This is a genomic window from Crossiella cryophila, assembly GCF_014204915.1.
In the GTDB taxonomy this organism is placed as follows: Bacteria; Actinomycetota; Actinomycetes; order Mycobacteriales; family Pseudonocardiaceae; genus Crossiella; species Crossiella cryophila.
This window is the reverse complement of sequence record NZ_JACHMH010000001.1, coordinates 1193952-1251622: the sequence shown is the minus strand read 5'-3', so window position 1 is coordinate 1251622 and position 57671 is coordinate 1193952. Positions and strand designations below refer to the sequence as shown.

The following is a 57671-nucleotide window of genomic DNA, read 5'->3' as shown; positions in this document are numbered from 1 at the left end:
CGGGGCTTGATTGTCCTGGAAGCTAGTTTTTCCTTCGGGCGCCCACTCTACCACCTACTGGCGGGAGCTTGGTTCGCGGCCCTTCCGGCGGTCCGTTCCCGGTTATTTCCGGGGCCGTTCCGCGCTGGCAGAGAGAAAGTTACTCAGGGGCGAATGAGAAGTCAAATCGGCTGGTCAGGGGCGGTTTGGTGGATTACGGGAGGCGGCTGACCTGCGGTATCCGGCAGCAAAGTCAGGTGATGCCGAACGAGGTCGGCTTCGGAGACTGCCAAGGCGCTGTAGATAGCCAGTGCGAGCCGCCAGTGCCGGGCCGCTTCGGCCGGCCTGCCGAGTTCCCGGTTGGCGTGCCCCAGCCCGTTGTGCGCGCGAGCCTGCTGGTCCCGGTCCCCCGTTTCGGTGGCGATGCGCAGCGCCTGGCGGAAGTGCCCGGCGGCGCGGACCGGATCGGCCCGGTCGCGTGCGGTTTCACCGAGTCCGTTGCGCACCTCCGGTTCGAGGTCGCGATATCCGTGGTCCCTGGCGAGGGCGAGGGCTTCTTCCAGACAGGCGTCGGCCTCCTCGTGATCCCCGGCCGCCGCGCAGGCCAGGCCGAGCCGGTGCAGCACATGCCCCCGGTAGTAGTGCTGACCGGACTCGCGGGTCAGCGCCAGGCACTCCCCCAGATAAAGCCGGGCCCGCGGGATATCGCCGAGCTGGAAACAGGCCAGGCCGAGGTGGTGCAGCGTGTGACCACGATGGGGTGAGTTCTCCCCGGCCAGTGCGAGGGATCGGTGCAACCAGCCGAGACCGGTTTCGAAGCGGTTCAGGCGAATGGCGGCCAGGGCCAGATAGTTGAGCGACCGGCATTGCTCGTCCGCGGATTCCGCCTGGTCAAGGGCACGGGTGTGCAGGTCAAGGGCGTCGTCCTGATGGCCGCGCAGATGCAGGTAATGCCAGAGCACGGCGGAAAGCGGGAGGGCGCGGTCCGGGTGCGCGTGGGCGATGGCGAGCAGGGTTTCGCGTTCGGTGTCCAGCCAGGTCATGGCCTGGTCGTAGCTGGTCAGCGTCGGTGGTGTGGTGGGTGCGGGCAGGGCCGGGCGGTAGCGGCTTTCGTGCGGGAGCAGCACGTCCATGGCGGCGGCCGCGGTGTGCAGGTAGTGGTCGAGGACCCGGGTGTGCGCGGCCTGGTCCGGGGTCTGCCCGGCCAGTCGCACGGTGTGGTCGCGGACCAGGTCGTGGCAGCGGTAGCGGCCGATCCGCGGTTGTTGCAGCAGGTGGGCGTCGACCAGGTCTTCGAGCAGTTCCTCGGCCTCGGCGACGCTGAGATCGGTGGCGGCCGCGGCCAGGTACCGGTCGAAGGTGACGCCGGGGTGCAGGCCGAGCAGGCGGAAGAGTCGTTGTCCCGCCGGGGCGAGGTGCTGGACGGACAGGGTGAGCGCGGCCGAGACGCTGCCGCCGAGTTCGCGCAGCTCACCGGCGTGCAGGCGCTGGGCCAGGTACTCGACGGTCCAGGCCGGGCGGCTGCGCAGGCGGGCGGCGGCGATCCGGATGGCCAGTGGCAGGTGACCGCAGTGGCGGAGGACCTCGGCCACCGCGGCCGGTTCGGCGTCGGCCCGGTGCGCGCCGGCGACCGCGGTGAACAGGGCGATCGCGTCGGCCGGTGGCAGCACGTCGAGGGAGAGGACGTGCGCGGCTTCCAGGTCGACCAGGCGGCGCCGGCTGGTGATCAGGACCAGGCAGTCCGGGTTGCCGGGCAGCAGTGGGCGGACCTGGGCGGCACTGGCGGCGTTGTCCAGCAGGATCAGGGCGCGTTGACCGGCGAGTTCGTGTCGCCACCTGGCGGCGCGGCCGGCCAGGTCGGCTGGGACGCGGTCGCCGGGGATGCCGAGGGCGCGGAGCAGGGCGCCGAGGGCGGCGGCTGGTTCGGCAGGCTGGTGGCCCGCGGTGTGTCCGTGCAGGTCGAGGTAGAGATGCGCGCCCGGGTAGTGCGGGGCGAGGCGGTGTGCGGTGTGCACGGCGAGGGAGGTTTTGCCGATGCCTGCCATGCCGTCGATCGCGCACACCGGCGGGGCGGTGCTGGTGAGCAGGCCGGTGAGTTCGGCGGCGCGGCCGGTGAAGTCGGCGAGGTCGGCGGGCAGATGCCGGGGTGCGGGGGCGGCGAGGTCGCCGGTGAGGATGCGCTGGTGCAGTTCGCGCAGTGGCGGGCTGGGGTCGATGCCGAGTTCTTCGGCCAGGTCGCGCCGCAGGTCGCGGTAGGTGGCGAGGGCCTCGGCCTGGCGGCCTTGGTGGTACAGGGCGAGCATCAGCTGGGCGTGGAAGCGTTCGCGCAGCGGGTGTTCGGCGAGCAGGGCGGGAAGTTCGGCGGCGAGCTGGGTGTGCCGGGCCAGGGCGAGGTCGGCCTCGATGCGGTCTTCCAGGGCGGCCAGGCGGAGTTCGGTGAGGCGGGCCGCTTCCGCGCGCAGCAGCGGCAGGTCGAGGTCGGCGTAGGCCGGGCCGCGCCAGAGGGAGAGTGCGCTGGTCAGCAGGTGGCTGGCGCGGGCCGGGTCGGTGGCGAGGGCAGCCCGGCCGTCGGCGAGCAGGGTGGTGAAGCGGTGCGTGGTGAGTTCGGCGGGGGCGACCTGCAGGGCGTACCCGGGTTGGCGGGCCACGATCCGGTTGGGCTCGGCCAGGGCTCGGCGCAGGTGGGAGACGTGCACGCGCAGGTTGTCCGCGGCGGTGCGGGGTGGGCCTGCCGGCCAGAGGGCGTCGAGCAGGCGGTCCCGGGAGACGGCCTCGTTCGGGTGGCAGAGCAGCACCGCGAGTAGCGCGCGGGCCTTGCCGCCGGGCAGGTCGAGCAGGCGGTCGCCATCGGTGACCCGCAGCCTGCCCAGCACGTCGAACTCCACGGGCCTATATACGCCGATCGCAACGCGGGTCCACCAGGCTTTTCGCCATGTCGAGATCTGCGCTGGCGGTGGTGGGGCTGGTCGTGCTGGTGCTGACCGTGGCCAGCTTCGGCTACGGGTTCCACCGGGACGAGCTGTACTTCCTCGCCGCCGGAGATCACCTGGCCTGGGGTTATCCGGATCAGCCGCCGGTGACGCCGCTGCTGGCCTGGCTGGCCGAGTCGATCTCGCCGGGGTCGGTGTGGGCGGTGCGGATCCCGGCCACGCTCGCCTCGGCGGCCACGGTGCTGCTGGTGGCGCTGATCGCGCGCGAGATGGGGGCTTCCCGGCGCGGGCAGTTCCTCGCCGCGGTTGCGATGGCGGCCTCCGGGTATGTGCTGGTCACCGGGCATCTGCTGCTGACCAACACGCCGGAGCTGTGCCTGGCCGCGCTGGCCGGGTGGCTGGTGGCGCGGTTGCTGCGGACCGGGGACCGGTGGCTGCTGGGGCCACTCGGGGTGGTGACCGGGGTGGGGTTGCTGACCAAATCGCTGTTCGCGTTGCTGGTGTTCGCGCTGCTGGTCGGGGTGCTGGTGGCGGGGCCGCGGCGGGTGTTGCGGAGCTGGTGGCTGCTCGCCGGAGTGGGGATCGCGGCGTTGCTGTGGTTGCCGAATCTGCTCTGGCAGGCGGGTCACGGGTGGCCGCAGATCGAGATGATGGGGGTGCTGGCGGCCGAGGGGAATCTGGGTGGGCGGCTGGGGTTCGTGCCGTTCCAGTTCCTGTTGTTCGGGCCGGTGCTGTCGGTGGTGTGGCTGGCCGGGCTGGTGCGGTTGCTGCGTGCGCCGGAGTTCCGCGCCTTTGGTGTGGCGTACCTGGTGATGGCGGTGTTGCTGCTGGTCGGCGGGGGTACCGCGTACTACCTGGCTGACGGGTATCCGGCGCTGGTCGCGGCGGGGGCGATCGGGGTGGATCGGTGGCTGACCAGCCGGGGGCGCGGGGTGCTGGTGGGTGTCGCGGTGACGGGGTCGGCGGTAATGAACGCGCTGCTCGGGTTGCCGATCGTGCCCGCGGAGCAGTTGCGGGACACCCCGATCGTGGCGATCTATCACGAGGCCGGAGAGCAGGTGGGCTGGCCGCGGTTGGTGGAGCAGGTGGCGGCGGCGCATCGCGCGTTGCCGGAGGCTGAACGGGCGCGGGCGGTGGTGGTGACCACGAACTACGGGCAGGCCGGGGCGATCAGGGTGTTCGGGCCCGCGCACGGGCTGCCCGCGGTGTTCAGCGGGCACAACGGGTGGGCGAACTGGGCGGCGCCGCCGGATGCCGCCGAGGTGGTGCTGGTGGTCGGTGGGCGGCAGCCGCCGCCGTGGACGCGGGTGTGCCGGAGCCTGGTGGCGGCCGGGACCGTGGACAACGGGGCCGGGCTGGACAACGACGAGCAGGGCACGCCGATCCGGGTCTGCCGGGGCATGAGCAGGCCGTGGTCGCAGGTGTGGCCGGAGTTGCGGCGGCTGTCCTGAGTGGCCGGTGCGTTCCGGGCGTGGCGGCACTCGGTGGCCGATAGCATCCGGAGCAGGTTCGGCGAGGGGAAAGCTTGGATGAGCGAGAAGGCGGCGCGGCCGATCGCCTGCACCATCACCACCGCCGCCGGGATGCCCGCGGCGCGGGTGCTCGCCGGTTCCTATCTGGAGTGGAACCCGGGGCATGAGTTCGTCATCGCGGTGCTCGACGGGGACCGGGGCGCGCGGCAGGCCAACGGGGTCCGGGTGGTCGGCTGGGACGGGTTCGGGCTCGACGAGGAGAGCTACCTGCGGCTGGCGACCGCGTTCCCGGCGGCCGAACTGCGTGTCGCGCTGGTGCCGTTCCTGCTGCGCGCGTTGCTGACCAGGACCGATCTGGTGACCAGCCTGAGCAGGGACAGCAAGGTGTTCGCGCCGTTCGTCCGGCTGGCCGATCTGACCAGGGCGCATGGCGCGGTGCTGCTGCCCAGGCTGCTGGCGCCGCTGCCGGATGACGGGCGCGCGCCGAGCGAGGCCGAGGTGCTGGCCGGTGGCGTGTTCGACCCGGCGTTCCTGAGCGTGACCGGGCGGGCCGGGGCGATGCTGGACTACCTGTGCGAGCGGGTCGGGCGCAACGCGTTGAGCGGGGACGACCGGTGGCCGAGGTGGACCGACGAGGTCGCGGCGCTGTTCCCGCACGTGGTGCTGCGTGATCCCGGGGTCGGGGTCGGGCACTGGAACGCCGGGCAGCGGCCGGTGACCGCGGATGTCAGCGGGACCGTGCGGGCCGGTGGCGAACTGCTGCGCACGTTCGTCTTCAGCGGGTACCGGCCGGAGCGGCCGTGGTTGCTGGCCGATCTGCCGGGGCGGCCGAGGGTGCTGTTGTCCGAGCAGCCCGCGGTGCGCGCGCTGTGCGAGACCTACCGGGGTGAGCTGCTGGCCGCGGGCTATCAGCCGGACACCCCTGAGTTGTGCCGGTTCGACGAGCTGCCGGACGGCACGCCGTTGACGCCGCTGGTCCGGGAGTTGTTCCGGGCGGAATGGGGCAAGGCGGCGGCCAAGCAGCTGGCGGGCAAAGCGGCCGAGGTCCCACCGCACGCGTTCGGGCCGGACAAGGGCGGCGCGTTCCGGGACTGGCTGGCCGGGCCGGGCAATCCGACCCAGGCGCATTCCGGGCTGAACCGCTGGGTGACCGCGATCTGGGACAGCCGGGTCGACCTGCGGGTGGTGTTCCCGCGCCCGACCGAGGGCGACAACGAGGCGTACCGGCAGTGGTGCCGGACAGTGGCCACCGCCGAGCACGACCTGGCGGAGTGGGCGGTGCCGGAACCCGCGCTGGAGCGGCCCGCGCCGGTGGCCGAGTTCGGGGTGAACCTGCTGGGGCACCTGACCGCGGAGCTGGGCGTCGGCGAGCTGGGCCGGGCGCTGCACAAGGCGGTGCACGCGGCGGGGATCCCGACCGCGACCGTGGTCGAGGACTTCCTGGTGAACAACCGGACCGCGATCGAGCGGCCGACCTCGCTGGGCGCACCGCGGTACCCGCTGAGCGTGCTGTGCATCAACGCCGACACCACCACGCTCGCGGTGGACCTCTACCCGCAGCTGTTCCACCAGCGGTACCGGATCGGCGTGTGGTCCTGGGAGCTGGACGAGTTCCCGCCGAGCATGCACAGGGCGTACGAGCTGGTCGACGAGATCTGGACGATCAGCGAGTTCTGCCGGGCGGCGATCAGCGCGCACACGGACAAACCGGTGAAGGTGTTCCCGATCCCGATCAGCGACCCCGGTCCGCCCAACCGCGGCCGCAGGCTGCCCGGCGCGCCGTTGCGGTTCCTGTTCGCCTTCGACTTCAACAGCATCGCGGCGCGGAAGAACCCGTGGGGCCTGGTGGAGGCGTTCCGGCTGGCCTTCCCGGACGATCCGGACGTGCGCCTGGTGGTCAAGGCGATCAACGGCGAGCTGCACCCCGGCGCCGCGGAGCGGTTGCGCACGCTGATCGGCGCTGATCCGCGGATCGAGCTGGTCGAGCGGTACCTGTCGGTGGCCGAGCTGGCCGCGCTCTACGACGAGAGCGACTGCTACGTCTCGCTGCACCGCTCGGAGGGCTTCGGGTTCACCGTGGCCGAGGCGATGATCCGCGGGCTGCCGGTGATCTCCACCGACTACTCGGGCACGGCGGAGTTCCTGGACGCGGTGACCGGCTACCCGGTGCCGTTCGAGTTCACCCAGGTGGGTGAGGGCTGGGAGCCGTACCCGGCGACGGCGCGGTGGGCCGAGCCTGATCCGGCGGCCGCGGCGCGGGCCATGCGGCGGGTGGCGGATGATCCTGAGCACGCCGCTGCGGTGGGCCGGGCGGGTCGCGAGTACATTCTGCGTACCCGCACCGTGTCGGCCGCTGCGAACTGGGTGCGCGAGCAGCTCGAACAGGCGTACGGCGCTGCTGCGCGACGAGGCGCCTGATGCGCGCCGGTGGGCACAGGGTCACGACTTGGCAGCGGCATACACCACTGACGATGGCATCGGCACAATATGCCGCGTCTTCTTTACCCAGTGGAAGGGGGTGCCAGGGTGACCTGGCATGACGAGCTCCGCAAGCTCGACGAGGGTCTGGCCGCCGGCCTGATCTCCGCCGAGGAGTACCGCGCTCGCCGCGATGAGTTGCTGTCGGCGGCAGCCGGGGCGGGTGGCTCACCCTCCTTCACCCCACCGGGTGGTCAGCAGCAGAGCATCGACAGCACCCAGGTGATGCAGCCGATCCGGGACAACACCCCGCCGCCGGGGAACCCGGAGGCCACCCAGGTGGTGACCAACAGCGGTGCGGAGGCGACCCAGGTGGTGCGCGGCTGGCAGCCGCAGCAGCCCCCCGCCGGCGATGCCGACCGCACCCAGGTGGTGCCGAACGCCGGTGGGCAGCCGGGCTTCCCGCCGCCGCCCCAGCAGCAGCACCCCGGTTTCCCGGCCTCGCCGCCGAGCGGGTTCCCCCCGCCGCCGCAGCCGTTCCCGCAGCACCAGCAGCAGCCTCCGCAGCAGCAGCCGCAGACCCCGTGGGGCGATGAGTCCAACGCGGCTCCGCCCTGGGGTGGCGCCGGTGATCTGCCGCCGCTGCCGCCCGCCGGCAACGAGGCGTGGATCCGGCAGGGGCCGGAGGTGTTCGGCGCGCCCTCTGGCAAGTCCTCCAAGGTGCTGCCGATCATCGGCATCGTGGTGGTGCTGGCACTGGTCGGTGGGGCGGTGTGGTTCTTCGGCTTCCGCAACACCGGTGGCGACCCGAGCAACACCGCCACCTCGAACACCTCCACCGTCGCGCCGACCACGACGACCTCGCAGAAGCCGTTCGAGGCGCTGCCGAATCCACCCGGCGCGCAGGACGCGAAGAACGGCACGATGACGCCGGAGCAGCTCCGCGGCGCCGAACTGCTGGCCGCGCCGGAGGTCGGCGTGATCGAGTCGGCCGCGCCGAGCGAGATCGTCTACAAGGGCAGCGGCGACGGCAAGTTCCGCTACTCGACCTTCATCCTCAGCACCAAGGACGCCGCGGCGGCCAAGGAACTGGCCGAGAAGCTGGTGAACTTCGCCAAGACCGACGAGGGCCTGGTGCCCGGTCAGATCGGCGATCTGCCCAGCTCCGCGACCGTGCTGCAGGTCTTCGACAAGGACCGGGCCATCTACCGGGTGACCTGGATCTCCGGCAACCGGGTGTTCCGGGCCAACGTGGCGCAGATCCCGGTGCCGCCGGAGGGACCGGACCGGGACAAGGCGCTGCTCGCCGAGGCGCACCGCCTGGTGACCACCGCCGCGGCCAAGTTCGGCAACTGACCGGCGGCCTCTGAGGACAGTTTTGAGCGAGCAGGCAGGTGTGCCGGACAAGGACACGCCACAGGTCCGGGGTGGCTTCACGCCGATCGCCTCGATCGACATCGAGGCGCCGGCGTGGCTGCGCCGGATCTCCTGGCCGGCGGTGCTGGTCGGGCTGATCGGCCTGTTGCCGGTCGCCGCGTCGGTGGTCGAGGTGCTGCGGTCGCCGCGACTGCACTTCATCGACTACTGGACGGTGCTCAGCAGGCTCACCAACGACGACGGGACGCTGATCCCGCGCGCGCTGCTGGGCTACCACCACGAGCACCCGATGTTCGTGCCGCAGTTCCTGTTCTGGCTGGACGCCCGGTTCCTCGGCGGGTCCAACCACACCCTCGGCCTGCTGGCCCTGGTGCTGGCAGGCGGGCTGGTCGTGGTGCTCAACCGGATGCTGCCGAGGGAACTGGGCGTGCTCACCCGCACCGCGCTGACCGTCGGGTTTGTCTTCCTGGTCTTCTCCACCACCGCGACCGAGCTGTTCGGCCAGGGCATGAGCGGGATCAGCTGGTTCCCGGTGCTGCTCAGCTCGGCGCTGGCGCTGCTGTGCGCGCAGCGGGGCAGGCCGTGGCTGTCCTTCGGTTTCGGCGTGCTCGCCTGCGTGTGCCACGCCACCGGGTTCGGTGTGTGGCCTGCCATCGCGTTGATCGCCTGGCTGCGCGGCGACAAGGCCCGCCGGGTGGTCTGGCCACTGGTCGTGGGCGCGGCCGTGGTCGCGGTGTGGGCGGTCACCGTGACCAGGGAGCGGATCTCCGCCGGCAGGCTGGACGCGGATGACTACCTGGCCACGGTCGCCAGCACGGTCGGCCAGCTCTGGTCGGCCAGGGTGGAGGATCTGGCCGTCGGGATGGGCGCGTTCACCGCGGCCGGTGTGCTCGCGCTGACCGTGGCGCTCATCCGGGATCGCGGTCTTGGCCGGTCGGTCTCGCCTGCCGCGGCCGGGTTCTCCGGGCTGGGGATCTTCGTGCTGGCCGGGGCGGCGATGGTGGCCTACTCGCGGACCCAGTTCGGGGTCGGGGTCGGCATGAGCGGCCGGTACGCGGCCTTCGCCGCGCTGGCCACCGCCGCGCTGGTGGTGCTGATCGTGCTGCGCCGGTCCCGGATTCCGGCGAACACGGTGGTGGCCGGGGTGCTGGTGCTCAGCGCGGTGACCTGGGTGCTGGGCAACGGTCAGGCCGGCATCCAGCGTCGGCTGTACCCGAACCAGGAGGTGGCCGCGGTGGCGCTGCGGGTCAACGCGACCGCGCAGCTGGCCCGGCTGCGGGTGAAGCCCGAGGTGCGCCCGGCCGCGCTGGCCCTTGGTGTGTATCCGTTCAACAGTGACTTCTCGCTGGGTTGTGGGGCCGGGCGCGAACTCGGGGACAAGGTCGATCTGAGCACGGTGAAGGACCTGGCCCAGCCCGGCGATCCCGGGCCGAACACCGGGCATGTGGACACCGGTCCGGTGCGGGGCGACGCGGAGATCACCGGCTGGGCGCTGGTGCGCAACCAGGCCCCGGACTGCGTGCTGGTGCTGGATCAGGCAGGCACCGTGGTCGGCGGCGGGGTGGCCGGGCTGACCCGGCGCGATCTCGCCCAGCAGTTGCGGATCGACGAGATGAACGCGGGTTTCAGCGCGGTGGCCACCCCGGGGTCGACCGCGCCGAGCGTGGTGGTTCGTTCGGGCGGAGAGCTGTACCGGGTCGCCGCGGTCGCGAGAAAGGGCTGAGCTGGTGGCTGCCCCTGAGCAGGAGATGCTGTGGCGCGGGCTGCTCGCGCCGGTCCGGACCACCGCGGAGGCGCGGCTGGTGCAGGTCGGTCCGGAGGGGCTGACCGAGGGCGGGCCGTTCGACCTGGCGTTGCTGGATGGATCGCTGGAGCACACCGCGGATCCGGCCGGGCTGCTCGGCCAGGTGACCGGGCAGCTGGCGGCCGATGGCGTGCTGGTGCTGGCGGTGCACAACCAGCTCGGGCTGGGGCAGTTGCTGGGCAAGGCCGATCCGGTGCGGGAGCGGATGTGGCTGGGCGCGGCGGACTACCCGGGCAGGCCGGGGCCGCGGACCTGGAGTCGCCGGGTGCTGACCGGGCTGCTGGAGGGGGCCGGGCTGACCGCGCAGCGCTGGTTGCTGTGCTACCCGGACCACGTGCGGCCGCGGGTGCTGGTGGACGGCGCGGTGTTCGAGCGGGCGGACCGGCTGGAGCTGGTCGACAAGCTGGTGCGGGATCCGTTGCTGGGCGCCGCGGACGAGCAGCTGGCGGCGGCGCCGGGGCGGCGGTTGCACCAGTTGGCGCTGGCCGAGGGTTTCGCGGCGGCGGTGGCGCCTGCCTTCCTGGTGGTGGCCGGGCGGACGCCGGAGGCGGTGGCCAGGGTGACCGGGCCGGGGCTGGCCTGGCTGGTGAACTCGAGCAGGCAGCCGCGCTGGCAGCGGGCCCGCCGGTTGAGCGCGGACCTGGTGCTGGAGACGATCGAGGGCACCGACAACACCGAGGGCTGGCTGCGGCAGCGGGTGGTTCCGGCCGAGCCGTGGCTGCCGGGTCGGTGTCTGGACACCGAGTTGCTGGACGCGCTCGCCGCCGGTGATCTGGACCGGGCCGGTGGGCTGCTGGGCCTGTGGTGCCGGACCTGTCTGGCCCAGGCTCGACCGCTGACCGCCGAGGACCTGCGGCATCCGTTCCTGCCTGGCCGGGTCGGCGTGCCGGTGCTGCCGCCGGACTGTCTGGACGTGCACCCGGGGAACCTGGTGCTGGGGCCGGACCGGGAGGTGCGCCGGATCGACCTGGAGTGGGAGGCCGGGTCGGGGGTGGACGCGGAACTGGCGTTGTTGCGCGGGCTGCGCGAGTTCGCCAGGGAGCTGCGGGATTCCGGCGCGCCGCATCCGTGGCCCGCCGAGACGAATCTGCAGAAGTTGTTGTTCCGGCTGGCTGATCTGTGCGGACTGGGTGGTCCGGCGCGGCAGCGGTGGGTCGAGCTGACCTCGGCCGAGGCCTCGTTGCAGGAGCTGGTGTCGGGGGCGCCGCGGGATCGGGTGCTGGCGACGCTGGAAGCCGATGCGGTGCTGCCGGGCAGACCACGGGTGTGGGAGTTGCCGCCGGGGCTTGGCGAGGTGGGCCGGGCGCTGGCGGCCAAGGAGCAGGCGGAGAAGACCGCCCGCTCGCTGTGGACCGATGTGGAGGCGCTGCGTCAGCAGATCGCGCACCGGCAGGCCGAGCTGACCCAGGCGAAGGCGCAGGCCGAGGAGCTGCGGGCGGAGCTGACCAAGGAGCACCAGGCGGCCGAGGAGGCGTTGCGGGCCGCGGACGCCGAGCGGGAGTCACTGCGGCAGGAACTCGCGCGCACCCAGGACGAGCTGGTCGAACTGGACAACCGGGTGGGCAGCGCGTTCGCCGGGCTGGCCGAGGCGACCGCGGATTTCGAGCAGGTGCGCTCGGAGGTGGACGCGGCTCGGGCGGACGCGGCCGGGCAGGCCAGCGCCAGTCAGCAGCTGCGGGACCGGCTGGCCAGGACCCGGGCGCGGCTGGACGCGCTGGAGGGGTCCTCGCTGGTGCGGGCCGGGCACCGGTACGTGTGGCCGGCCGCGCGGGCGGCAAGGGGCATGCGGGATCTGCTGCTGGGCCGGGGCGGGGCGGAGCCGGACAGCGTGTTGCGGCGGGCCAGCCGGTACGCGCCCGCGCTGACCCCGTTGCTGGCCAGGCGATTGCGGGTGCGCGAGGGCGCGGCGCGGGAGGCCGGGCTGCGGTTCGCGGTGGACGTGCCGGGCGAACCGGTGCACATCGGGCGTGGTCAGGTGGTGGATCTGGCCGGCTGGGCGGTGCACGCGGACCTGCCGGTGCGGGCGGTGTGGATCAAGGCCGATGGGCGGATGGTCCCGGCGAACCTGGGCTACCACCGGCCGGTGGTGCGGCAGGAGCTGGGCGCGGCCGGCTGGCACGTGCCGGAGGGCAGTGGGTTCCGGGCACGGATTCCGTTGCCTGCCGGGCCGACTAGGCACGACCTGCCGCTGGAACTGATCGTCGACCTCAGCGACGGCACCCGGTTGCACCGGGCGTTGCCGAGCCTGCGGACCAGGGCCGAGGTGGGCATCCGGCCGGTGCGGGTGGAGTGGCCGGGGTCGGGTCCGCGGGTGGCGATCTGCCTGGCGACCTACCACCCGGAGCGGCGGTTCCTGGCCGAGCAGCTGGACTCGATCCGGAAGCAGACCCACGACAACTGGGTGTGCGTGATCTCCGATGACGGCACGGATCCGGCGGCACGGAGTGTGCTGGCCGAACTGACCGACGGGGATCCGCGGTTCGTGGTGGTCGAGCACGAACGGAACGTGGGCTTCTACCGCAACTTCGAGCGCGCGTTGCGGCTGGCGCCGTTGGACGCGGACGCGATCGCGCTGTCCGACCAGGACGATGTGTGGGATCCGGACAAGCTCGCGGTGCAGCTGGAGCGGCTGGCCGACCCCAAGGTGCAGCTCGTCTACTGCGATATGCGGCTGATCGACGACGACGGCAAGCTGATCGCCAAGACCTCCTGGGGCAAGCGGCGCAACCAGTGGAGCGAACTGGACGCGCTGCTGATGCTGAACACGGTGACCGGCGCGGCCTCGCTGGTGCGGGCGGACCTGGTGCGCGAGCGGGTGTTGCCGTTCCCGCCTGGCACACCGACGGCGTATCACGACCAGTGGATCGCGGCGACGGCGTTGTCGGTCGGCGCACTGTCCTTTGTGGACCGTCCGTTGCAGTCCTACCGGCAGCACGGGGAGAACGTCACCGGGTGGATGCTGCCGTGGTGGACCTCCGGCCTGCCGGGACCGGTGGGACTGGCCGAGCTGAGCCTGGGCATCGACCGGCGGCTGACCCCGCGGCGGCGCGAGGAGCTGGAGCACGTCGTCGAGCACGAGCTGCGGCGGATCGCCCAGTTCGCCTCGGTGTTGCTGGCGCGCAACGGGGATCAGCTGGGTGCGGCCGATCGCGGTGAGCTGGTGAAGCTGGCCGGGGTGGAGCGGCAGTTGTCGGTGCTGGTGGAGCTGGCCGCGCGGAACGGGAAGCGGCCGGAGACCGGTGGGACGGAGCGGTACTTCCTGACCGCGGCGCTGCGCTGGCATGCGTTGCGGCGGGCGCGGCGGCGGATGCCGGAACGGACCGTGCCACCGCTGGACTGACCAGTTCCGAACAGCGGTGGGGGCACGCCCCGGGGTTCCGGGACATGCCCCCACCATCTTGAACTGCTGATCAGTTTCTATTGCCAGGGCGGCGGTCCGCCTCGCTTGATCTTTCGCCAGTCGAGGTACCTCAGCGCAAGATCCGAAATCGATATCAAGATCCAGGCTACGGCGAAGTATCCCGGCGGCCAGCCGAACAAGAGATAGGCAACCGCCAGGACCAGCGCCGGAATCACCGGGATGTAGAACACTCTCCTGGCCCACCTGTCACGCACCAGCCAGGAGACGAAGCCCTCCTCAACAGCCACTGGATCTTCCCTATCTAGGCCAGGCGTCTCGGGGGGCGTCCTTGATGAGGCAGGTGAGCACCCCCGTCAGCACACCCAGCCAGATCCTGGCGCCGCTGACATACAGAGGAACGACGGCGAGAACGATGGAAACGAAACAGGTGTAGACGAACCTCCCCGGCTTCTTTCTAATACCCGACAACGTTCTCTGCACAGGCGAGAATGCTCTCTTCAGCTGCCGTCCGACCCACGGCACCGCCTTGTCCTTCGCCCAGTTGAACGCGGGCTTCACGACATGCCGCACCAGCAGGTTGGCCGCGGGTCGGATGACATAGCGAGCCGCGAGTCCGAGCAGCGGACCGATGAACTGGCCGTTGAGATCCTGCTTGTTGATGGAGTCGGCGGCCGCGTAGTCGTAGTCGTTGGCCGCTCCTCCCTCCAGCGGGTCGACCGCCAGGAAGCGGCCCAGCAGCGGTGAGTACGGGCGAGCGCCCATCTGCACCAGGGACAGCGCGCCGGCGTGTTCATACGGTCGCTGGTGCTGGCCGAGCCAGCCGTAGTCCATCGCGCCCGGCTGGTTGTCGGGCACGTGGTCCGGGTCGATCGCTCCGTTGGGCTTCACCGGCTCGCCGGAGGGCGTGTAGGTGCGGAGTTCGCCGACCAGCTTGCCGTCAGGGCCGGAGGTGGCCGCGATGTCGCCGCGGATCGTGGGGTGGTCCCAGGCCGCGGGCTTGTCCTGGCCGCTGCCCGGCACGGTGTGCAGTACCCCGCCCGGCAGCACGATCGACCTGGACACCAGGCGCTTGTCCTGGCTGATGGCCACATCGCTGGTGTCGTTGCCACTGGTGTGGCCGTAGAGCACCAGCGTGGTCTGGTCGCCCTTGGTGGCGTCCCGGCGGATGATCCGGTTCTCGGCATCGCGCAGGTAGGCCACGTCGGCCGGGTCGGACCCGGTGGTGCGGGCGGTCAGGTTGCGGCCTGCGGCGTCCCAGCCCAGGTAGGTGGGCGCCCCGCCGGCGGTGTACTCGGTGGTGTTGCCCGCCACGTCGTACTTGATCCCGGACACCGCGTTGGCGCCGGTGGTGGACAGCAGGCGGTCCGCCGCGTCGTAGCAGTAGCCGGTCTCGGCCGTGCCTGCCGCGGTCTTGTCGAGCAACCGGACCCGGTTGGTGTTCCGGCCCGCGTTGGACTGGGTGCCGGTCGGGCAACCAGCGGCCGCGGTGCTGGTGAAGTCATAGGTGTACTGGTGTCCAGCCACCCATGCCTCGGTCAGCCTGCCCGCTCCGTCGTAGGAGTAGTTCGGGCCGTTTGGCCGGGCGTCCGCGCCGCCGAGGGATTCGTCGACGACCGTGCCCGCCCTGGTCCGGCTGACCGTGCTGACCACCTCACGGCCGTCGCCGAGCCGCCAGGTGAGCGAGGTCGGCCTGCCCGCCCCGTCCTTGCCGATCGCGGCCAGCTTGGCGCCGTTGGCGTAGCTGACCGAACCGAGTTCGCCTGCCGCGTCGTAGGTGATCTCGCTCAGCTGGACGTCACCAAGCTTAACCGTGACGGCCCGACCGGCGTTGTCGTAGCCGTAGGTGGTGATCTGCGGCGGGTCGGCCGGGTTCGGTGGGATCACCTTCTCCGAGGCCACCTTGCCCGCCCGGTCGTAGTCGGTCTCGGTCCGCACACCCTGTGCGTCGACGTAGGCGACGGTCCGGCCCACCAGGTCCTCGGTGGTGGTGATGGTGCCGTGCAGGTCGGAGACCGAGGAGACCAGCGGGTCCCCGTTCACGGCGTGGTCGTGCCGGACGGTCCGCTCGCCCGCGGTGGCGTTGCCCGCGAACTTGACCTCGGTGACCCGGCCCCGGGCGTCGTATCTGGTGCACGTCCAGGAGCCACCCGTGGCCCTGGCCACCACCCGGCCGCGGGCGTCGTAGACCTGCTCGTCCGTCCGAGCTGCCCCGGAGGCGGGCTGCGGGAAGGTCACCACCTTCGCGAGTCCGGCCTGCGGGGCCGGATCTGCCTCGGGGGTGCAGGGGTTGTCCCTGGTCTCGGTGTTGCCGTAGTAGCCGTAGGTGGTCTTCGCGCCGGAGGGCATGCTCCTGGCGACTCGGCGCAGGAATCCGGCGCCCGGCTTCTCGTACTCGGTGCCGGAAGTCAGCCCGCCGTCGCTGGTGTGCTTGGTGACGGTGCCCTCCAGGCCGTAGGCCAGGTCAAGCCCGCCGCCTGCCCGATCGGTGGTGGTGCGCCGATCCGGTACGCCGTCGGACTCCGCCTCCACCGTGGCGGTGTCCTGGCCGTAGTCCGGGGTCAGTTTGTCCGCAGGCACCGGGGTGAGCGCCGCGTCGCCGCGCCGCCACATCAGGTTGACCTTGGAGTCGCCCCGGAACTGGTTGCCCGAACGCTGCTGCTGCAGGTAGTCCACCCGGATCCGGTGCGGGCCAGCGGACAGCTCGACGGACTGGTCCGGTTCGTCGACCCGGCCTGCCGCGCCCACGTGCTTGGCGATGTCCTTCTCCGCCAGCACCCGGTCGTACACGGCGACCTCGTCCAGCCAGCTCTGCGCGGTGCCGCCGACATTGCGGCGGCCCAGCGTGAGCGGGAGCGGGTTGGGCTCGCCCGACTTGGCGATGGTGCCCTCACCGGACTTGGACCCGTTGAGGTAGAAGATCACCTTGTTCGAGGCGTCCCTGGTGACCGCGACGTGGTTCCACCTGTTGGTGCGCAGGCCGCCGGTGGACTTCAGCGACTGCAGCGAACCAGTGCCGCCCTGCCGGAACTCGACCTGCATCTCCGGGGTGACCACCAGCTCGTACGGGGTTCCGCTGTCCGCGGCGTACTTGCTGATCAGGTCGTGCCAGCCACCGCCGGGTTCGTTGTTCAGCGGCCGGATCCACGCCTCCAGGGTCAGTGGACCGGTGATGTCCAGCGCATCACTGTCGGGCACCTGGGCCCGGCCGGTGCCACCGCGGAAGAGCACGCTGCGGCTGATGTCGTTGGGCAGCGCGCCCGTCTCCTGCTTGAGCACGTCGCCTTCGTACCGGCCGTTGCGGCCGTTGCCGGAGGCATCCAGCAGGTCGTCGTTGCCATCGCCCAGCCGCCAGTACGCCAGCGGCCGGGACTCGACCACCGACGGCGAGTAGGTACGGTCCACGACCAGTTCGTCGTCGACATAGACCCGCAGCCCGTCCGCGGCATCGTCCTCGTGGGTGCCGAAGGTGTACCGGCCCGCGGTGTCCACCTGGACCACGCCCGACATCCGGGCCGAGTAGGTGCCCGCCGCGGTCAGCCCCTCGGTCGGGGCCTTCGTGGTCCAGTCACCGTTGGGCTCGGTGGTCGAGTAGGCACTGGCCCCGCTGGACATGGCGGCGTTGTTCCACCACGCGCTGGAGAGTCCCTTGAACCCCTCGTCGTAGCTGGTGCGCTTGCCAGGCACCTTCTCGCAGCCAGCTGGCGCCGGGCTGAGTGGACGGCGATCGGCGCCGAAGCACTTCTCCGGGGCCGGGCCGTACTGCTCGATCGGGTTGCCCTTGGCGTCGTAGACCCAGGTCGACTTGCGGCCAGCGGCATCGGTGCTGGAGAGTTGCTTGTCGTCCTCGGCCCACTCGTGCCGGGTCTGCTTGCCAGCCGCGTCGATATCGGTCACTGTACGGCCGCCGCTGTCCCGGATGACCTTGCGAGCCTTGTCCGTGGCTGGCGAGGTGCCGTCGATGAAGACCTCGGTGAAGTCCGCGCCGAAGCCGAACCGGTGGTGCGGTCGTTTGGGCGGGGTCTGCTTGAACCCGCTGGGTTCGGGCCCGAGCAGTGCCTTCGCGCTCCGCGTGCCCTCCTGGTATTCCGCGACGAAGGTGCTCTCGTGGGTGTTGCGCCGGTCGATGTCGGCCAGCACCCAGTCGAGGACCTGCGGCGTCCGCATCGCGGTCAGCAGGTGCGTGTCGGTGTAGCTCAGGTCGGTCAGCTCATCGCCAGGGTTCTTCAGCCGGGTCAGCTTGCCGCCCCGGTAGTAGAGGTGGCTGGCCGCGCCGTCGGGCAGCCGGACCGTGCACAGGTAACCCGGTGGCACCGGATCGGCGCCATCCGGTGGGGCGCAACCGGATTCACCGCCGTAGAAGAGTTCGACGAACCGGCCGGAGACCGGGTCGATGATCTTCTTCAGCCGCGGGATCGGGTTGCCCGGGTCCACCGAGCGCCACTCCATCCGGGCCGCGGCCGGCTTGCGGATGTCGCTGGGCGAGGTCACCGACTCGAGGCCGCCCGAGGCGTTGAACACGTAGACCGTGCCGCCCGAGTCGATCAGGGTCAGCTTGCCCTCGTTGTCCCTGGACAGCACGCCGTACTCACCGGCGGGCGGGCGGTAACCGCCGTCGGAGGTGCGCTCGTAGGAGTGCGATCCGCCGTCGGTGTCGGTCAAGGTCACGCCGGACTCTGTCAGCGTGGCCTTGGTGTAGCTCTGGCCCTGGCCGTCCACGTCCGCCGACAGCGACCAGCCCGGCGGCAACGCCGAGGCGGTCGGGGTAAGCCAGGACGCGGGAACCGGCACCGGGTCCCCAGCGCCCTTGGCCCACAGGTGCACCAGACCGGTGTGGTTCCAGTCCCGGTACTCGACCTTGATCGGGTACGGCTTGCCCGCCTCGAGCCGGAGGGCGGATCCCAGCTTGGGTGCATCGCCCGGCTGCATCCACTGCTTCCACTCGTTGTAGACCTGCTGGTTGTTCACCCAGACCCGCAGGCCGTCGTCGTGCACGCCGCCGAAGGAGTAGTCCCCGGTGGTGGGCACGCGCACGAAGCCCTGCCAACGGATCCGGAACCCGTCCTTGGCGATCACCGGCTCGTACGGAGAACCCTCGCCCCAGTTGTAGGAGACCTGGGGGTCGGTGCGCACCAGAACCGGCGTCTCGGTGTCCTTGATGCCCTCCTCGCTGTCCCCGGTGTAGTACGAGCCGACCAGGCCCGCGTCGTCGGAGGCCTGCGAGTTGTAGGTCATCTTGACCGAGATCGGTCCGCCCACGGTGGTCAGGTCCGGGGTGCTCAGGCTGGTGATCACGTTGCCGGTGGCCAGGCTCACCGTCAACGGGCCGAGGGTGTCACCGGCGATCGGGCCCTGGGCGCCGAGTCGCATGTCCACCTTCATCGGCCGGGACGGCGCATCCCTGGTCTCCTGCTGGGACACCGAGTCCCTGGCCCGCACCGTCCAGTGGTAGGTGACGCCGTCCTTGAGGACACCCGGCGGAATGGTCCACTGTGGACTGTCGAGCCAGCCGGAAACCGCGACCATGCCCGCGCGGGCCGAACCACCGGTGCCGACGGCGAACTGGTACTGCACGCCTTCGCCGTCCGGATCGGTGACCGGAGTCACCTTCAGCTCCGGCGACTTGATCGAGACCACCGCTCGCTCACCGGGAGCGGCCTGGCCGGGTACCGCGGGGATGCGGTTGGCCGTGCGGAAGTTCCACACCGGTGACCAGACCCACTCCGACCAGTCGTCCCGGAAGGCGACCTGCCAGTAGTAGGTCTTGTTCCAGTCCAGCTTGAAGGTCTTGCCGAACTCGGCCTTGCGCTCGCCGCCAGGACGTTCGATGGTGTCGGAGTCGAAGGCGGTCGGGACCACGTTCGGGTCCTCGGAGATCAGCACCTGACCGTACAGCTTGTCGTTGTTCGGGTCGCCGATCTGCACGCCGAAGCGGAACTCGCGGGTCCGGTACTCCTGGCCGTTCACCGGCGACGGGCCGGTGATCTCGGCGACCTGCGGCCAGTCGTTGTAGTGGATGGTCAGGTGCGACTTGGCCTGCGCTGGCGCCTCGGCCGCGGCCAGCTTCTTCCACAGGTCCGGATTCCGGTCGCCGTTGGTGTCCAGGCGGAAACCATTCCAGTTCCACCGGCCCGCTGCGTACTCCTTCATCCAGCCGCTGATGTCGACGTCGGTCCAGGCGCCGCCCTGCGCGGCGGCCTGCTGGACCGCACCACCGACGCAGGCCTTGTTGTTCCAGGTGATGTTGCGGGCGTTCCAGCCGCAGTCCACGCTGCGCAGCCAGAACGGGGTGGCCTGCGGCTTGTTCGTCCAGGCCCAGTACCCGTGCCAGGTGGAACTGATGATCTGCTTGCCACGGGCGGGGCCCAGGTCGTACTTGACGTAGGTCTCGTTGAGACCGGCGCCCGGCCAGAACCCGACCTTGTTCACACAGCCACGCTCATCGCCGCAGCTCTGGTCGTAGTTGGTGGTCGGGAACTGGTCGCTGACATAGGCGTCCTCGGCGACCGCGGGCGTGGTCACGCCGGGGTCGACCGTCACCGGGAACTCGCGGGCCTTATCGGTCAACCATTTGCGGTCCACCGAGAGCACCAGCAGCCAGCCCTGGGAGTCGCGTTCCAGGCGTTGGGTGGCTGGGCCGTAGGCGGGGTCGCCGGAGGCCGGGTTGATGGCGGAGTCCCAGGCGACGGGGGCCGGGACGGTCAGGCGGACCTTTCCGTCGGGGTCCTTGAGGGCGATCGCGCCGCCCTCTTCGGCGACCGGAGTGAGGTTGCCCTCCGGTTTGAGGCGGTAGCGCCATTCGGTGGCCTGCGGGACCCGGTGCAGCACCACGTCGTGTTTGAAGCCGCGGGGCAGGATGCGGACCTGGAGGTCCACGTCGGGTTGGACGCCGGCGTACTTGGCGGTGCCGCCGGACACGGTGGCGGGGCGGATGGCCAGGTCAACGGGTTCCAGCGCGGCGGTGGCGCCGTCCTGGGCGGTGACCCGGAGGTCGGCGCCCGCGCCTACCTGCTCGGGGAGCTGGACGTCGGCCAGGGTGGCCTTGGGTTCCAGCTTGCCGTTCTTGCGTTCCAGGTCGGTCTGGACCTCGACCAGCTGGCCGCGGTCGTCCTTGACGTTGACCACGTCCTGGAACATCTTCGCGGTCCTGGTGCCATCCGGGTTGCGGTAGACGTTTCCGGTGGGCAACCGCTCGACCAGCACCGATTTGCCCTCGACAAAGCCGGTGCGCTCCGGCCGTGGCGGGTCGATCGGTTTCGGGCTGCGGGCCGGGGCCCGGCCGGGCTGACCGAAGTCGCCCTTGGGATTTTCCGGTTTGAGCAGTTCACCGGGCTTGTTGTCCGGCAGTGGCAGGTCGGCGGCAGTGCCCCGACGCGGCGCCGTGGCCTGCTGCTCAGGCTCGGCGACCGCGACGGCCTGCGTAATGGACACCGTCATGGCGGCGGCGACCACCACGGCGATCGTTCGGACTACTTGTCTGCGAGCACGACGAAGTAAAGGCACGCGTGTCAACGCGTTCCCCCCTACAACTAGTGCGAGCCCCCCAGGCAGCACGCGGCTGACGAAACAAACGGCGGAATTTTGACTCGGCGACGAGTCATCGCGCCAGCGACCAGAGAGGTATATCTGACCGACTACGTCACGTAACGATCTTGTCGTTCGAGTCGATCAGCGCGCGTAGGCCGCCGTGGGCGGGGCGATGCCGCAGTGGATGAGGACGGCGGCCATCGCGGTGTGGAAGTGCTCTTCGGACAGGTGGGTGGCGGCCAGGTCAAGCAGGGCGACCTGGATCCGGGTCCACCTGGCGTCGTCGTCGAGCAGGCGCTGGGTCAGTTCGGCGATCTCGGCCGGGGTGTCGGCGACCAGGTCCGCGCGCAGGTCGCCGAGCGGGATGCCCTCGGATCCAAGGGAAGTGGTGACGAACGGCAGGCCGTGCGCGATCGCGTCCAGCAGTTTGGTCTGCACGCCCGCGCCGCTGCGGGCCGGGTTGACCAGGACTCGGGCCGTGCGCAGGTAGGGGGCGGGGTCGGGGACCCAGCCAATGACGTCGACGCCGGGTGCGCGCAGGGTGTCCGGGGCATGTGCACCGATCACGCGCAGGTGGGGGCCGTCCAGCAGGGGCAGGACCTCGTCGATCAGGGTTCGGGCGGCCACCTCGTTGGAGGTGGGGGCGGTGGCGAAGGCGCCGTGGAAGAGCAGGCCCTCGCGGCGGTCCGGGCCGGCCGGCGCCGGGGTGATCCGCACCGGGTACGGAGCCACGTGCAGGTTGGCCGCAGGGGCGAAGCGGGTGGCCCAGTCAAGTTCGGCCGGGCTGCCGACGGTGGCGAGTTCGGCCCAGGTCAGGGCCTTGTGTTCGGCCTCGCGCCAGGCAGCCGCCTCGGTGGCGCAGCGGCGGCGGGCTGCGGCGTCGGGCAGTGTGGAAAAGCGGCGTTCGGCCTCGCGGTGCAGGAAGGTCTGGGTATCGAGCAGCCGGACTGCCTGCGGTTGGGTGCGGGAGACCGCTTCGGCCAGCGGGAAACCGCGGGCGCCGAGGGCGACGATGACGTCATAGAGTCCGGCTCGGTCGCGGCCCCAGGCGGTGGGGTTGTCCACGATGGACACTTCGACGCCGGTGGCGCGCAGTGCGGTGGCCTCGCCGTGGGTGGCCAGGACGGTGATGGCGGCTTCCGGGTTGGCCTGGCGCCAGTACTGGATGACCGCCCAGGCTCGTTGGGCGCCTTGGCCCTGGGTGGGGTCGGGGACCTGGTCGGCGGTGAGCAGGACCCGGTAGGGGGCTTGCTGGTCGCGTAGCCACCACAGGCGGTGCGGGTGTTCGTGCACGCCGACCGCTGGCGGGCGTTTGGCCAGGGCTTCCGGCCAGCGGCGGACGAAGACCTCGTGGTTTATGTTGGACAGCTCGATCGCGCGTGGGGTGGTGCTGCTGCCGTGCCGGATGTGCCGGACCTGGGAGGCGGGTTCGACCCAGATCTGCCAGCCCAGCGAGCGCAGGTGGAACTGGAGGTCGGTGTCCTCGAAGTAGGCGATGTGGAACTCGGGGGAGAACCCGCCGGTCTCCCAGAACGCACGCCGCCGCATGAGCAGGCAGGCGGCCGAGGAGTAGTCGGCCGAGCGTGGGTAGAGCGGGGAGAGGTCCGCGTCGCCGTCGCCCCAGCCGCGGCTCCAGCCGTCGCCGCCGATGACGCTGCCCGCCTCCTGCAGGCGGCCGTCCGGGAAGACCAGCACCGAGCCGACCGCGGCGGCCTCCGGGGTGGCGTCCAGGCGGGCGAGCAGCGGCTCGAACCAGCCGGGGGTGACCTCGACGTCGGCGTTGAGGAAGCAGATCAGTTCGGTGCGGGCGTGCTGGACGCCCAGGTTGCAGCCCGCGCCGAAGCCCAGGTTCTCCGGCATTCGCAGCACGGTCGCGCCGGTGAGGTTGGCTTCCAGCCATTCGCCGGTGCCGTCCGGGGAGGCGCTGTCGACCACCACGACCTCGTACGGGCCTGGGGTGTGCTCGGCGAGGGTGGCCAGGCAGCTGGTCAGCATGTCCTTGCCGTTGTAGCTGACCAGCACGAAGGTGACCCTGGGGATGGCGGTCACGGCTTGCGGAGCTTTCCGTAGGCGTCCCTGGCCGGCTGGGCCCAGCGCATGAGTTTGGTGTTGCGCAGTGCGGCCAGTTCCGTGCTGTCCGCGGCGAGCCGGTCGATCTCGGCGGCCAGCGCGCGGTGCCGCTCGGCGAGTTCGCCGTGCAGCCTGCGTTCCTCGGCGAGTTCGGCGCGCAGCGACTCCAGGTCCGCGTCCGGCTCGCTGTCCTGCCAGCCGGCGGCGAGCTGTTCGACCAGGCGCTGGCGTTCGATGAACATCCGTTCCCGCAGGGCGGCGTTGGCCGCGCGCAGCGCGCGGTTCTCCGCGGTCAGGTCGCGGGTCGGCGCCCGGCCGGAGGCGGCGCGCTGGGCGGCCTCGGCGATGGCGTCGAAGTGCTCGATCACCGCCTGCCGCCGGGAGGCCACCGGTTTGAGCGCGGCGTGCACCGCGTCCAGCAGCTTGTTCGCCCGGTCCGCGATCTGCTTGGTGGCGCCGAACTCCAGCACCGGCCAGCGCTGTTCGCCGGTGGGGTCCAGCAGCACCCAGCGGCGGTCCAGACCGGCCGCGGCCGCGGCGGCGTGCTCGTCGGCGGCGACCACCAGGCTCGCCCCGGCCAGTACCGCGATCCGGTCCTCCAGGACCAGGTCGGCAGGCAGCAGGTGGCCGTCGAGGGCGGGGGCGTCCGGGCCGGTGGGCAGCAGCACGATGTGCTCGATGGCCAGGAAGTCCTGGATCTTCTCCAGCACCGCCGGCAGCGTGGCCAGCTCGCCTGCCAGGTCGGGGGTGAGTTGCAGGACCAGGTAGCTGCCCTCAGCGGGCAGGATGCGCAGCTTGCGCAGATCACCCTGGCGGGTGGCCAGCGCACCCGGGCTGACCAGGCTGTCGGCCAGCAGCGCCGGATGCGGCACCACGGCCACGTCCCATTGCAGCCCGGCGTCGGCGAGCCGGTCCCTGGACCGGATGTCCCGCACCGAGGGGTAGGGCTGTCCGGCGAAGGCCGAGACCAGTTGCGCACTGGGCTTCTCCGCCACGCGCACCGCGCTGACCAGCACCGGGTGCTCGCCGAGGGCGTGGGTGAAGAACTCGGCGCCTGGCACCGGGCCACCGTAGAAGCCGGTCAGGTCGGCGCCGAGCGGGAAGGCCGGGGTGATCACGGTGAGGTCGGCGGCGGCCAGCGCGGAGACGCGGCGCGGCCGGTACTCGCCGAGCGGTTCGGCCACCAGTCCGCCGTCGGTGCGCAGCGGGCGGGTCCAGCCGAAGGGGGCGTGGAAGGAGATCCGCCAGTCGGGCAGCCGGGTGGACAGGTGGAACTCGGTGAGCCGGGGCAGCAGTTGGTCGCCGAGCCCCGGGAGGTCGGAGCTGCTCCACACCGCAAGCGCACCGATCGTTGGCGACGTGGGCTCCTGCACGTCCCGCACTTTAACCGAGTCGCCTGCGGTGGCGGGGTGCGACGGCTGGATGAAGACTTCCTCATCTGCGGCTCATCTGCGCCTCGGGGGCGTGGGAGAGGGTGGTGGCATGAGGTGGTCGGGGATCGGGGTGGCCGCTGCGGTGGCTGCCGCGGTGGCCGGCGCGGCGCTGGCGGTGTTCACGCTGGTGGGTGGCGTGCAGCCACCGAAGATCCAGCCTGAGGTGTCGGTGAGCGTGCCTGCCTATCTGCCGCCCTCGCCCCAGCCGCCGCCGACCTCGGGACCACCGACGCCCCAGCCACCGCCGCCACGGACGAGTGTGGTGCCGCCGCCACCCCCGGATGACGACGACGATGACGATGACGACGATGGCTAGGCCCGGGTTGCCCGCGCGGGTACGGATCATGGGCTGGTTGCTCGCGTTCATGGCACTGGTGCTCGCCGTGGTGGTGGTCGTGGTGTGGCGGCTGCTGACCTCCGATGTGGAGAACCGGGTGAACCGGGGGCTGGAGCAGGAGACCAACGAGTTCGTCGAGTTCGCCAGGCTCGGGCGGGATCCGCGGCCCGGCCGGACGATCACCGACGGGAACCGGCTGCTCGAGGCGCATCTGCACAACAACCAGTACCCCGAGCCCAATGAGGTGCACCTCGGGGTGGTGGTCAAGGACGACGGGACCGTGCTGTCGACCCGGCGGGGCGAGACGCCGGTGGACCTGGCCGCGGACGACGCCCTGCTGCGCGGGATCGTGGACTCGCCGGAGAGTTTCGGGTCCGCGCCGACCGCCGCCGGTGAGCTGCGCTGGGCCAAGGTGAAACTGACCGCGGCCGGACCGCACCGGGCCGCGTTCATCACCGCGTTCTTCGTGGACGCCGTGCGGGCCGGGGCTGATCAGACCATCCGGTTGCTGCTGCTGGTCTCGGTGATCGGGTTCCTGCTGGCGGCCGGGGTGTCCTGGGTGGTGGCCGGGCGGATCCTGGCGCCGATCCGGACGGTGCGGCAGGCCGCGGCGGCGATCACCGAGCATGACCTGACCCGGCGGATCCCGGTGCACGGCAAGGACGACATCGCGGCGCTGGCCGAGCAGTTCAACGCCATGCTGGACCGGCTTGATCAGGCGTTCCGGACACAGCGGCAGTTCCTCGACGATGCCAGTCACGAGTTGCGGACACCGATCACGATCGTGTCCGGGCATCTGGAGCTGATGGGTGATGATCCGCGGGAGCGGGCCGAGGTGGTGCGGTTGTGCACCGATGAGCTGGACCGGATGAACCGGATCGTGCAGGACCTGTTGCTGCTGGCCAAGGCGGAGCGGCCGGACTTCCTGCGGCCGGCCCCGGTCTCGCTGCCCGAGCTGACCAGCGATATCGACGCCAAGGTGCGGGCGCTGGCGCCGCGGCGCTGGGTGCTGGAGTCGATGGCCGAGGACGAGGTGGTGCTGGACGCGCACCGGGTCACCCAGGCGGTGGTGCAGCTGGCGCAGAACGCGGTGCAGCACACCGCGGACGGTGACGAGATCCGGCTTGGGTCGGCGGTGCACGGGGAGAACGTGTCGTTCTGGGTCACCGATTCGGGGCCGGGTATCGCCGAGGCGGACCGGGCGGCGATTTTCGATCGGTTCGCGCGGGGTAGTTCTGGACGTGGTGACCGCAGTGGCGCCGGGCTGGGCCTGGCGATCGTGAAGGTGATCGCGGAGGCGCATCACGGGGTGGTGCGGGTGTTGTCCGAACCGGGGTCGGGGGCGACCTTCGGTGTCGAACTGCCGTTGGTGGCAGTGGATGGGGAGGCGTCGTGGGGCGGATCCTGATTGCCGAGGACGAGCAGCGGATCGCCTCGTTCGTGGAGAAGGGGTTGCGGGCCAACGGGTTCAGCACCAGCACGGTCGCCGACGGGAACACCGCGCTGGACTACGCGCTGACCGGGGACTTCGACCTGGTGGTGCTCGACCTCGGATTGCCCGGCCGGGACGGGTTCGCGGTGCTGCACGCGTTGCGGCAGGCGCGGGTGACCACGCCGGTGATCATCCTGACCGCGCGGGACTCGGTGCACGACACCGTGGCCGGGCTGGAGGGTGGCGCCGATGACTACATGACCAAGCCATTCCGGTTCGAGGAGTTGCTGGCCAGGGTGCGGTTGCGGTTGCGCGCCCCGGAGCGGGCGCCGGAGGTCACCGTGTTGCGTCAGGACGAGCTTTCACTGGACCTGCGCACCCGGCGGGCACAGATCCAGGGCCGGACGGTGGACCTCACCGCGCGGGAGTTCTCGCTGCTGGAGCTGTTCCTGCGGCATCCGGGGCAGGTGCTCACCCGCGAGCAGATCCTCTCCCACGTGTGGGGTTACGACTTCGATCCGGGCTCGAACGTGGTGGATGTGTACGTGCGCGCGCTGCGCCGCAAGCTCGGCGCGGAGTGCGTGCACACCGTGCGTGGCATGGGTTACCGGCTGGGCGACTAGCCGGTGCCGCGGGGGACGGGTTTCGTGTCCCCTGGTGCCTGGCTTCGGGCCGCCCTGGCGGGAACGATGGGGCGGTGGATCATGAACTTGGGCGGCGGCGGGTGTTGCAGCTCTTCGGGTTGAGTGCCGGTGCCGGGGTCGCGGCGATGCGGGCGGCCGATCCGGTGCTGGCGGCCACGCTGGCCTATGACGAGGCCAACGGGGTGTCGCCAGGGCAGTACCGGGCGCCCAGCGGGCTGGCCAAGGACTCGGCGGCCAAGGATGCCGCGCTCGCCTGGATCGACGGCAACGCGGAGTCGATCACCAGGCTCAGTGACGAGGTGTGGGGGTTCGCCGAACTGTCGTTGCGGGAGTGGCGGTCCGCGCAGGCCACCGCTGAGCTGTTGCGGCGCAACGGGTTCCGCATCGAGTGGGGCACCGGTGGGTTTCCGGCCGCGTTCACCGCCACCTACGGCGCCGGCAAGCCGGTGCTCGGGTTCAACGTGGAGTACGGCGCGCTGCCCGGCCTGTCCCAGCAGCGCGGCGCGGGCACGCACGATCCGCTGGTCTACAACCACGACGCCTACGGGCCGACCTACGGCGCCGGGCACGGGGACGCGCACAACGCCCTGGGCGCGGGCGCCACCGGGGCCGCCATCGCGGTGCGGCACGCCATGGAGCGGCACGGGCTGCCGGGCACGCTCAAGGTGTTCGGGTCCACCGGGGAGGAACAGCTGGTCGGCAAGCCGTTCGCGGTCAAGGCCGGGGCGTATGAGGGCCTGGACGCCTACCTGGACTGGCACCCCTTCGCCGCCACCCTGGCCACCTGGAACACCACCTCCGCGCTGGCCTCGGCCACCTTCACCTTCCTCGGCGCGGCCGGGCACGGCGGCTCACCGCTGGGCAACAAGAGCGGGCTGGACGGCGCGCTGCTCATGGCCACCATGACCGAGTACCTGCGGGAGAAGAACGTCGCGCCGTCCGGGCGGTTCCACTACGCGATCATCAACGGTGGTGGGGCGCCCAACGTCACCCCGGACATGTGCTCGATCTGGTTCTTCGTCCGCGAGGGCAGCCCGGCCCGGCTCACCGTGCTCTACGACAAGATCGTGGCCGCCGCGGAGGCCGCCGCCAAGGCCAGCCAGACCCGGCTGGTGCACCGCTTCCACGCCGCCACCTGGAACTCCCTCGGCAACAAGGCCGCAGCCGAGCTGGCCGACGAGAACATGCGCAAGATCGGCCCGCCGCAGTTCTCCGTGGAGGACCAGCGGCTCGCGCGGGCGTTGCAGAAATCGCTGGGCCGGCCCGAGGTCGGACTGCCGACCCAGCTGGTGCCGCTGACCCCGCCGCCCGCGGCGTTCCTTGGCGGACCCTCCACCGACGCCGCCGACGTCTCCTGGCGCACGCCCAAGGTCACCGTGCTCGCCGCGACCTTCCCGCCCGGCATCCCGCACCACAACTGGGCCGTGACCTCGGCCGCGGCCACCGGGATCGCGCACAAGGGACTGCTGTCCGCGGCGAAGTACCTGGCTGCCACGGCCGTGGACCTGTTGACCCAGCCCGAGGTGCTGGCGGCCATCCGCAAGGAGTTCGAGGAGCGCACCGCCGGGGCCAACTGGAAGAGCCTGATCCCCGACGGCACCCAGCCGCCGCTGTACGAGCCGCCCGCCGACTTCCTCCGGGCCACCGGCCAGCAGTGGCCGCCGTCCGGGGTCACCTGGCCGCCGCCGCCCGTGGTGTCCACCGAGCAACTCGGCAGCACCGGGCCGGAGCTGCGGCCCGGCATCTAGCTACTCCGGCTTGTTGCCGGTGGCGCTGCCCACGGTGAACGGGGTGCGCACGCCCTCGTAGCCCAGGTGCAGGGTCATCCCGTTGCTGGCGTGCAGCAGGTCGTGGCAGTGGTCCATCCAGATGCCGGGGTTGTCCGCCCTGAACGCGACCTCCCAGGTCTCGCCGGGGCGCACCAGCACGGTGTCCAGCCACAGCGGGCTGCCGGTGAACGGCGTCCCGTCGCGGCTGAGCGCGAGCACGTGGTGGCCGTGCAGGTGCATGGGGTGGTCGTTCATGCCCTTGTTGCGGAAGGTCATCCGGACCAGGTCGCCCTCGCGGACCATCAGCATCGGCGCGTCCGGGAACACCCGGCCGTCCACCGTCCACAGCAGGCCGAGGCGACCGGCGTGGAAGCCCATGCCCTGGTCGAGGTCGACGGTGAAGTGCTTGGTGTAGGCCGAATCCGGGCCGAACGGGGTGGTCTTGGGCTTGCCGTAGGCGTTCAGGTCCAGTTCCGGCGCGTGCCGTGGCTGTTCCACTGTGGACACTCCGTCCGGGCTGAGCACCAGTGCGCTGCGGGTGCCTGGACCGCCGATGCGCACCGGGTGCGCCGGCATGGTGAAGTCCAGGTCGGCGCGGCCGCCACCGCCGAGGGTGATGGAGCGATCGCGGATCTCGCCGGGTTCGTTGAGGTCCTGGCCGTCCACCGCGGCCACCCGGAACGGGGCGCCGGCGAAGGTGAGGCGTTCGGTGCCGGAGTTGGCGTTGACCACGCGCAGCCGCACCCGGCGGCCGGGCTCGGCCTTGCGCACGTCCAGGCGGTCGTTCCAGTTGTGCACCAGCAGGGTCTCGTCGATCTCGGCGACCGGCCCGGCCGCGGGTTCGATCACCAGTGCGCCGAACAGACCGCGGGTGACCTGCTCGTTGGCCACCTGGTGCGAGTGGTACCAGTAGGTGCCGGGTTTCTCCGCGCGGAAGCGGTAGGTGAACTCGCCGCCGGGCTGGACCGCGTCCTGGGTGACCCCGGCGACGCCGTCCATCGCGTTGGGCACGTCCACGCCGTGCCAGTGGATGGTGGTCGGGGTGGCTTCGAGCCGGTTGACCAGCTTCAGCTCGATGGTCTCGCCCTGCCGCACCCGCAGTGGCAGGCCGGGCAGGGTGCCGCCGAAGGTCCAGGCGTCGACGAGCTGCCCGGAGGCCAGCGGGATGCGGGTTTCGTCGGCGACCACGGTGAACTTCCGCACCGGTCCGGTATACGGCCCGCCGATGAGGTCCTTGACGCTGCGGGTGGGGCCGGTGCTCGCGCCGTGGTGGCCGTGCGCGTTCATGGACAGCCGGTCCGGGAAGGCGGACATGGTGCTGCCCACCGCACCACAGCCCGCCGCCGCGACCACCAGCACCAGCGGGGCGGCCAGCCGGGCCCACGGGGACCAGCGGATGGTGCCGACCTGTCCGGTCAGCCGCCGGTGCCGCTGGTTGACGTCGATCACCACCACCAGTGCGACCAGCGCGAACACCAGTCCGGCAAGCCAGAGCGTGATCGTCTCCTGCACCACCAGGTTCAGCACCACCAGCAGTCCCCCGCTGACCGCGGCCAGCCGGGCGGGCAGCACCACGGCGGGTGCGGTGACCGCGAGCCGCAGCTCCGGGGTGGGTTCGACCGCGCGGATCGCCCGGTTGAGCGCGGGCAGCGTGCTGCGGGCCGCCATGATCAGCGGCACGCCGAGCAGGACCAGGGTGCGCAGTGGGCGGATGCCGAAGGCCAGTCCGTGGCCGAGCAGCAGGGCCGCGGGCAGCAGTTTCAGCACCAGCAGCGCGAGCACGTAGTAGTAGCGGCGGCGGGCCGCGCGGGCTGCCCGGTGCCAGTTCCGCGCGTCCGGGAGCCTGCGCACGGCGCGGGCCCACAGCAGCAGCGGCGGCAACAGCAGCAGTGAGGTGGTCATCTCGAGCAGGAATCCCAAGGCGTACACGATGCTTGATGGTGGGCATCTGACCAGCGGAAATCGTCGGCCTGGGAGCGACACTGCGCCGTACGTCGAGGCGCTTACGGGGATTTCCCCGCTGTGCCCCTAGTGGTCACCCCGAGCCGCTGCCACGATCAAGACCCCTGCCCTTTCAGCGTTGAGAGGCCACCATGCGTCGCTGTGTGCTGCTTGTCTGCGTCCTGCTGGGCGCGCTGCTGACCCCGACGGCCCAGGCCGCGCCGCCGGGCAACAAGGACGTGCTCGTGCACCTGTTCTCCTGGAACTGGAACTCGGTGGCGCGGGAGTGCCGGGACTTCCTCGGCCCGCGCGGGTTCGGCGGGGTGCAGGTCTCCCCGCCGCAGGAACACGTGGTGGTCAACGGATTCCCGTGGTGGCAGGACTACCAGCCGGTGAGCTACGGGCTGAACACCCGGCGCGGCAACGAGTCCGAGTTCAGGGCCATGGTCGATTCCTGCCACGCGGCCGGGGTGAAGGTGTACGCGGACGCGGTGATCAACCACATGTCCGGGCAGGACGGCGGCGGCACCGGCAGCGGCGGCTCCCGGTTCGGGCACTACGACTACCCCGGCATCTACCAGCACCAGGACTTCAACCACTGCGGCCGCAACGGCAACGACGACATCCAGAACTACCGGGACGCCTACGAGGTGCAGTTCTGCGAACTGGTGAACCTGGCCGATCTGAAGACCGGCGCGGACTACGTGCGGGACCGGATCGCCGGCTACCTCAACAAGCTGCTGGCCCTTGGCGTGGACGGGTTCCGGATCGACGCGGCCAAGCACATGCCGCCCGCGGACATCGCCGCGATCAAGGCCCGGCTGTCCCGGCCCGCCTACCTGTACCAGGAGGTGATCCCCGGCGCGGGTGAGCCGGTGCGGCCGGAGCAGTACGCGGGCAACGGGGATCTGCTGGAGTTCCACTACGGCGAGGACCTGGCCCGGATCTTCAACCAGGAGAAGCTGTCCTACCTGCGCACCTTCGGCTCCACCCTGCCCAGTGGCAGTGCGGTGGTCTTCACCGACAACCACGACACCCAGCGCGGCTCCGGGGTGCTGACCTACCGGGACAACGCGCGGTACGCGCTGGCCAACGCGTTCATGCTGGCCTGGCCGTACGGCTCGCCGAAGCTGATGAGCAGTTACGAGTTCGGCAACAAGGACGAGGGGCCGCCCGCGGAGGCGTCCGGGCGCACCAGGGACAGCGTCTGCTTCACCGACCGCTGGCGGTGCGAGCACCGCTGGCAGGTGATCGCGAACCTGGTCGGCTTCCGCAACGCGGTGCGCGGCACCGGGGTGAACAACTGGTGGGACAACGGGAACGACGTGATCGCGTTCGGGCGTGGGGACCGGGGTTACCTGGTGCTCAACGACGAGGGTCCGGTGACCGGGCGCTCGTTCCAGACCGGGCTGCCCGCCGGCCGGTACTGCGATGTGGTGCACGGCAACTTCAGCGGCGGTGCGTGCAGCGGGCCGGTGTACACCGTGGACGGTGGCGGCTGGTTCCGCGCCGATGTGGCCGCGCAGGACGGGATCGCCTTGCACGTCAACGCGAAGCTGCCCTGATGATCCGCTCGATGCGGTCGACGTCACCGCGTTCGGCTGGCGGCAGCGGGGCGCCGAGCGCGGCCCTGGTCGCGGTGGCCCGGCCGAGCAGGGTCGCGGCCAGCGCCGGATCGGTGGCCGCGTACGCACCGGCCAGGCCCTCCTCGGTGAGCGCGATGGCCCGTGGGTCGCCGATTTTCTGGGCCAGTTCGTGGCTTTCGGTGTGCAGGGCCAGTGCGGACGCGGGGTCGCCGCGTTGTTCGGCGATGAAGCCGAGTTCGGTGAGGATCAGGGCCAGGCCGGGGCCGCCGTCCACCTCGCGGCACCAGTCGACCCAGCGCCGCAGATGCGCCTCGGCCTCGTCCAGGCGACCCTGACGGCGGGCCAGCAGACCGAGGCCGACCTCGGCGAACTGCTCCCCCGCGGTGTTGCCGTGCCGCACCGCCACTTCGAGTGCGCGCTGGTGCAGGTCGGCGGCTTCGGTCAGGTCTCCGGTGAGCAGCGCGATCCGGCCGAGTCCGGCGAGTTTGGCGGTGACCGCGGTCCACAGGCCCAGTTCCTCGGCCGAGCGCAGGCCCTCGCGGTGCAGCCGGGCGGCGGCCGGGTAGTCGCCGGTGATCTCGGCCAGCTGGGCGAGTTCGCCGGTGGCCTGCGCCTGGCCCCAGTGATCGTCGAGCTGGGCGAACAGTTCGACGCTGCGGGTGGCGTCCCGGTGCATCGCGGCCAGGTCCCCGTGCAGCAACGCCTGGGCGGCGCGGGTGCTGAGCGCGGCGGCCTCACCCCAGCGATCGCCGGTGGCCTCGAACTCGGCCAGGGCGGCGGAGTTGAGGCGTTCGCTGATCGCGGGTTCGCCCTTGCCGAGCAGGGCGTAGCCGAGCAGCCAGCCGGTTCGACTGTCCGAAGTGGACAGATCAGTGGGCGGCGCGCCCGCGAGGGACTGGAACCCGGTGCGCCAGGACTGGATCCGCCCGCGCCGCACCGGGTCACCGCCGGGCGCACTGAGCGCGAGGTCGAAGGCGCGGACGGCCTCGGTGAAGCGGCCGCGCAGGAACCAGTACCAGGCCAGCGCGTCGGTGAGCCGCAGTGCGAGGTCGGCCTGCGCACCGGCCAGGGCGCGGTGCAGGTTGGCGGTTTCCCGGTCCAGGCCGTCCAGCCAGCAGCGCTGGCCGGCGCCGTGCAGTTCGGCCTGTTCGGCCAGGGCCAGGTAGTAGCCCCGGTGCCGCTGCCGGACCGCGTCCAGTTCACCGGCTTCGGCGAGTTTCTCCAGGCAGTACGCGGCAACGGATTCGAGCAGCCGGTAGCGCGGCCCGCCGGTGACCAGCGAGCGGTCGACCAGCCGGGACAACAGGTCCAGGACCTCCTCCGGGCGCACGCCGTCGCCCGCGCACACCGCCTCGGCGGCGGCCAGCGTGCAGCCTTCGGCGTGCACGGCCAGGCGACTGAGCACCAGGCGTTCGGCCGCGGTGAGCAGCTCCCAGCTCCAGTCGATCATCGCGCGCAGGGTGCGCTGGCGGCTGGGTGCACCGCGGTGACCGGTGTTGAGCAGCCGGAACCGGTCGTCCAGCCGGGCGGCGAGTTCGTCGACGCCGAGCACCCGGACCCGGGTGGCGGCCAGTTCCACGGCCAGCGGCAGACCGTCCAGCCGGGCGCAGATCGCGGCGACCGTGCCGGCGTTGTCCGGGGTGAGCCGGAAACCGGGCGCGCGGGCGGCGAACAGCTCCACCGCGTGCTCGGTGGCCAGCGGCCGCACCAGGTGCTGGGTCTCCCCGGCCAGGCCGAGGGCTTCCCGGCTGGTGGCCAGGACGCGCAGGTCCGGGGCGGCGCGCAGCAGTCGCTGGGCGAGCGCGGCCGCGGGTTCGAGCACGTGCTCACAGTTGTCCAGCACCAGCAGCATCCGCCTGCCGCGCACCGCGTCCAGCAACCGATCCGCGCTGGGCACGTCCTCACGCACGCCGAGCGCCACGCTGACCGCCTCCTCGACGGCGGGTCCGTGCCCGGCCAGCTCGACCAGCCACACACCGTCCACAAAGGACTCTTGTGCAGCGGTGGCCAGGGCCAGGGTGGTCTTGCCGACCCCGCCAGGACCGGTCAGCGTGACCAGCCTTGCCGAGCGCAGCAACGCGCTGACCTCGGCGCGGTCGGTGTCCCGGCCGATCAGACCGGTGAGCGGGGCTGGCAGGTTGCCGCGGCGGGTGAGTCCGGGGTCCTGACGCAGGATCGCCTGGTGCACCGCGGCCAGCTCGGGGCCGGGGTCGGCGCCCAGGTCCTCGGCCAGGCGTTCGCGTAGCTCGGCGTAGCTGGTCAGTGCCTCGGCCTGGCGGCCGGCCAGGTAGAGGGCGCGCAGGTGCAGGGCGCGCAGTCGTTCGCGCAGCGGGTGTTCGCGCACCAGCGGGGTCAGCTCGGCCAGCACCGGCTCCCCCGCGCTCAGCCGGGCCTGGGCCAGGTCCTCGATCGCGGTCAGCCGGGCCTCGGCAAGCCGGTCGGCGTAACCGCGGGCGAACCCGGCGTCCGGGAAATCGGCCAGCACCGGACCACGCCACAACGCCAGCGCACCGGCCGGGTCACCGCGGTCGAGCAGGCTGGTGAACCGGTCCGCGTCCAGCGCACCCGGCTCGACCCGCAGCAGGTAGCCGGGTGGGCGGGACTCGACCAGTTCCGCGCCGATCGCCCGCCGCAGCTGCCAGACCTTGTGCTGCAACGCCGCCGCCGGATTCGCCGGGGGCCGCTCACCCCACAGGTCCTCGACCAGCCGGTCCGCCGAGACCACCCGCCCGGCGTGCACCAGCAGCACCGCCAGCAGCGCGCGGACCTTGGCCTCGGGCACCCGCACCGGCGTGCCTTCCGCCGTCCACACCGCCAGCGGACCCAGCACCCCGAAACGCACAGCTCACGGTAACCCGGGAGGTGATCGAGAGGAGACCGAGAGCGCGACTGGGCACGGTGGCGGCACATCGACGAGAGGACCGGAATGACCAACCCCACCAGCGTCGCGGTGCTCGGCCTCGGCAACATGGGCACCGCCCTGGCCGCCGCCTTCCTGACCGCGGGCCACCCCACCACGGTGTGGAACCGCACCGCGAGCAAGGCCGAACCCCTGGCTGCCCAGGGCGCGGCCGTGGCCGCCACGGTGGCCGAGGCGATCGCCGCCGCCGAGGTCACGGTGATCTGCCTGTCCGTCTACGACACCGTGCTGGCCCGGCTGGACGGCGTCGACCTGCACGGCAAGGCGATCGTCAACCTCACCAACGGCACCCCGCGCCAGGCCAGGGAAGCCTCGGCAGCCCTCACCGCACGCGGCGCGTCCTATGTGGACGGCGGGATCATGGCGATCCCGGAGATGATCGGTCAACCCAGCGCACTGCTGTTCTACAGCGGCGCGACCGAGACCTTCCAGGCGCACCGGGAGCTGCTGGACCTGCTCGGCCCGGCCAGGTTCCTCGGCGCCGACCCCGGCCTGGCCTCGCTCTACGACCTCGCGCTGCTCAGCGGCATGTACGGCACCTTCGCCGGCGCCTTCCACGCGATCGCGCTGGCCGGCACCGAGGGCGTGCCCGCGGTGGAGATCACCGAGCTGGTCGTGCCCTGGGTGACCGCGATGGCCGCGGTGCTGCCCTCGATGGCCGCGGAGATCGACAAGGGCGAGTTCCTCGGCGAGGAGTCCAGCCTGCAGGTCAACAAGGACGGCCTGGACAACATCCTCACCGCGAGCTGGCAGCAGGGCATCTCCGCCGACCTGCTGGCCCCCTTCCACACCCTCATCGCCCGCAAGCTGGCCACCACCGACGGCTCGGTCAGCGTGAACTCGATCATGGAGCTGCTCAAGTGAACTACTCGGGCAAGAAAGCAGTGGTCACCGGCGGCACCCACGGCATCGGCCTGGCCGTGGTGAAGGCACTGCTCGACGGCGGCGCGGAGGTGGTGCTGACCGGCCGCGACGAGCGCAACATCGAGGCCGCCCGCACCGAACTGGCCGGCCGGCCCGCGCACGTGGTGCGCTCGGACGCGGCCAGCCTGGCCGACATCACCGCCCTCGGTGACCTGGTGGAACGCACCCTCGGCCCGGTCGACCTGGTGCTGGTCAACCACGGCTACGCCGAGACCGGCCCGCTCGCCTCGGTCACCGAAGCGGCCTACGACCGGATGCTCGACGTCAACGCCAAGGGCGCCTTCTTCACCGCGCAACGCCTGGCCCCGCTGATCAGGCCGGGCGGCGCGCTGGTGTTCACCGGTGCGGTGCTGGTCGGCATGGGCTGGCCGGACAGCAGCGTGGCCACCATGGCCAAGGCCGCGGTGCACGCACTGGCCCAGTCCCTGGCCGCCGAACTGCTGCCGCGCGGGATCAGGGTGAACACGGTCAGCCCCGGCTTCACCCTGACCCCGACCATGGGTTTCGCCGCCATGACCGCGGCCGAGCAGGCAGCCAACCTGGAGGCAGGCAACGCGCTGACCCCGATGGGCAGGCACGGCACCCCCGAGGAGATCGCCGCGGCAGTGCTGTTCCTGGCCTTCGCCGCCACCTTCAGCACCGGGATCGTGCTCTCCGCCGACGGCGGCCTCGGCCATGTAGAGAAGACGTGACCGGCTCCGACCAGGGGGCATGACCAAGAACCGCAACATCGCCCTCTGGATCGGCCAGGTCCTGATCGCCGCCCTGTTCCTCTTCGGCGCCTACAGCAAGCTCACCGGCGACCCCGCGGTGGTCGCGGGCTTCGCCGCGATGGGACTGGGTGGGGGCATGGTGGTCTTCGTCGGCCTGTGCGAGCTGGCAGGCGGGATCGGCATCCTGATCCCGGTGCTGACCAGGTGGGCCGCGCTCGGACTGGTCGCGTTGCTGATCGGCGCCGTGATCCTGGGGGTCGCCGCCGGTGGGCCGGTGGCCGCGGTGTTCCCCGGGGTGACCTTGCTGCTGGTGGCGGCGGTGGCCTGGGGCCGCTGGATGAGAGTCGTTTCATGAACGGCTCACGAAGGGCTCAGTTGCGCGGCCCAGGCTGTGGTCCATGTCCGGCACCCTCGAACTCGCCCCGCCCTGGCAGCGGGTCCCACTGGCCGAGGCGCCCACCGCGCCGTTGCGCCGGCGCAGGCGGTGGTGGCCGCTGCTGGTGGCGGTGCTCGCGCTGGGTGGGCTGGCCGGGGCACTGCACTTCGGTGGGACCGGGCTGACGCTGTCCGGGCAGGCCACGCTGCTGGTGTTCACCGCGGCGGTGGCCGCCTGGACGCTGACCCGGATCGACGACACCTATGTCGCACTGGCCGCCGCGCTGGTGCTGGTGTTGCTCGGGGTGCTCAGTGGCGACCAGCTCTTCGCCACCCTGGGCGGTGAGACCATCTGGCTGCTGATCGCCGCGTTCGTACTGGCCGCGGGGGTGGGCGCGAGTGGACTGCCGACCAGGGTGGCGGTGGCGCTGATCGGGCGGGCCCGGTCGGTGCGTGGGCTGGCGCATCTGGTCACCGCGGCGTTGCTGCTCAGCGCGTTCGCCATTCCGGCGACCTCCGGGCGGGCCGCGCTGGCGGTGCCGGTGTTCGTGGCGCTGGCCGGGACACTGCGCGAGCGGCCGCGAGTGGTGCGGGCGCTGGCGATCCTGTTCCCGACGGTGATCCTGCTGTCCGCGGTGGCCACCCTGATGGGCGCCGGGGCGCATCTGGTGACCAGTCAGCTGCTCACCGCGGCGACCGGGTCCGGCATCGGGTTCGGGCAGTGGCTGTTGCTCGGCCTGCCATTAGCCCTGGTCAGCTCGCACCTGGCGGCCGAGCTGGTGTTGTTCCTGTTCACCGGGCGCCGGGATCGCCGTGGTGGATTCACCCTGGACCTGAACGAGATCCGGCCGCCCAAGGGCCTGTCCAGGCCGGAGCGGCGGGCCGCGTTGCTGCTGGCCGGAGTCTCGGTGGCGTGGGCGAGCGAACCGCTGCACGGTGTCTCGCCCGCGGTGGTGGCGCTGATCGGCGCGCTGCTGATCAGCTCACCGCGATTCGGCACGGTGCAGCTGAACAAGGCGCTGGCCGGGGTGCCCTGGTCGTTGCTGGTGTTCATGGCGGCCACCGCGGCCCTGGGTGCGGCGCTGATCTCCTCCGGCGCGGCCGCCTGGCTGGCCACCGCGCTGCTCGGCCCGGTGCACAGCCCAGTCATATTCCTGGTGGTGGTCGTGCTGGTCAGCACCGCCGCACACCTTCTCATCCAGTCCCGCTCGGCCCGGTCCTCGGTGCTGGTGCCACTGGTGATCCCGGCCGCGATCGCGCTCGGCCTCAACCCGGTGGCGGTGGCCTTCGCCTCCACCGCGGCGGCCGGCTTCTGCCACACGCTGTCCTCCTCGGCCAAGCCGGTGGCCATGTTCGCCCACCTGGACGGCACCCCCACCTACGGCCGCGCGGACCTGCTGCGCCTGTCGCTGTTCCTCGGTCCGCTCACCGCCGGACTGGTCCTGTTCTTCGCGCTCTCGGTGTGGCCGTTGCTCGGCCTGAACTGGAGGTAGTCATGCGTTTTGTCGTCGCTCCCAGTGGGTTCAAGGAGAGCCTGGACGCGGAGGCCGTCGCGGCTGCCATCACCGCCGGGATCCGCCGGGTGGTGCCGGGCGCGATCGTGGACCCGGTGCCGCTGGTGGATGGCGGGGAGGGCTCGGCCCGCACGCTGGCCGCCGCCGGTGGCGGGGAACTCATCCCGCTCACCGTCACCGGCCCGGTCGGCAGGCCGGTGCGCGCGCACTTCGCGGTGATCGGCAAGACCGCGGTGGTGGAGATGGCAGCCGCGGCCGGATTGCGCCTGGTGCCAACCGATCTGCGGCAGCCGGGGGCCACCACGACCTACGGCGTCGGCGAGCTGATCAAGGCCGCGCTGGACACCGGGTGCGAGCGGATCCTGGTCGGCTGCGGGGATTCCGGCACCTGCGACGGCGGCGCGGGCGCGCTACAGGCGCTGGGCGCGCGGCTGCTCGACGGCGACGGCGTGGAGCTGGGCCGCGGCGGTGACGCGCTGGCCGAGGTGAAGGACATCGACGTCACCGGCCTGGACCCGCGGCTCGCCGACGTGCGCATCACGCTGGCCTGCAACCCGCACAACGTGCTCTGCGGCGACCAGGGCGTGGCCCGTGTCTTCGGTCCTCAGAAGGGAGCCACACCCCGCGACGTGGAAAGACTTGCCGCCGCACTGGATCGCTGGGCTGTGGTGCTGCAGGAGAAATTCGGCCGCGAGCTGGCCACCGCACCCGGCAGCGGGGCCTCCGGTGGCCTCGGCGCCGGACTCGCCGGGGTGCTCGGCGCGGAACTGCTGCCGCGCTTCGACGTGCTGCTGGAGCACCTGGACCTGGACCGCAGGCTGGCCGCGGCCGACCTGGTGATCACCGCCGAGGGCGCGATCGACTTCCAGACCCCGCGCGGCAAGGTGCCGGCCGAGGTGGCCAGGCGGGCCAAGCGATTCGGCAAGCCGGTGATCGCGCTGGCCGGCACCATCGGCAAGGGCGCCAGGCGCAACTACGACATCGGCATCGACGCCTACGCGGGCATCCTGGCCGCCCCGGTCCCGCTGGCCGAGGCCATGGACCGGGCCGCCGAACTGCTCACCGACGCCACCGAACGCACCCTGCGCCTGGTGCTCCTCGGCGCGGCGCTAGCGACCGACCGCGTAACCCTGGGCACCGCGGGCGTTGGCGGCCCCGCGGAGCAGGCCGGTGTCCGGATCTCGTGACACCGCGGACAACCGGCCCAGCGCCCACGGCCCGGCGTCGAGCACCGTGTGCCCGCGCCGGGTCAGTTCGGCGAAGGTCGCCGCCCCCAGCCGGGATTCGGCGACCAGCTCGCCGGGCTGCCAGTTGCGCGGGTAGAAGGAGGCAGGGAACGCGGTGGAGTGCCAGGCCGGGGCATCGATGGCTTCCTGCAGATTCAGCCCGGCCCCGGTGTGCGCCAGCCAGAAGCACAGCTGCCACTGGTCCTGCTGGTCCCCGCCTGGGGTGCCGAAGGCCAGCACCGGCTCGCCGTGTCTGCTGGCAAGTGAAGGGGTCAGCGTGATGCGTGGTCGCTTGCCAGGAGCCAAGACATTGGGGTGGCCTTCATCCAGCCAGAACATCTGCGCCCTGGTGCCCAGGTTGAAGCCCAGCGCCGGGATGTGCGGTGAGGACTGCAGCCAGCCGCCGGAGGGAGTGGCCGAGATCAGGTTGCCCCAGCGGTCCACCACGTCGACGTGCACGGTGTCGCCCCTGGTCAGGCCGGTGCGGGCGACTGTTGGCTCGCCAACGCCCATCGCGGTGTCCATCTCGCCCGCGGTGGTGCCGATCCCCCGCCCTTCGGCCACGAACGCGGGCAGCCTGCCGTCCAGACCCGGCCGCAGTTCAAGGGAAGCGTTCGCGCCGATGAGGGCCCGACGCTCCCCCGCGTACGCCGCGGAAAGCAAGCGATCCAGTGGCACGTCCGCGCTGTCGCCGTACCAGGCTTCCCGGTCCGCGAAAGCGAGCTTCGCCGCCTCCACCGCCTGGTGCACGGTGTCCACGCTGGCCACACCATCCACATAGGACATATCAGCGCCGTCGAGCAGCCGGAGTTGCTGGGCCAGCACCGGACCTTGGCTCCACCGCCCGATCTTGTGCAGCGTCCACCCATCGGCGAGATCAACGCTGACGGGAGTCTCGTAGCTCGCCGACCACCCGGCCAGGTCCGCCGCGGTCAGCACCCCGGCGTGGCTTCGTCCTGAATCGTCACGGAATGCCTGCCGAGCGAAGCGATCGATCTCCTCGGCGACAAAGCCCTGGTACCAGGCTCGTCTTGCCGCTTCGATCTGCGCTTCACGATCCGAGCCAACGGCTTCGGCTTCAGCGAGCAAGCGTTCCAGCGTGTCGGCCAGCGCCGGATTGCGCAGCCGGGCGCCGGGCCGGGCCGCGGGCAGCCACTGCGCGGCCGAGGTGGGCCAGTGCTCGCGGAAGAGCCGCTCCACCACCTCGATGGTCGCGGTGATCCGCTCCACCACCGGAAACCCGCAACGCGCGTAGCCGATCGCGTAATCCAGGACCTGCCGCAAGGTGCGGGTGCCGTGATCCCGCAGCAGCAACAACCAGCCGTCCCACGCGCCGGGAATGGTCGCGGCGAGCAAGCCGGTGCCGGGCACCAGCTCCAAGCCAAGACCGCGGTAGTGCGCCAGTGTCGCCCCGGCCGGCGCGACACCCTGACCGCACAGCACCTGTGGCTGACCACCCGCGGTGGCGAAGATCGCCGGGACCTCGCCGCCGGGGCCGTTCAGGTGTGGCTCCACCACCTGAAGGGTGAAGCCCGCGGCCACCGCCGCGTCGAAGGCGTTGCCGCCGTCCTCCAGCAGCGCCATCCCGGCCGCGGAGGCCAGCCAGTGCGTGGAGGCGACCATGCCGTGGGTGCCGATGAGTTCCGGCCGCGTGGTGAACACGCCCCTGAACCTAGTAAGTGGGCGCCGAATGCTTCCAGTAACCGCAGAAGTAGATCGACTCCTTGGGCACGCCCCGGTCCCGCACCAGATGCCGCCGGACCGCGGTGACCATGCCGGACTCCCCGGCCACCCAGGCGTAGACCTCGCCGCCGGGCAGGTCGGCCGCGCGCAGTGTGCGGGCCACGATGTCGCTGGTGCCCGCGTGCTGCCCGGCCCGGTGCAGCCAGTTCAGCTCCACGTCGGCCGCGGTGTCGAAGCCCTGTTCCTCGGCGTCGTTGGCGATCTCCACGAAGACCTTGGCCCTGGTGCCCGCGGGCATGGACTCCACGATCGCGCCGATCGCGGGCAGCGCGGTCTCGTCGCCGATGATCAGCTGCCAGTCCGCGCCGGGGGTCGGCTGGTACCCGGAGCGTTCGCTGCGCAGGCCGATGAGCTGACCGGGTTCGGCCCGGTTCGCCCAGCGTGCGGCCGGTCCGGCCTCGCCGTGCAGCACGAAGTCGATGTCCAGCTCGCGGCGTTCCCGGTCGTAGCGGCGCACGGTGTAGTTGCGCACCACCGGCCGGATCTCCTCGGGCATGCTCTGCACCTCGGTCCACCAGTCCGGCGTGCTGGGCAGCACCGGGGCGTCCTGGCCGGAGGTGGGGAAGAAGGTGCGCACCAGATGATCAGGACCGTCGTAGCCGAAGCGGTCCAGTTCCGGGGCGGCCAGCGTCACCCGAGCCAGCCCTGGGCTGGGGCGACGCACCTGGGAGACCTCCGCCAGCACGGCGGGTCGCTCCTTCTCCTCTGCGAGCATAGGTAAGGCTAACCTGGTCACCCGGACGCCGCAGTCGGGCGTGACATGCGTCACGCAACCGGGCTACGACCCACCCCGTGCCAGGCCAGTCCGGCCCGCCGCAGCACATCCGCGTCCAGCAGATTCCTGGTGTCCACCACGGCTTTCCCGGCCAGCAGACCGGCCACCCTCGGCCAGTCCAGGGTGCGGAACTCCGGCCACTCGGTGAGCAGCACCAGGCCCAGCGCGCCCTCGGCCGCCTGGTACGGATCGCTGACCACCCGCACCGCGTCGGTCATCCCCGGCACCGCGGCCGGGATGCCGGGGTCGAAGGCGACCAGCTCGGCGCCCTCGGCGCGCAGTTTCTCCGCCACCGCCAGCGCGGGTGAGTCCCGCAGGTCGTTGGTGCCTGCCTTGAACGCCAGGCCCAGCACGGCCAGCCGCACGCCGTCCAGCACGCCGCCGACCGCGTCCCGGATCTTGGCCACCATCCGGTCCCGCTGCCGGGTGTTGGTGTCGATGGAGGCACGCAGCAGCATGAAGTCGAAGTCCACCGCCTCGGCCACCTGCACCAGCGCGTGGGTGTCCTTGGGCAGGCAGGAGCCGCCCCAGCCGGGGCCGGGCTGCAGGAAGGACTGACCGATCCGGCGGTCGTAGCCCATGCCCTCGGTGACATCGGCGACGTCGGCGCCCAACCGCTCGCACAGCTCGGCCATCGCGTTGACGTAGGACAGCTTCATCGCCAGGAAGCAGTTCGCCGCGTACTTGACCATCTCCGCGCTGGGCGCGTCGGTGAACACCGTTGGCGCGCCGAGCTTGGCGTAGAGCGCGGCCACCCGCTCGGCCGCGTCCTGGGCGCTGGAGCCGACCACGATCCGGTCCGGGTTGAGGAAGTCGTGCACCGCGGTGCCCTCGCGCAGGAACTCCGGGTTGCTGACCACGGCCACGTCGGCCCGGTCCAGCAGCTCGTGCACCCTGGCCGCGGTGCCCACCGGCACGGTCGACTTGTTGACCACCACACAGCCGCTGGGCAGCAGCTCACGCACCTCGGCGATCACCGACTCCACCGCGGCAAGGTCGGCCGCGCCGCCCGAGCCCATCGGCGTTGGCACGCACAGGAAAACCACCTCGGCATCGGCCACCGCGTTGCGCGCGCCGAGCACGAACTCCAGCCGCCCGGCGGCCAGCCCCTCGGCGACCAGCTCGGCCAGCCGCGGCTCCAGGATAGTGACCTCGCCAGCCTTGAGCCGGGTGACCTTGGCGGCGTCCACATCGGCGCAGATGACCTTGTGGCCCAGCGACGCGAGACACGCGCCGGTGGTCAGGCCCACGTACCCGGAGCCGACGACGACGATTCGCCGTGCGAACACACTCCACCCCCGCGTTGGGTTGGTCTTTTGTCGTCGGGCTGACTTGCCCCGTTCGGCCGCATCCTGACACCGCGCGGCGGGGATAGCCAGCCAACCGGTCGGTGGCTCCGGTCACGAAGGTGAACGGGGAGTGACTGAGGCATCACCCAACACGTAGGGTGCACGCTCGTGGACCAACGACGGTTGGGTGATTCTGGGCTGGTGGTCAGCGCGGTCGGGCTCGGCTGCAACAACCTCGGGCGGCCGGGGACCGCCACCGAGACGCTGGCCGGTTCCAGGTCGGTTGTCGATGCCGCGCTGGAGGCGGGCATCACCTTCTTCGACGTCGCCGACGTCTACGGCGCCCCGCGCGGGCGCAGCGAGGAGCTGCTCGGCCAGGCGCTCTCCGGGCGCCGCGAGCACGCGGTGATCGCGACCAAGTTCGGCATGGACATGCAGGGCAGCAACGGGCCGGACTTCGGCGCCCGCGGCTCCCGGCGCTACGTCCGGCGCGCGGTGGAGTCCTCGCTGCGGCGGCTGGGCACCGACTGGATCGACGTCTACCAGCTGCACCGGCCGGACCAGCAGACTCCGCTGGAGGAGACGCTGTCGGTGCTGGACGACCTGGTGCACGAGGGCAAGATCCGCTACGTCGGGCACTGCAACCTGGCAGGCTGGCAGATCGCGGACGCGGCCTGGAGCGCGAGCACCGCGAACCTGACCGCGCCGGTGTCCGCGGAGAACCACTACTCGCTGCTGGAACGCGAGTCCGAGCGCGAGATCATCCCGGCCTGCCTGCGCTTCGGACTGGGCCTGCTGCCCTACTTCCCGCTGGCCAACGGCCTGCTCACGGGCAAGTACGAGCGGGAGACCAAGCCACCGGAGGGCAGTCGGCTGGCCGGGCGGGACCGGCTGCTCGCGGACGCGCCGTGGGACCGGATCGACCGGCTGCGCCGCTTCGCCGAGGAGCGGGACCTGAGCCTGGTGGAACTGGCCATCGGCTGGCTGGCCGCGCAGCCCGCGGTGGCCTCGGTGATCGCCGGCGCGACCAGCGCGGAACAGGTCGCGCAGAACGCCACCGCCGCGGAATGGTCGCCCACTGCGGCCGACCTCACTGAGATCGACGCCATCTGCCCGCCAGGACGACGTTAACGACGGCTAACCTACCCGGCATGCAGATCACCGACACCGCTGCCATCGTCACCGGTGGCGCGTCCGGCCTCGGCGGGGCCACCAGCCGCGCGCTGGCCGCCAAGGGTGCCCACGTCTTCGCCCTTGACCTGCCGCAGGGCATCGAGAAGGCCGAGGCGGTCGACGGCGTCACCTACCTGCCGGCCGACGTCACCGACGCGGCGCAGGTCCAGGCCGCCGTTGAGCAGGCCGCCGCGTTCGCGCCGCTGCGCACCGTGGTCAACTGCGCCGGCGTCGGCTGGGCCGGACGGATCGTCAACAAGCAGGGCGAGCCGCACGACTACGACCTGTTCCGCAAGGTCGTGGAGATCAACCTGATCGGCACCTTCAACGTGCTGCGACTGGCCGCGGCCGCGATGGCCAAGACCGAGGCCGTGGACGGGCAGCGCGGCGTGGTGGTCAACACCGCCTCGGTGGCCGCCTTCGACGGGCAGATCGGCCAGATCGCCTACGCCGCCTCCAAGGGCGGCGTGGTCGGCCTGACCCTGTCCGCCGCCAGGGACCTGGCCACCTTCGGCATCCGGGTGATGACCATCGCGCCCGGCATCATCGACACCCCGATGCTGGCCGGGGTCACCGAGGAGTTCCGCGCGGGCCTGTCCGCCGGGGTGCCCTTCCCCAAGCGGCTTGGCACGCCCGCGGAGTACGCCCAGCTCGCGCTCATGATCGTCGAGCACGACTACCTCAACGGCGAGGTCATCCGGATGGACGGCTCGCTGCGGATGGCGCCCCGCTAGTCCGAGTGGACGGTGCGGTCACTCGGCCGCACCGTCACAGCTCCCCCGCGTACGGCAGCTCGTACACCGCGGGCGAGTCCATCCAGCGGCGCAGCGTCCAGGTCGCCCTGACGTCGTCCTCGTTGTACTCCAGCAGCCGGTCCCGCTGGTCGGGCCGGGGTTCGCCGCCGTCCATGCCGACCGCGTCCCGGTACCAGCGCATCGAGTTCTCGCCACCGGCCTCCGGGTCCCGCCAGCTGAACCCGGCCGCCGGGGCGATCATCTTGAGCCCCTTGCCCTTGGCGCACAGGAACTGGTCGCGCACGATGCCGAACAGGTCCACCCACTGCGGCGAGCCGATGAAGTCCTGCACGGTCTGCAGGGTCGGGATGTCCGGCTTCCCGGCGAAGCGCTCGGCCGAGCCGAGCATCCACCGGTTCTCCGCGAGTTCGTTGTAGCAGTAGGCGCGGAAGCTCAGCCCGCGCGCGCTGGCCCGCAGCCGCACGTGCGTGAGGTAGGACCAGAACTCGCCGAAGGAACGCGCCTCATCCGCGCAGGGCAACGGATCCCAGGTGACGAAGGCCCGGTAGCCCTGGGGTTCGCCGATGTCCGCGCCGGAGAGGTGACAGCCCCACATGTAGGCCCCGGCATCGCCGAAGCTCTCCATGTCCACGTCCAGTTCCACATCGGCCCGTGGCACCAGCACCCGTTCCTCGCGGCGCACCAGCGAGGCCCCGCGCAGCCAGGCCCTGGCCAGCAGCACCGCGTCACCAAACGGCATGCCCACCATCTGCGCAGGCGCCTCGACCGCGGTCGGCTGGGCGGCCAGTTGGTCCACAGTGGACACTCCGATGCCGCGCAGGGACACCGCGTCCTCACCGCGCACCACCAGGCTGACGTCCCGGCGCTCGATCAGCGCGGCCTCGCAGGTCGGCCACCACGGGCAGCTGCGGCACTCCAGGATCCGGGACGGCCGGGCCAGCGCGTCCCGCTCCCCGGCGGCCGCGGCCGCCACCGCGAGCCGGTCGGCGAAGCGGGCGTCGTACTCCTTGAGCGCGGTCCGGCCGTTCGGCCAGGTCGGCGCGTCCAGGTCGTGCCAGAGCACCACATCGGCGTCCAGGCCGATCACCCCGCCCATCGCCCGGCCGCGCGCGGCCAGCCCGGCGGCCTGCAGCAGCCGGTGCGCGTGCGCCAGCCGGAGCTGGTCGCGCGGCTGCGGCCGGACCTTGCGGATCGGGTCGACCCTGGCGCTGCCCGGGTAGAGCTGGCCGAACGGTGTGGTGCGCGCCCCCGTGCCGGGGTCGGTGATCTTGTGCCGGACCACCAGCACCGGGATGTAGCCCCCGCTGCCGTCCCGCACCAGCAGGTCGATGCCACCGCGCCGCCCACCGGAGCGGTCCGAGGGCAGCAGCCCACCCCACACGAACCGGGCGCCCGCGCCCAGCACCGCGGTGGTGATCCGTTCCCGGTCGGCCGGGCCCTCACCAGCGGGCACCTCGGTCCACTCCGCGCCAACCTGCCGGGACAACCGGTCGGCCACCGCACGCCGGTGCGCGGCCGCGTCGCTCATCCGCTGCTCGGCAGCCGGATCCGGCGGCGCCTTGGTCGCGTTGACCATGGTCGGGTCGTGTTCGAGGTGCACGCGGCGCCGGCACCGGGTCACCACCCCGGCATCAAGTAGCACCGCAGACGTCACTCATGCAGGGTAAGTGGCCGGAGCGCGCTCCGTGTCGGCAACCCGGTTGATCTCGGCTGCTCGCGCGCCGGAACCGCCAAGAAACCCCCGAGCGGCCTAGGCTGAGGACATGGCCCGCATCCGGCGAGGACTGCCCAAGCTGACTCCCGCCCGCGCCAAGCACCTGATCGGCATCGGCAAGGTGGTGCTGCCACTGCTCGCGCCGGTCGCGCTCAAGGCGGCCGCGGCGGCCAGGGACGGCTACGACCGGATGCGCGCCCGCAAGCTGGGCATCCCGGTGGAGCACCTGGCCAACTACAGCGGCCGCGGCGGTTCGCTGCACGCCCGGATCGCCGGCATCGCCAACGCGCTGACCGAACTGCGGATCAACGCCAGCGAGGAGATCGTGACCTTCGCCAGGGACGGCGAGTCCCGGCTGGTCGAACTCGCCGCCGTGGTCAGGGCCGCCGAGCGGATGCCCACCCCGCGGCGCAAGGCCGCGCACCGCGCGGTGTCCACCGAACTCGACCGGATCGAGTCACACCTGCTGCACCACCTGGGCGTCTGATCAGGCGGTGGTCTGCCGGTACCGGAACGGCAGCTGGAACGGCCGCAGCAGCAGGGTGAAGGCGACCGCCGCGAGCACCGCCCCGGCCAGCGCGGACACCGAGAGCGCGGACAGCGCCAGGTTCAGCGGGATGAGGATCGCGGTGAACCACAGCCCACTGGTGCGCAGCTGCTGGGAGTAGCCGGGCAGCAGCAGGGCCAGCACCAGTCCGACCGCGCCGGTCATCACCGTGGCCATGGCGAACGGGAACTCGAACGCGCTCCCCGCCCACAGCACCCCGGCCGTCAGCCAGGCCACCAGGGTGTGACCGAGCAGCACGTACCGAACCGAATCCAGTCCCCGCATGACATCCCCTCCCGGAAAGATCGTCAGTGACCATCCTGGACTGGGGTACCGACAGTCACCATGGGGCAAACCCCCGAGTCGACCCTGATGTCAGCTTCCGTAGTACTACTCAGGGCAGCCGCACGAAGCCCTCGCGCACCAGCCAGTCCCTGGCCACCTCGGCCGGGTCCTTGCCGTCCACGTCGACCTCGGCGTTGAGCTTGAGCACCACCTCGTTGGTCAGCTTGGCCGCCACCGGCCGCAGCACCTCGGTGATCTGCGGATGCGCGGCGGCGGTCTCCTTGCGCAGGGTGACCGAGGCGTTGTAGCGCGGGAAGAAGTTCCGGTCATCGGCCAGCACCACCAGATCGAGGGCCAGCACCCGCCCGTCGGTGGTGAAGATCTCGCCGAAGTTGCAGGTCCCGCCGTTGGCCACGGCCTGGTAGATCGGCCCGATGCCGAGCAGCTTGACGTTGCCAGGGGCGGGCTCGAACCCGTAGGTCTTCTGCACCCCCGGCATCCCGTCGTTGCGGCTGGCGAACTCGCTCTCCAGGCAGAAGGTGCCCTCCTGCGGCTGCTCCTTGACCAGTTTGGCCAGCTCGGACATGGTCCGGATGCCCAGCCGCTCGGCGTTCTTGCGACTCATCGCGAACGCGTAGGTGTTGTTCAGCGGCGCCATCAGGCTCCACACGATCCCGTTGCGCGCCAGGTCCTCCTTGCGCACCGCCTCGAACTGCGCGGCGTCGTCCGGGATCGGATCCTCCTTGCCGAGGTAGCTGATCCACCCGGTGCCGGTGTACTCCCACATCAGGTCGACCTGCCCGGTCACCAGCGCGTCCCGGCCGCTGTTGGACCCGGCGATGTTGGACAGATCCCGCACCTTGGCCCCGGCCGCGCTCAGCGCGAACTCGGCCAGGTAGGCGAGAACCAGCTGCTCACTGAAGTCCTTGGACCCCACGGTCAGCTCGACCCCGGCCAGCTCGGGCACCGGCTGAATCGATCCCGGTTTCACGTGAAGCGGTGGCGCCCCGCCCGCGGAAAGCCCGCAACCCGCGAGCAGGCTGCCGGTCATCAACAGGGCGACTGTCCACAGTGGACGATTTCTCATCGCAGTCCCTTCGGGCCGAGTCGCCGTTCGGCCAGGCCGCCCAGCCAGTCCACCAGCAGGGCCAATGCCGCCGCCAGCACCGCGCCGACCACCAGGATCGAGGTGCGGCGCAGCTTGTAGCCGGTGTCGATCATCGAGCCGAGGCCGCCGCCGTTGACGAACATGGCCAGCGTGGCCACGCCAACCGCGAGCACCAGTGCGGTGCGCATGCCGGCCAGCACGTGCGGGATGGCCAGCGGGAACTCGATCCGGCGGAGCACGGTGAAGGCGGACATGCCGATGCCGCGACCGGCCTCCACCAGGGTGCGGTCCACCTGTTGCAGGCCGACCAGGGTGTTGCGCAGCACCGGCAGCAGCGCGTAGAGCGCCATCGGCAGCACCGCGATCCAGAACCCGGTCTGGCCGGTGAGCAGGAAGAACAGCACCAGCACGCCGACCGCGGGGGCGGCCTGGCCGATGGTGGCCAGGCCCAGTACCAGCGGGGCGATGTGCCGGGCCCAGCGGCGGCTGACCAGCACGCCCAGCGGCACGCCTGCCAGCAGCACGATCACCGAGATGGCCGCGGTGAGCTGGAGGTGCTCCCAGGTCAGGGTGAGGATGTTGGCGAAGGTGATGTTGCGCTGCTCGATCGAGTCCAGCTCACCGGTGAAGGCCCAGACCAGCACCGCGGTCACGATCAGCAGCACCGCGATGGGTTCGGCGAACAGCTGCAACCGCCCGGCCTGGCGGACCGGCGAACTCATGCCGTCTCCAGCTCATCGCGCATCGCGCGCACCGCGGCCATCAGCGTGTCCATGGTGACCACGCCGATGTACTCGCCGCGGGAGCCGGTCACCACGGCCAGCCCGTCGTCGTCGGTGAGCACCGCCTCCAGCGCGTCGTGCAGGGTGGAGGCCATCGCCACCGTGTCCTCCACCGCGCGCCCGGCCCGGTCCAGGGCGAACCCGGTGGTCAGGTCCGGTGGGGTCACCCAGCGCAGTGGACGGCGCCGGGCGTCCAGCACCAGGCCGACCGCGCCACGTCGTCTGCCGAGCCGTTCGGCCAGCTCGGACGGTGAGTCACCGCTGCCGGCGGTGGGCACCTCGGACAGCTCGACCTCGCGCACCCGGCGCAGGGTGAGCTGTTTGAGCGAGGCGCCCGCGCCGACGAAACCGGCCACGGTGTCATCGGCCGGGTTGGCCAGAATGGCCTCCGGGGTGTCGTACTGCAGGATCCGGGACCGCTCGCCCAGCACCGCGATCCGGTGGCCGAGCTTGACCGCCTCGTCGAAGTCGTGCGTGACGAACACGATCGTCTTGCCCAGCTCAGCCTGCAGCCGCAGCAGCTCGTCCTGCAGGTTTCCCCTGGTGATCGGGTCCACCGCGCCGAAGGGCTCGTCCATCAGCAGCACCGGCGGATCCGCGGCCAGTGCCCTGGCCACGCCGACCCGCTGCTGCTGGCCGCCGGAGAGCTGCCGCGGGTAGCGTCCGGCGAACTCACCCGGGTCCATCCCGACCAGGTCGAGCATTTCCTCGACCCGGTCCGCGATCCGTTTCTTCTCCCATTTCAGCAGGCCAGGCACCATGCCGACGTTCTGCGCCACGGTCAGGTGCGGGAACAGCCCGGCCTGCTGGATGGTGTAGCCGATCCGCCGCCGCAGCTCGTCCGGGTCCAGCCCGAGCGCGTCCTGCCCGCCGATGGTGATCCGCCCGCTGCTCGGCTCGATCAGCCGGTTGATCATCTTCATGGTGGTGGTCTTGCCGCACCCGGATGGTCCGACGAAGACCACCGTCTCCCCGGCCGGGATGGTCATCGACACCGACTCCACCGCCGGTGTCTTCTGCCCGGAATAGCGCTTGGTGACCTCGGTCAGCTCGATCTCGACGCCGCTGACCTTGCTGTGCTCAGACACGGATCCCCCTGGAGGTGGTCAGCCGGCCGATGATCAGGAAAACGCCGTCGAGCAGCAGCGCCAGCACGATGACGCCCAGCGTCCCGGCCAGCGCCGAGTTGATCGCGTTCGCGCTGCCCACCCTGGTCAGCCCGCTGAAGATGAGGTTGCCAAGGCCGGGGCCCTTGGCGTAGGCGGCGATCGCGGCGATGCCCATCAGCAGCTGGGCGCTGACCCGCATGCCGGTGAGGATGGTCGGCCAGGCCAGCCGCAGCTCGACCAGGGTGAGCACCCGCCACCGGGCCATCCCGATGCCGCGGGCCGCGTCCACCACCGCCGGGTCCACCCCGGACATGCCGACGATGGTGTTGCGCACGATCGGCAGCAGCGCGTACAGCACCAGCGCGGTCACCGTCGGCGCCACGCCAAGGCCGAGCACCGGGATCAGCAACCCGAGCAGCGCGAAGGACGGGATGGTGAGGATCGCGCTGGTCAGCGCGGTGGCGATGGTCGAGCCCAGCCGGCTGCGATACACCGCCACCCCGAGCAGCACGCCGAGCGCGGTGGCGATCAGCGTGCACTGCACCACCACGCTCGCGTGCAGCGAGGAGTCCAGCAGCAGCGACTCCCAGCGGGTGGTGACGAACTCCCAGAAGTTCACGGCTTGCCGCTCACCGGGGTGTCATCGCCGTTGCCGTTGCCCGCGCTGACCTCCAGCTGGAAGTCGTGGCCGTACTGCTCGGTGCCGCTGATCACCGCGGCCTCGACCACCTCGACGCCCTTGTTCTCCCGCCGGATCATCGGGTCCTGCCGCAGGTCCTTGGCCAGCGAGACGCACATCAGCACCATGACCACGGTGAAGGGCACCGCGGCGATGATGGTGAGTTGTTGCAGCCCGCTGAGCGCGTTCTGCCCGCCGACGGTGAGCATCACCGCGGCCACCGCGCCGGTCAGCGCACCCCAGAAGATCACCACGCTCTTCTTCGGCGCGAGCGAGCCGCGCTGGGACAGCGTGCCCATCACGATCGAGGCCGCGTCCGCGCCGGAGACGAAGAAGATCGCCACCAGCAGCATCACGATCACACTGGCCACTCCGGCCAGCGGGAACTGTTTGAGCACGCCGAAGAGCTGGGCCTCCTGCCCGGCCGCGCCCGCCAGGTCGACCCCGTTGCGCTGCAGGTTGAGCGCGGTGCCGCCGAGCACGGAGAACCAGACCAGGCTGACCAGGCTGGGCACCAGGATCACGCCGGAGATGAACTGCCGGATGGTGCGGCCGCGGCTGATCCGGGCCACGAACATGCCCACGAACGGCGTCCAGGAGATCCACCAGGCCCAGTAGAAGATCGTCCACCCGCTCAGCCAGGTGTTCATCGCGTCGCCGCCGGTCGCGGCGGTGCGCGCGGACATCTCGGCCAGATCGGCGAAGTAGTGGCCGATCGAGGTGGGCACCAGGTTGAGGATCAGCACCGTCGGGCCGACCACGAACAGGAACAACGCCAGCACGCCTGCCAGCACCATGTTGATGTTGGACAGCCACTGGATGCCCTTGGCGACGCCGGAGACGGCCGAGGCGATGAACGCGATGGTCAGCACCACGATGATCACCACCAGCAGGGTGGTGGTGGCCTGGTCCAGCCAGCCCACCTCGTGCAGCCCGCGCCCGATCTGCAGCGCGCCGAGGCCGAGTGAGGTGGCCGAGCCGAACAGGGTGGCGAAGATGGCCAGGATGTCGATGGTCTTGCCCAGCGGGCCCTCGGCCTGGCGGCGGCCGAACAGCGGGGCGAACACCGCGCTGATCAGCTGACGCCTGCCGCGGCGGAAGCTGCCGTAGGCGATGGCCAGGCCGACCACCGCGTAGATCGCCCACGGGTGCACGGTCCAGTGGAACAGCGTGGTGGACATCGCGGTCTCGAGGGCCTCGTCGGTGGCCGGGGCGACCGTGCCCGGCGGCGGCTTGACGAAGTGCGCCAGCGGCTCGCTGACCCCGTAGAACATCAGGCCGATGCCCATGCCCGCGCTGAACATCATGGCCACCCAGGAGGAGGTCCGGAACTCCGGTTCCTCACCGTCCTGGCCGAGCGGGATCTTGCCGTAGCGGCTGACCGCCAGCCACAGCGCGAACACCACGAAACCGGAGGCGGCCAGCACGAAGGCCCAGCCCGCGTTGGTGATGAGCCAGTTCAGCGCCGCCTTGGCCGCGCTGCCCAGGCCCTGGCTGTCGGCAACGCCCCAGCCGATGAAGCCCAGCGCGATGACCGCGGCCACGCCGAAGACCACCGGATCGAGCCGGGCCGGGCGTTCGGCGAGTGGCTTGCCGGGTAGTTGGGTGGATTGATCAGGGCTGCCCGGGGTACCACCAGTAGCAGCGGGGCCCGAGGTGAGGTGGTCGTCAGTCGTCACGGTGTTCGGCGCCCGAGAGCGCCTCCTCCTTCACGAACGGGAACGGCTACCGCTTCCTGCCTCTCACCGTTACCCGTTCGGAGTAACGCGGTAAACATGAAGCGCGTTCTGTAGCGAAGTGGTGACATTGCGCCGCGCCGTACGCTCTCCTGGTGCGCACAACCCTGGACCCGGTACGCGGAGCAGTCCGCGTACTCAGGGGTAGTGTGCTCGCGATCTGCAGTTCCGCGCTCAGTGGAGCCGCGCACGGCCTGGCAGGCGGGCAGGTCGACGACGGGGTGCTGACCGTGTTGCTCACCCTGATCGTGGCCGCCGCGGGCACCGCGCTGGCCGGTCGCCGCCGCGGATTGCCCGGTATCCTGCTCGTCCTCGGTCTGGCCCAGTGCGTGCAGCACGTGCTCTTCGACCTCACCGAACACGGCCACGCCGGATCCGGCCTCGCCGATCCGGCACTGATGACCCTCGCACACGTCCTGGCCGCGCTCGGCACGGCGTTCCTGCTGGTCAACGCCGAGTCCGCGTTGTTCGCGCTGTTCGCCGCCCTCGGTGTGGTGGCGCGCCGCCGACCCGTCCCGCTGCCCGTACGCACCTCCCCCCGGCTCGCCATCCTCGGCGGGCCGGCCCCACTCCTGCTCGAACTGCTGTTGAGCCGCCTCCGAACCCGGCGCGGGCCGCCCGCGTTCTCTGGTTAAGGCAGCCCACCCTTCCCCACAGCAGTGCAGAAATCAGGAGATATGTCGACTTCCCGACACCGCGCCCTGCAGCGCGCAGGCGCCATCGTGACCCTGACCTCGGCCGCGGCCCTGGTCACCGCGGGTCTGGCCGCGGCCCACGTCACCGTCCAGCCCGGCGAGGCGGCCAAGGGCAGCTACACCAAGGTCGCCTTCCGGGTGCCCAACGAGTCCGCGACCGCGGGCACGGTGAAGATCGAGGTCAACCTGCCGAAGGACTTCCCGCTCAGCTCGGTGCGCACCAAGGCCGTGCCCGGCTGGAAGGCCTCGGTGACCAAGGTCAAGAACGGCGACAAGGACGTGGTCAGCACCATCACCTGGCAGGCGGACGCGGGCGTGCGGATCAACCCGGACGAGTTCGCCGAGTTCGAGGTCTCCCTCGGCAAGCTGCCCACCAACACCGAGTCGCTGGTGCTGCCCGCCATCCAGACCTACGACGACGGCAAGGTCGTGAAGTGGGACGCCCCGCCCGCGGCCAACGGCCAGGAGCCGGAACACCCGGCGCCGGTGCTGAAGCTGACCGCCGCCGCCGGTGACGGGCACGGCCACGGCGGTGCCGCCACGGCCAGTGCCGCGGCCAAGAGCGACGGGCACAAGGACACGGCCGCCGCTGCCGGCACCGACACCGCGGCCCGCTGGCTCGGCGGCGCCGGCCTGGCCGTTGGCGCGCTCGGCCTCGGCTTCGGCGTGGGCGCGATCCTGCGGGGCAGGCGGTCGGCCGCATGAGGCGCCTGCTCGCCACCCTGGTGATCGCCGGGGCCGCCCTGCTCGGTTCGGCGGCCCCCGCGTTCGCGCACAACGTGCTCTCCGACAGCAACCCCAAGGCCAAGTCCCAGGTGGAGGCCGGTCCGGCGGAGGTGATGCTGAAGTTCGACCAGGAGGTGCAGGACGGCTTCAACACGATCACCGTGACCGGCCCGAACGGCACCCGCTGGGAGGGCGGCACACCCAAGGTGTCCGGTTCGGTGGTCACCGCCGCGCTGCTGCCACTGGGTCCGGCCGGGGAGTACACCATCGGCTACCGGATCCTGTCCGCTGACGGGCACCCGGTGACCGGCGCGGTGCCGTTCACCCTGACCAAGGCCGGTAACGGCACCCCGACCACGGCAACACTGAGCCCGCAGGCCGAGGGCAGCACCAACGCCCAGGCCGAGGGTTCGACCGGCACACCGGTGTGGCTGTGGATCGTCGGCGCGGGCGTGCTGCTCATCGCCGGGGTGGCGGTAGCCCTGGTGCTGGCCAAACCAGCCAAGAAGGCATGACCACCAGCCGGACCACCATCCCGCTGCTCCTCGGACTGGCGGCGACCGCGGCAGTCGGAACCACGATCGGTTCCCTGCTCACCGCGGCCGCCCCGGCGCCAGGGGTGCCAGCGCCGGGAGCGGTGGTCCGGCTGGGTCTGCCCGCGTTGCGGCTGGCCGTGGACGTTGGTGCGGTGGCCGCGGTCGGACTGGCCATGCTGCCGCTGCTGCTGCGCGGTGGGCGGTCCGTCCGAACCCGGCCGGTGCTGGTCAGGGCACATCGGATCGGCCTGGTGCTCGGCGCGGTCTGGGCGCTGGCCGCGGTGCTGCTGCTCTGGGTGCAGGCCGCCGAACTCGCCCCGGCCGGACTCGATCTGGACGGCGCCGCACTGCTGGACTACGCGGCCACCGTCGGTGCGGGCCGGGCCCTGCTGGTCGCCGCGGCCTGCGCACTGGGCTACACCGTGCTGCACGGCCTCGGCCTGCGCACCGGCCCCCGGCCGCCTGCCGAGCTACCGGTGCTGGTGGCCATGCTCGGCCAGATCCCGCTCGCCCTCACCGGGCACTCCGCGGCGGCGGCCAACCACGAGCTGGCCCTGCTGTCGATGAGCGTGCACGTGATGGCCGCGGCCGGTTGGGTCGGCGGCCTTGGCGCGATGTTCTTCCTGGTCGTGCCGCATCGCGGCCTGCTGGCCGAGGCCCTGCCGCGGTTCGCCGCCGTCGGCACCGTGTGCCTGGGCGCGGTCGCGGTCAGCGGCGTGGTCAACGCCGTGGTCCAGCTCACCGGCCGCCCGGGGATCAGCTGGGCGGCCGCCCTGTTCGGCACCGGTTATGGCTGGGTGGTGCTGACCAAGACGGCCGCGCTGCTGGTGCTCGCCGGACTCGGCGGCTGGCTGCGGTTCCGGCTGATGCCCGCGATCATTCGCCACCGGGCGGCCCCGGTGACCCTGTGGATCTCGCTGGAACTGCTGGTGATGGCGCTGGCGATCGGCCTGGCCGCGGCGTTGGCCAGGGCCTCGCTCAGCTGAGCCGCGTCAGCCCCAGCGCGGCGTCATTCCTGTTCGGTGAGCGCGGCGGCCCGGCGCTCCTGGCTGAGCTGCTCCAGCCTGGCCACCGCGGCGTTGCCCCGGCGCTGGAGTTCCTCATGGTCGATCCAGCCTGCCGCGTAGTGGCGGTAGTCCTGCGCGAGCATCACCAGCTCGGACAGGTAGTCGGCCGAACGCCGACGACTGGTCTCGGAAAGCTCGGTCACCAACGGAAGTTGGCTGTCGACGACCTCATCCAGCATCTCCGCGGCTCGCAGGGCCTTCCGGCCGCGCAGACGCGCCTTGCTCTTTGTGGAGAAGCTCAACACGTTTCTCCGCCCTTCGCGATCGCACCCAGCAAGAGTTCGCAGAACGAACATCGCTGCCACCCAGAGTGACCACACTGAGAGTCTTGACGTTCCGTTGACGTCCCTTTGTCGTCCTAGAGAAGGATTGTGTTACCGATCAACTCATTCTGAAGGAGGATCGAGGGGAGCTGTATACCCCAGCAGGTGCCAGGTTACGCGGCTGTTCGGGTTAACGATGCGGGGTCCAGCGAGCCCTCGTGTCACCCGAACGGAAGGACTGCAGCCGTTTGGCCAGCTCCGTTCGTACATCCGGGTTACTGCGCAGGATCGAAAGGACGCCGGTGGTCAGCTTCAGCTCGCGCACCTGGCGCAGCACCGGGAAGCCTGGCCACTTCGTGACATCGAAGCCGTAGGCCCTGGAGAGTTGCCGATACCGGTCACCGGTGTGCCGGAAGCGCAGCTTGCCGACGGCCAGCGGGGTCAGATCCCACTCGCGCGGGCCGAAGCAGACCGAGTCCAGGTCGCACAGCAGCGGGCCGATCGGCGTGCTGATCACGTTGCCCACGTGCGCGTCGCCGTGGATGACGCCCTGCGGCAGGTGGTACTCCAGCCCCGCCAGCTCGGCTTCCAGCTCGGTGCACCGGTTGGCCAGGAACTCGCGGTCCTCCGGGTCCAGCTCCTCGGCATCTGCCAGCCGTCGCCGCACATCGCCCAGCGGTTCCCACCTGGCGAGATGATCGGGCGGCGCGGGCAGTGCGTGCAATCGTTTGAGCAACTGGGCCAGCTCCAGCCCGGTGGCCTGCCCGACCTCGGGCACCGCCTGCCAGAGCGTGGCCACATGCCCGTTGACGTGCAGCGGCTGCGGCACGCCCGGCAGCAGCCGGACCGCAGGCACCTCGTGCTCGGCCAGCCAGCTCGCCGCGCGCACCACGTTGTCCGCCCGGTAGCGCAGCGAGGGCGACAGCACGATGCGCACCAC

41 protein-coding genes (1 of these 41 only partly in view) are annotated in these 57671 nt (G+C 71.4%); 22 read left to right on the top strand and 19 right to left on the bottom strand.

The features are described 5' to 3' along the window. Positions 1-161: 161 nt before the first annotated feature. Positions 162-2864 carry an AfsR/SARP family transcriptional regulator gene (locus HNR67_RS05870; RefSeq protein WP_185001089.1) on the bottom strand — a complete coding sequence of 901 codons (2703 nt, stop codon included), beginning with the start codon at positions 2862-2864 and terminating at the stop codon, positions 162-164. A 47-nt stretch (positions 2865-2911) separates the two neighbouring features. On the opposite strand from HNR67_RS05870, the gene HNR67_RS05865 reads away from it, so the two are divergent. The 5 genes from HNR67_RS05865 to HNR67_RS46120 all read left to right on the top strand — a co-directional run bounded on the left by HNR67_RS05865 (position 2912) and on the right by HNR67_RS46120 (position 13320). Continuing rightward, a complete protein-coding gene (locus tag HNR67_RS05865) occupies positions 2912-4360 on the top strand; it encodes an ArnT family glycosyltransferase (RefSeq protein ID WP_185001088.1) in 1449 nt (482 codons plus the stop codon). 78 nt (positions 4361-4438) lie between these two features. Then, entirely contained in the window at positions 4439-6799 is a 2361-nt protein-coding gene (locus HNR67_RS05860) for a glycosyltransferase family 4 protein (protein WP_185001087.1), read from the top strand. Between the two features lie 108 nt (positions 6800-6907). Next, positions 6908-8155, top strand: a complete 1248-nt coding sequence (locus HNR67_RS05855) for a hypothetical protein (RefSeq protein WP_185001086.1) — start codon at positions 6908-6910, stop codon at positions 8153-8155. A gap of 22 nt (positions 8156-8177) precedes the next feature. Beyond that, positions 8178-9899: a DUF2079 domain-containing protein gene (locus HNR67_RS05850; RefSeq protein ID WP_185001085.1), complete on the top strand. Its 1722-nt coding sequence runs from the start codon at positions 8178-8180 to the stop codon at positions 9897-9899. A 4-nt stretch (positions 9900-9903) separates the two neighbouring features. After that, positions 9904-13320, top strand: coding sequence for a glycosyltransferase (locus HNR67_RS46120; protein ID WP_185001084.1), 3417 nt, complete (start codon positions 9904-9906; stop codon positions 13318-13320). Positions 13321-13397: 77 nt separating this feature from the next. Here HNR67_RS46120 and HNR67_RS05840 read toward each other — a convergent pair whose 3' ends face one another. From HNR67_RS05840 to HNR67_RS05825, 4 genes are all read right to left on the bottom strand, one after another. After that, the gene (locus HNR67_RS05840) at positions 13398-13628 is read right to left on the bottom strand and encodes a hypothetical protein (protein WP_185001083.1); all 231 of its coding nucleotides are present in this window, start codon (positions 13626-13628) and stop codon (positions 13398-13400) included. 10 nt (positions 13629-13638) lie between these two features. After that, positions 13639-20775: a PA14 domain-containing protein gene (locus HNR67_RS05835; RefSeq protein WP_185001082.1), complete on the bottom strand. Its 7137-nt coding sequence runs from the start codon at positions 20773-20775 to the stop codon at positions 13639-13641. 231 nt (positions 20776-21006) lie between these two features. Continuing rightward, entirely contained in the window at positions 21007-22914 is a 1908-nt protein-coding gene (locus HNR67_RS05830; protein ID WP_185001081.1) for a glycosyltransferase, read from the bottom strand. Further along, a complete protein-coding gene (locus HNR67_RS05825; protein ID WP_185001080.1) occupies positions 22911-24308 on the bottom strand; it encodes a hypothetical protein in 1398 nt (465 codons plus the stop codon). Before HNR67_RS05825 ends, HNR67_RS05830 begins: the two co-directional genes overlap by 4 nt. 109 nt (positions 24309-24417) lie before the next feature. On the opposite strand from HNR67_RS05825, the gene HNR67_RS05820 reads away from it, so the two are divergent. The 4 genes from HNR67_RS05820 (at position 24418) to HNR67_RS05805 (ending at position 28529) form a co-directional block, all read left to right on the top strand. Continuing rightward, entirely contained in the window at positions 24418-24684 is a 267-nt protein-coding gene (locus HNR67_RS05820; protein ID WP_185001079.1) for a hypothetical protein, read from the top strand. Continuing rightward, positions 24677-26113, top strand: coding sequence for a sensor histidine kinase (locus HNR67_RS05815; RefSeq protein ID WP_246492466.1), 1437 nt, complete (start codon positions 24677-24679; stop codon positions 26111-26113). Before HNR67_RS05820 ends, HNR67_RS05815 begins: the two co-directional genes overlap by 8 nt. Beyond that, a complete protein-coding gene (locus HNR67_RS05810) occupies positions 26098-26760 on the top strand; it encodes a response regulator transcription factor (RefSeq protein ID WP_185001077.1) in 663 nt (220 codons plus the stop codon). The genes HNR67_RS05815 and HNR67_RS05810 overlap by 16 nt, the downstream gene beginning before the upstream one ends. Before the next feature lie 74 nt (positions 26761-26834). Continuing rightward, positions 26835-28529: an amidohydrolase gene (locus tag HNR67_RS05805; RefSeq protein WP_221489784.1), complete on the top strand. Its 1695-nt coding sequence runs from the start codon at positions 26835-26837 to the stop codon at positions 28527-28529. On the opposite strand, the gene HNR67_RS05800 is transcribed toward HNR67_RS05805, so the two are convergent. Further along, the gene (locus HNR67_RS05800; protein WP_185001076.1) at positions 28530-30479 is read right to left on the bottom strand and encodes a multicopper oxidase family protein; all 1950 of its coding nucleotides are present in this window, start codon (positions 30477-30479) and stop codon (positions 28530-28532) included. A gap of 164 nt (positions 30480-30643) precedes the next feature. Here HNR67_RS05800 and HNR67_RS05795 point away from each other — a divergent pair, with 164 nt between their 5' ends. After that, a complete protein-coding gene (locus tag HNR67_RS05795) occupies positions 30644-32056 on the top strand; it encodes an alpha-amylase (protein WP_185001075.1) in 1413 nt (470 codons plus the stop codon). On the opposite strand, the gene HNR67_RS05790 is transcribed toward HNR67_RS05795, so the two are convergent. Beyond that, on the bottom strand, positions 32037-34919 hold the full coding sequence (locus HNR67_RS05790; protein WP_185001074.1) for a BTAD domain-containing putative transcriptional regulator: 2883 nt from the start codon (positions 34917-34919) through the stop codon (positions 32037-32039). The two genes, HNR67_RS05795 and HNR67_RS05790, sit on opposite strands and share 20 nt — an antisense overlap. 84 nt (positions 34920-35003) lie before the next feature. On the opposite strand from HNR67_RS05790, the gene HNR67_RS05785 reads away from it, so the two are divergent. Genes HNR67_RS05785 through HNR67_RS05765 form a run of 5 tightly spaced genes read left to right on the top strand, consistent with a single transcriptional unit; the run spans position 35004 to position 39710 of the window. Then, complete coding sequence (locus HNR67_RS05785; protein WP_185001073.1) at positions 35004-35861, top strand: imine reductase family protein; 858 nt, start codon at positions 35004-35006, stop codon at positions 35859-35861. Then, a complete protein-coding gene (locus HNR67_RS05780; RefSeq protein ID WP_185001072.1) occupies positions 35858-36613 on the top strand; it encodes an SDR family NAD(P)-dependent oxidoreductase in 756 nt (251 codons plus the stop codon). The genes HNR67_RS05785 and HNR67_RS05780 overlap by 4 nt, the downstream gene beginning before the upstream one ends. Before the next feature lie 19 nt (positions 36614-36632). After that, on the top strand, positions 36633-36989 hold the full coding sequence (locus HNR67_RS05775) for a DoxX family protein (protein WP_185001071.1): 357 nt from the start codon (positions 36633-36635) through the stop codon (positions 36987-36989). 43 nt (positions 36990-37032) lie between these two features. Continuing rightward, on the top strand, positions 37033-38502 hold the full coding sequence (locus HNR67_RS05770; protein WP_185001070.1) for an SLC13 family permease: 1470 nt from the start codon (positions 37033-37035) through the stop codon (positions 38500-38502). 2 nt (positions 38503-38504) lie between these two features. Then, positions 38505-39710, top strand: a complete 1206-nt coding sequence (locus HNR67_RS05765; RefSeq protein WP_185001069.1) for a glycerate kinase family protein — start codon at positions 38505-38507, stop codon at positions 39708-39710. On the opposite strand, the gene HNR67_RS05760 is transcribed toward HNR67_RS05765, so the two are convergent. Genes HNR67_RS05760 through HNR67_RS05750 form a run of 3 tightly spaced genes read right to left on the bottom strand, consistent with a single transcriptional unit; the run spans position 39633 to position 43556 of the window. Further along, a complete protein-coding gene (locus tag HNR67_RS05760; protein ID WP_185001068.1) occupies positions 39633-41411 on the bottom strand; it encodes a gamma-glutamyltransferase family protein in 1779 nt (592 codons plus the stop codon). The two genes, HNR67_RS05765 and HNR67_RS05760, sit on opposite strands and share 78 nt — an antisense overlap. 10 nt (positions 41412-41421) lie before the next feature. Beyond that, the gene (locus tag HNR67_RS05755) at positions 41422-42207 is read right to left on the bottom strand and encodes a siderophore-interacting protein (RefSeq protein WP_185001067.1); all 786 of its coding nucleotides are present in this window, start codon (positions 42205-42207) and stop codon (positions 41422-41424) included. 50 nt (positions 42208-42257) lie between these two features. Then, a complete protein-coding gene (locus HNR67_RS05750; protein ID WP_185001066.1) occupies positions 42258-43556 on the bottom strand; it encodes a UDP-glucose dehydrogenase family protein in 1299 nt (432 codons plus the stop codon). Between the two features lie 168 nt (positions 43557-43724). Between HNR67_RS05750 and HNR67_RS05745 the strand changes: the two genes are divergently transcribed. Both HNR67_RS05745 and HNR67_RS05740 read left to right on the top strand, forming a co-directional pair. Continuing rightward, a complete protein-coding gene (locus HNR67_RS05745; RefSeq protein ID WP_185001065.1) occupies positions 43725-44687 on the top strand; it encodes an aldo/keto reductase in 963 nt (320 codons plus the stop codon). Positions 44688-44707: 20 nt separating this feature from the next. Next, entirely contained in the window at positions 44708-45463 is a 756-nt protein-coding gene (locus tag HNR67_RS05740; protein WP_185001064.1) for an SDR family NAD(P)-dependent oxidoreductase, read from the top strand. A 34-nt stretch (positions 45464-45497) separates the two neighbouring features. Here the strand turns inward: HNR67_RS05740 and HNR67_RS05735 are convergent, their stop codons facing one another. Then, positions 45498-47138, bottom strand: a complete 1641-nt coding sequence (locus HNR67_RS05735) for a TM0106 family RecB-like putative nuclease (RefSeq protein WP_185001063.1) — start codon at positions 47136-47138, stop codon at positions 45498-45500. Positions 47139-47247: 109 nt separating this feature from the next. Here HNR67_RS05735 and HNR67_RS05730 point away from each other — a divergent pair, with 109 nt between their 5' ends. Continuing rightward, positions 47248-47685 (top strand): DUF6474 family protein, encoded by a 438-nt coding sequence (locus HNR67_RS05730; RefSeq protein ID WP_185001062.1) that lies wholly within the window; start codon positions 47248-47250, stop codon positions 47683-47685. On the opposite strand, the gene HNR67_RS05725 is transcribed toward HNR67_RS05730, so the two are convergent. From HNR67_RS05725 to HNR67_RS05700, 6 genes are all read right to left on the bottom strand, one after another. After that, entirely contained in the window at positions 47686-48030 is a 345-nt protein-coding gene (locus tag HNR67_RS05725; RefSeq protein ID WP_185001061.1) for a hypothetical protein, read from the bottom strand. Positions 48031-48139: 109 nt separating this feature from the next. Next, positions 48140-49117 (bottom strand): glycine betaine ABC transporter substrate-binding protein, encoded by a 978-nt coding sequence (locus HNR67_RS05720; RefSeq protein ID WP_407645112.1) that lies wholly within the window; start codon positions 49115-49117, stop codon positions 48140-48142. Further along, positions 49114-49860: an ABC transporter permease gene (locus HNR67_RS05715; protein ID WP_185001060.1), complete on the bottom strand. Its 747-nt coding sequence runs from the start codon at positions 49858-49860 to the stop codon at positions 49114-49116. The genes HNR67_RS05720 and HNR67_RS05715 overlap by 4 nt, the downstream gene beginning before the upstream one ends. Next, positions 49857-51008: an ABC transporter ATP-binding protein gene (locus HNR67_RS05710; protein WP_185001059.1), complete on the bottom strand. Its 1152-nt coding sequence runs from the start codon at positions 51006-51008 to the stop codon at positions 49857-49859. Before HNR67_RS05710 ends, HNR67_RS05715 begins: the two co-directional genes overlap by 4 nt. After that, positions 51001-51648 (bottom strand): ABC transporter permease, encoded by a 648-nt coding sequence (locus HNR67_RS05705; RefSeq protein WP_185001058.1) that lies wholly within the window; start codon positions 51646-51648, stop codon positions 51001-51003. Before HNR67_RS05705 ends, HNR67_RS05710 begins: the two co-directional genes overlap by 8 nt. Continuing rightward, positions 51645-53387 carry a BCCT family transporter gene (locus HNR67_RS05700; RefSeq protein ID WP_185001057.1) on the bottom strand — a complete coding sequence of 581 codons (1743 nt, stop codon included), beginning with the start codon at positions 53385-53387 and terminating at the stop codon, positions 51645-51647. Before HNR67_RS05700 ends, HNR67_RS05705 begins: the two co-directional genes overlap by 4 nt. A gap of 152 nt (positions 53388-53539) precedes the next feature. Between HNR67_RS05700 and HNR67_RS05695 the strand changes: the two genes are divergently transcribed. Genes HNR67_RS05695 through HNR67_RS05680 form a run of 4 tightly spaced genes read left to right on the top strand, consistent with a single transcriptional unit; the run spans position 53540 to position 56387 of the window. Continuing rightward, positions 53540-54079, top strand: coding sequence for a hypothetical protein (locus HNR67_RS05695; RefSeq protein ID WP_312986527.1), 540 nt, complete (start codon positions 53540-53542; stop codon positions 54077-54079). 42 nt (positions 54080-54121) lie between these two features. After that, a complete protein-coding gene (locus HNR67_RS05690) occupies positions 54122-54844 on the top strand; it encodes a YcnI family copper-binding membrane protein (RefSeq protein ID WP_185001056.1) in 723 nt (240 codons plus the stop codon). Beyond that, positions 54841-55380 carry a copper resistance CopC family protein gene (locus HNR67_RS05685; RefSeq protein ID WP_185001055.1) on the top strand — a complete coding sequence of 180 codons (540 nt, stop codon included), beginning with the start codon at positions 54841-54843 and terminating at the stop codon, positions 55378-55380. Before HNR67_RS05690 ends, HNR67_RS05685 begins: the two co-directional genes overlap by 4 nt. After that, positions 55377-56387: a copper resistance D family protein gene (locus tag HNR67_RS05680; protein ID WP_185001054.1), complete on the top strand. Its 1011-nt coding sequence runs from the start codon at positions 55377-55379 to the stop codon at positions 56385-56387. The genes HNR67_RS05685 and HNR67_RS05680 overlap by 4 nt, the downstream gene beginning before the upstream one ends. A 23-nt stretch (positions 56388-56410) precedes the next feature. Here HNR67_RS05680 and HNR67_RS05675 read toward each other — a convergent pair whose 3' ends face one another. Further along, positions 56411-56710 carry a hypothetical protein gene (locus HNR67_RS05675; RefSeq protein ID WP_246492465.1) on the bottom strand — a complete coding sequence of 100 codons (300 nt, stop codon included), beginning with the start codon at positions 56708-56710 and terminating at the stop codon, positions 56411-56413. 211 nt (positions 56711-56921) lie between these two features. Next, positions 56922-57671 carry the 3' portion of a phosphotransferase enzyme family protein gene (locus tag HNR67_RS05670; RefSeq protein WP_185001053.1) on the bottom strand. The gene runs 162 nt beyond the window's last position, so the window shows 750 of its 912 coding nt (coding positions 163-912); its start codon lies beyond the right edge, outside the window; it ends in the stop codon at positions 56922-56924.

Bases quoted from the DNA above. Each gene is read 5' to 3' on its own strand.
- HNR67_RS05815 (WP_246492466.1), top strand. From the start codon at position 24,677: ATGGCTAGGCCCGGGTTGCCCGCGCGGGTACGGATCATGGGCTGGTTG.
- HNR67_RS05740 (WP_185001064.1), top strand. From the start codon at position 44,708: ATGCAGATCACCGACACCGCTGCCATCGTCACCGGTGGCGCGTCCGGC.
- HNR67_RS05865 (WP_185001088.1), top strand. From the start codon at position 2,912: ATGTCGAGATCTGCGCTGGCGGTGGTGGGGCTGGTCGTGCTGGTGCTG.
- HNR67_RS05765 (WP_185001069.1), top strand. From the start codon at position 38,505: ATGCGTTTTGTCGTCGCTCCCAGTGGGTTCAAGGAGAGCCTGGACGCG.
- HNR67_RS05715 (WP_185001060.1), bottom strand. From the start codon at position 49,860: ATGAGTTCGCCGGTCCGCCAGGCCGGGCGGTTGCAGCTGTTCGCCGAA.
- HNR67_RS05775 (WP_185001071.1), top strand. From the start codon at position 36,633: ATGACCAAGAACCGCAACATCGCCCTCTGGATCGGCCAGGTCCTGATC.
- HNR67_RS05685 (WP_185001055.1), top strand. From the start codon at position 54,841: ATGAGGCGCCTGCTCGCCACCCTGGTGATCGCCGGGGCCGCCCTGCTC.
- HNR67_RS05680 (WP_185001054.1), top strand. From the start codon at position 55,377: ATGACCACCAGCCGGACCACCATCCCGCTGCTCCTCGGACTGGCGGCG.
- HNR67_RS05725 (WP_185001061.1), bottom strand. From the start codon at position 48,030: ATGCGGGGACTGGATTCGGTTCGGTACGTGCTGCTCGGTCACACCCTG.
- HNR67_RS05755 (WP_185001067.1), bottom strand. From the start codon at position 42,207: ATGCTCGCAGAGGAGAAGGAGCGACCCGCCGTGCTGGCGGAGGTCTCC.
- HNR67_RS05730 (WP_185001062.1), top strand. From the start codon at position 47,248: ATGGCCCGCATCCGGCGAGGACTGCCCAAGCTGACTCCCGCCCGCGCC.
- HNR67_RS05795 (WP_185001075.1), top strand. From the start codon at position 30,644: ATGCGTCGCTGTGTGCTGCTTGTCTGCGTCCTGCTGGGCGCGCTGCTG.
- HNR67_RS05820 (WP_185001079.1), top strand. From the start codon at position 24,418: ATGAGGTGGTCGGGGATCGGGGTGGCCGCTGCGGTGGCTGCCGCGGTG.
- HNR67_RS05860 (WP_185001087.1), top strand. From the start codon at position 4,439: ATGAGCGAGAAGGCGGCGCGGCCGATCGCCTGCACCATCACCACCGCC.
- HNR67_RS05720 (WP_407645112.1), bottom strand. From the start codon at position 49,117: ATGAGAAATCGTCCACTGTGGACAGTCGCCCTGTTGATGACCGGCAGC.
- HNR67_RS05835 (WP_185001082.1), bottom strand. From the start codon at position 20,775: ATGACGGTGTCCATTACGCAGGCCGTCGCGGTCGCCGAGCCTGAGCAG.
- HNR67_RS05770 (WP_185001070.1), top strand. From the start codon at position 37,033: ATGTCCGGCACCCTCGAACTCGCCCCGCCCTGGCAGCGGGTCCCACTG.
- HNR67_RS05785 (WP_185001073.1), top strand. From the start codon at position 35,004: ATGACCAACCCCACCAGCGTCGCGGTGCTCGGCCTCGGCAACATGGGC.
- HNR67_RS05690 (WP_185001056.1), top strand. From the start codon at position 54,122: ATGTCGACTTCCCGACACCGCGCCCTGCAGCGCGCAGGCGCCATCGTG.